Raw genomic sequence first — 54,187 nt, 5'->3', positions numbered from 1 at the left:
ATGCTGGTCGAGTAGCCCCGCAGGGGCGTATCGAGACCCACCGCCCTCGACAGGGCGGGTCTGCAGACTCGCGTTCTGACGGTGGTGGATCTCGAGACGCCCGCTCCGCGGGCTACTCGATCAGCATGGTCCGCCCATGCCTACCAGGTGATCTTTCTAGGAGGTCCGAGGGTCAGCGGACGCGGCCTGCGCCGTCGGCCGCGGTCACGAGGAACAGCTCGGGGGTGCGGAAGCCCTTGTCGGCGAAGGCGGCGAGGACCGCCGCGCGGACCTCCTCCTCCTTCTCGACGGGGGTGAGTGCGATGGCGGAGCCGCCGAAGCCGCCGCCCGTCATCCGCGCACCGATCGCGCCGGCGCCGCGGGAGGCCTCGACCGCGGTGTCGAGCTCGGGGATCGAGATCTCGAAGTCGTCGCGGAGCGAGACGTGGCCGGCGTCGAGGAGCTCGCCGATCGCGCGCGGTCCCTGCTCGCGGAGGGTGCGGACGGTCGTGAGGACGCGGGCGTCCTCGGTCACCACATGCTTCACGCGGCGGTAGGTCACGTCGTCGAGGAGCTCCTCGGCGCGGGGCAGGTCCTCCACCGACAGCTCGCGCAGCGACTCCACTCCGAGCGTCGACGCCCCGAGCTCGCAGGACGCGCGGCGCTCGGCGTAGCCGCCGGTGGCGTGCGCGTGCTCGACCCGGGTGTCGATGACGAGGAGCACCAGCCCGGCCTCCTCGAAGCCGAGCGGCACGACCTCGGTGTCCAGGCTCCGGCAGTCGAGGAAGACGGCCGCGTCGCGCTCGCCGAACAGCGAGGCGGACTCGTCCATGATCCCGGTCGGCGCGCCGACGGCGACGTTCTCGGCGCGACGGCCCACGCGGGCGAGCGTCGCGCGGTCGAGCCCGAGCTCCCAGAGCTCGTTCAGCGCCACGGCCATCGCGCACATCAGCGCGGCCGAGCTGGAGAGCCCGGCGCCGACCGGCACGTCGGAGTCGACGAACGCGTCGAAGCCCGAGCGCGCGCCGAGGTCGACGCCGTACTCGCTGAGCGCCCAGACGACGCCGAGCGGGTAGGCCGACCAGCCGTCGAGCGCGTCCGGCCCGAGGTCGTCCAGCGAGATCTCGACGTGCTCGGGGGAGAAGGCGCTCGAGATCCGGACGACCCGGTCCTCCCTCGGCGCGACGGCCATCGCGGTGGCGCGGTCGATGGCGAACGGGAAGACGAAGCCGTCGTTGTAGTCGGTGTGCTCGCCGATCAGGTTGACGCGGCCGGGTCCGGCCCAGACGCCGACGGCCGGGTGGCCGTAGGCGCGCTCGAAGTCCTGCGCGGCGCGCTCGGCGACGGCGTCGAGGGAGGCGGAGGTGGTCATCGGTTCTCCTCGGGGGTGGTGTCGGCGGCGGGGAGCGACGCGTCGGGGTTCGCGGCCGTCTCGGCGGCCAGGGTGGCGGCGTCGGCGCGCTCGATCGCCTCGCGCAGGGCGGCGGCGCTCGTCTCGGGGGCGATGTCGCCGATCCAGGCGCCCATCGCCGCCTCGCTGCCCGCGAGGTACTTGAGCTTGGTGGCGGCGCGGCGCGGCGACGTGATCTGCAGCATGAGCCGCACCTCGTCGCGCCGCTCGTGCACCGGCGCCTGATGCCAGGCGGAGATGTAGGGGGTGGGCGAGTCGTAGAGCGCATCGATCCCGCGCAGGAGTCGCTGGTAGACCACGGCGAGCTCGTCGCGCTCCTCGGGCGTCGTCTCGCTGATGTCGGCGACGTGGCGGTGCGGCAGCACGTGCACCTCGATGGGCCAGCGCGCGGCGAAGGGCACGAAGGCCGTCCAGTGCTCGCCGCGGACGAGCACGCGCTCGCCGGCCTGCTCGAAGGCGAGGATGTCGGCGAACATCCCGGGGCCGTAGGCGTCGAGCGACGCGAGCAGCCGCGTCGTCCGCGGGGTGACGTACGGGTAGGAGTAGATCTGGCCGTGCGGGTGGTGCAGGGTGACGCCGATCGCCTCTCCGCGGTTCTCGAACGGGAAGACCTGCTGCACCCCGGGCAGAGCCGACAGTGCGGCGACGCGGTCGGCCCACGCCTCCACGACGGTGCGGGCCCGCGAGGCGGAGAGCGTCGCGAACGAGCCCTCGTGCTCGGGGCTGAAGCAGACGACCTCGCAGCGGCCGACGCTCGTCAGGGTCCGGCCGAGGCCGAGCGTGCGGAGGTCCTCGAGGGACGCGGGCGCGTCCTCGTCCTCGAGCAGCGGCCCGAAGGACGGCGAGCGGTTCTCGAAGACGGCGACGTCGTAGACGCTCGGCACCTCCGACGGGTTCGTCGGCGAGGCCGGGGCGAGCGGATCGAGCTCGGCCGGCGGCAGGAAGACGCGGTTCTGCCGGGAGGCGGCGATCGACACCCACTCCCCGGTGAGGACGTCCTGGCGCATGCGCGCGGTCGCGGGGCGGGGATCGAGCTCGCGGGCATCCGCCGAGCGCTCGGGAGGGAGGGACGTGTCCGCGTCATCGAAGTAGATGAGGTCACGGCCGTCGGCGAGGACGTGCGGGCGCTTGACGACGCCGGCGGAGAGGGGGATCGCTTCGTTCATGGCACCGCCCACGATAGACCGCGACCTTCGGAAAGGAAAGCATGGTTTCTCTTTGACAAGTCGATGGCGCGAAGGACACGATGGAGCGATGAGGACGGGCGGGGAGCAGGAGAGCCGCTCGGCGCTCGAGCGCCGCTTCGAGATGCGGCTGCTCGCCGAGAAGCAGGGCTTCGTCTCCGTCGCGGACCTCTCCGACCGCCTCGGCGTCTCCGTCGTCACCGTCCGCTCCGACCTCGACCGGCTCGCCGGCGAGGGGACCGTCCAGCGCGTCCGCGGGGGAGCCGTGCCGACCGGCGAGCGCTCGGGGGAGCGCTCGTTCGAGGAGGGCCTCGCCGCCGCCTCCGACGAGAAGGCCGCGATCGGCCGCGAGGCCGCCGCCTCGGTCGTCTCCGGCGAGAGCGTGATCCTCGACGTCGGCACCACGACGCTCGCGATCGCCCACGCACTCGTGGCGCGTGACGACCTCCGCGACGTCACCGTCGTCACCAACGGCCTCAGCCTCGCGCTCGCGCTCGAGCCCGCCATCCCGCGCTTCACCGTCGTCGTCACCGGCGGCACCCTGCGCCCGCTGCAGCACTCCCTCGTCGAGCCGCTCGCCTCCGAGGTTCTCGAGCGGATCCGCGCCGACGTCGTCTTCGTCGGCTGCACGGGCGTCCATCCCGAGGCGGGGGTGACCAACGTGAACCTGCCCGAGGCGACGCTCAAGCGCCGCATGCTGCACGCGGCCACCCGCCGCGTCGTGGTCGCCGACTCGAGCAAGCTCGGCGTCGTCGACCTCGGCCGGGTCGCCGGCACCGAGGAGTTCGACCGCCTGCTCACCGGCGCGGCCGCAGGCGGCGCCGTCGTGGAGCGGCTCGAGTCGGCGGGCCTCGCCGTCACCCTCTGCGGCACGCTCCGGCCCGGTCCGCAGGCCGACGGCGGTGCCGGTCCGTAGGATTCAGGGATGGCCGACTTCACTCCCGCCCCCGCAACCGGGCGCCAGTTCGCCCTCGACCTCACCGCCGAGGGACGCACCCTGCACGCCGTCGTCACGGAGGTGGCCGCAGGGCTGCGTCACCTCTCCGTCGACGGCGTCGAGATCACCGCCGGATACCCCGAGACCGTCGTCCCGCCGTTCGGCTCGGGCATCGTCCTGATGCCCTGGCCCAACCGCGTCAAGGACGGCCGCTGGCACCACGCCGGGCGCACCCAGCAGCTCGACATCACCGAGCCCAAGTACCACAACGCGATCCACGGACTGCTGCGCAGTGCCTCCTACCGCGTCGTCGAGCAGGGCCCGTCGTTCGTCGAGCTCGCCGCGCCCGTCGTCCCGCAGGCGGGCTACCCGTTCCACCTCGAGACCACGGTCCGCTACGAGCTGCAGGCCGACGGCCTGAAGGTCGTGCACCGCGTCGTCAACGTCGGCGCCGTTGAGGCGCCGGTCGCGATCGGCACGCACCCGTTCCTCGCGATCGGTGACGTCCCGACCGACGAGCTCGAGATCACGGTCGACGCGGCGGTGCACATCGAGGTCGACGAGCGGCTCAACCCCACGGGTCAGAGCCCGGTCGACGGCACCGAGTGGGACCTCCGCCGCGGACGCCGGATCGGCGAGCTCGAGCTCGACGACGCCTGGGCCGACGTCACGATCGTCGACGGCGAGAGCGTCCACGGCCTCCGCGCCGACGACGGCCGCCGCGTGCTGCTCTGGGCCGACGCCTCGCACAACTTCATCCAGGTCTTCATCACCCGGATCTTCCCGGACGGCGACGACGTCAAGACCGCCATCGCGGTCGAGCCGATGACCGCGCCCGCAGAGGCGCTCAACTCCGGTCAGGGCCTGCGCTGGCTCGAGCCGGGCGAGGAGTGGAGCGTCGCCTGGGGCATCCGCCACGAGGGCTTCCCCGCCTCGTCATGACGACGAGCAGCACGAGCGCCGTCAGCACCTCCGCCGGCGGCACCTCCGCCGGGCGCACCTCCGCCGGGCGCGACGACGAGGCCAAGCGCGCCGCCCTCGTCGCGATGAAGCGGCTCGCCACCGGGCTGCTGGTGCTGATGGCGATCGTGTTCGCCGTGTCCTTCGCCCTCCAGGACCGCTACCCCTGGCTGCAGTGGGTGCGCGCGGCGAGCGAGGGCGGCATGGTCGGCGCGCTCGCGGACTGGTTCGCGGTGACGGCGCTCTTCCGACGGCCGCTCGGGCTGCCGATCCCGCACACGGCGATCATCCCGACCAAGAAGGACGAGATCGGCGCGAGCCTCGCCCAGTTCGTCGAGGAGAACTTCCTCCGCGGCGCGATCGTCCGCGAGAAGCTCGACTCCTTCGGCATCGCCCGCCGTGCCGGGCTCTGGCTCGCCGAGCCCGAGAATGCGCACCGCGTCGGCGGCGAGAGCGCGGCGGCGGTCCGGTCCGCGATCGCGCTGCTCGACGACTCCGACGTGCAGCGCGTGATCGAGGCGCTCGCCCGGCGCCACCTGCTCGATCCGCAATGGGGCCCGCCGCTCGGCTCGCTCGTCGGCAGCGTCGTCGAGGCGGGGCACCACCGCCGACTCGTGGACACGCTGGTCGAGCAGGCCGAGGCCTGGCTGATCGCGAACCCCGAGAGCTTCACCCGGATGGTCAGCGGCCGGCTCCCCAGCTGGCTGCCCTCCGCGGTCAGTCGCGCGGTCGACGAGCGGCTCTACCGCGAGGCGCTCGTCCTCGTCGAGACGATCCGCGACGACCAGGGTCACCCCTTCCGGATCGCGGTGGACGGCTACCTCGCGACGCTCGCGAAGGACCTCGGCAGCGACCCCGATCTGATCATGCGCGTCGAGGAGATCAAGAACCGCGCCTTCGACAGCCCCCGGGTGCGCGAGCTGGCCGGGGACGCCTGGGAGTCGACGAAGTCGTCGCTCCTCGGCGCGATGGACGACCCGGAGAGCCCGCTGCGCGCGAGCATCGAGTCGATCGTCGTCGACCTCGGCCGCCGGCTCTCGACCGATCAGGCGCTCGCCTCGACCGTCGACACCTGGATCGGCACCGTCGCGGCGAACCTCGTCGACCGCTACCGGGGCGACATCGCCAGCATCATCGGCGAGACGATCGGCCGCTGGGACCCGCAGGAGACCTCCGAGAAGCTCGAGCTGCAGGTCGGCAAGGACCTGCAGTTCATCCGGATCAACGGCACCGTCGTCGGCTCGCTCGCCGGCCTGGTGATCTTCACCGTCGCCCACGCGCTCTTCGGCTCCTGACGCGGACACCCGCCGCATCATGCGCGCGATCGGAACGGGTCGCTCCGGCCCGCTCCGCAAGCCCTCGCCGGTGTCGGTGGTCGGGCGTACGGTCGCAGCATGAGCGACGACACCCCCAACACCACCGATCCCGACGTCAAGACCGAGGGCGACGTCCTCGGCGCCCGTGCCGATGACGGCAGCGACACCAGCGCCAGCAAGGACCCGTCCGACTGGGTCACCGGCGACGAGCCGATGACCGGCCCGCAGCGCAGCTACCTCGACACCCTCGCCCGCGAGGCGGGCGAGACCCTCCCCGCCGACATCACGAAGGCGGAGGCGTCCGAGCACATCGATCGCCTGCAGTCCGCGACCGGCCGCGGCGACGGCAGCAAGTAGCCTCCCGCCCCACCCGCACCCGGGCGCACGACGGCTGAGCATTGCTGCCGTCGTGCGCCCCCGTGTCGGGGCCGTCAGGATGCGCCGACCCTCTCTAGGGTCACGGGCATGGCGATGTCCCGGACCACGCAGACGGCTCTCGATCTCATCGACGCGGTACGGATCCCGGAGGGGATCGACCCGCGTCTCGCCCGCCAGGTCTCGCTCTCGCTGAGACTCCTCCTCGAATCCGACAGCTTCGGTCCGAGCGACCGGACGCTGCGCCGCCGCTCCCGCAGGCTGCGCGCCGGTCGCCTGGTCTGACGGCCGTGGCAGGAGTGCCTGCTTGACCTCGCAGGGGGCAGACAGCGCGCGCACAGCGGTCTAGAATTCGGGTCATCCGGTCCGCCGGACGCCTGCGGGGCCGAGCACGGGGACGACGTCGTCCCACGAGCCGGGCCCGCCCTCCGCTCGCACGACGAGCGACCGCTCCCTGCCGACGCTCAGCGCCGACGCCGTCTCGATGAGGAGACCGTCATGCCGTCCTTCCGCTCCACCCTGCTCGCCCTCGCCGCCTCCGTCGCCCTCGTCGGCGCCGCCGCCACCCCCGCCCTCGCCGACCACAACGCCGGGGCCAACCTCGACGGCTACGCCTCGACCGACATCTCGTCGAACGGCTCCTGCTACTACGGCGCCCTCCTCACGGGCTCGCCCGACATCAGCCTCTCGACGACCAGCTACCGCTTCGTCCGCACCGGCGCCTCGCTGACGCTGGTCTGCTCCTACACGAGGATCCCGTCGTTCATCCCCGGCACCGAGCAGGGCGACGGCGGGGACTGGTACGCCCCGAAGAAGCCGACCCGCTACGTGGCCCAGGACGCCTGTCTGCCGCCGGGCGTCGACTCGGCCGGAGAGGAGTACCTCGACGATCCCGGTCGCGCGGTCGACAAGGTCGACGCGAAGACGCTGTTCTACCGCTCGACCATGACGATGGTCTGCTTCTGGGCCGACGACCCCACGCGCTGACCCGCAGGGGCGGCCGGCGGTGTCCCCTTCCGCCGGTCGCCCCGCCCCCGCGGCCGCCCCTGCTGATCGCTCAGCCGCAATCGCGGGGCGAGGAGGCGACCGAGGTTCAGAGGGAGGTGGGTCTCGATACGCCCTGCGGGGCTCCTCGACCAGCAAGATCTGCGGCCTGTCTTCCCAGTCGACCCGACTCTCGAGCAGCCCCTCCCGCCACCGATCCATGGTGGTCGAGTAGCCGCCGCCGGCGGCGTATCGAGACCCCCGCTGATCGAGCAGCTCCACCAGGCGTCCCGCCACCACCACGCCCCGACAGGACACACCCGATGACCCACCGCCTCCAGCCCCACCAGAGCACGACCGTCCGCCTGGTCCACTGGTTCCGCACCGTGGACGGCTGGCAGTCCGAGATCGTCCGCGGCCGCCTCCTCGAGCACCACGACGGCGTCTGGCGCCTGGTCTCGTTCGAGGACGGCGAGGAGCGCGAGTACCCCGACGCCGCCTGGTCCCTCTGCCACGAGTGAGCGAGGGACGAGTCGAAGTGGACGTCGGCCCCGCTCCGGGCCCGAGCACGTCGCCTTGCCAGTGCGGCTCGATTCGGCATCGGTGTCGCCTCGAGACCGTCACGGCCGACGCAGACGTCTCCTCCTGTACCTCGGTGTCCGGGAAGTGACTGTGCTGACCTCGCCGACGGCGGACAACTGACGGCGACGCTCCGAGTCGAGACTGCCGCGTCGCCCGCCAACGACAGCCCTGCGATTGCACTCGGGACGGGGCCTGGGGATAATCGATCCTCACCACCCCTGCACCGCCTCGGAGGCCACCGGCCTCGGGGTCCTGCCGTACCTGAAAGGCGATCGTGGCGAGCATCGACGATCTTGAGACTCTCACCGAGTCGATCGGCCAGTTCACCCTCAGTTCCCTGGGCAAGGACAACCTGCGTCGTCTCAGTGTGCTCGTCAATCCGGTCGACCAGACCTGTGAAGTGAGCATCACGTTGGTCGACGACTCCGGCGAGTCCCAGCTCGAGATCATTCGCTCGATGCTGGAGGTCGAGCAGGTGTTCCTGGACGACGTGGTCATGTCCATCTCGTTCGTCGACATCGACGATGCGAGCGTTGCGCACGGCCTTCAACGACAGTTCAGCTACGCGTGAGTGGAGCTCCGGCGCTGAAGGACGTCAGCGCTTGCGCCGCCCGGGCGGCCGACTTCAAGAATTCGGCTGAGACATTCGACGCACTGCACGATGAGTGGTTCGCGGTCGCTTACTTCTATTCCGCTTACCACCTCGCGAAGGGCGCGTTCATCGCCGATCCGGTCTTCGACTCCGCTTCCAAGGTAGCGGCGGTGAGCCCTCGCCTCGTCATGGAGGACCGCTTCGCGATTCGGCACAAGGGCTACATCGGCGGCGGTGATCGCGCGTTGGGCGTGAACGACATCGTCGCCCTGCTGTATCCCCGCGTCGCGGCTCAGTATCGCCGCCTGCACATGGCGAGCGTCCACGTTCGCTACTTGACGGGCCTCGGTGCGATCACCGCAGCTTCAGTGAGAAGCGACTACGAGGTCGTCGCAGCGGCCTACCACGGTGGCGCGCTCGTTCACGGCTGATCTCATCGGCACGTCTGTCGGTTCTCATGACGGAGTTCTGACGCGGGAGGAAGGGACTTCGGTCGGCCGCCGTGTCCGCCACGCGGATCCACACGGCGGATCGGTGCACGACCATCGCCATGGAGTGCCGTCCGGTGAACGGCTGCGCGGCGTGGACGACTCGGGGAGGAAGCGGAGAAAGTGGGCCCCGTCGGGCTCGAACCGACGACCCGCGGATTAAAAGTCCGCTGCTCTGCCAACTGAGCTAGAGGCCCGCGGCATCCAGGGTAGCGCCCCCGCGCGCCCGGACCGGCGTCGGGCATACCTGCCCAGGCGCAGGCGTTACCCTTCTCGAACCCCCACGAAGCAGGACGCGTCCGCGCGTCCCGCCCGACCGCGGAAGGCGGCCCCATGACAGACGGCTTCCACAAGCCGACCAAGTTCCCCTCCCGCGTCTTCGAGGCGTTCCAGGGCGGGGAGGACCCGGCGCAGATCAGCCGGGTCGCCCACGAGACGGCGATCGCACTGCTCAGCCGGGTGCGCGAGGACCCGGATCCGGTGGTCATCGACCGCCTTGTCGAGTACACCGACCACAACGGCATCGACGCGCTCGCCGAGCTCTGGGCCCGCTCGAGCCCGTCCAGCCTCCCCGGCGCCCTCTGGCGCATCTACCTGCTGCGGCTCGTGATCCGGCAGGACCCGGAGAGCACGAGCTTCCTCTACCAGCGCGGCGTCGAGCTCTCGGCGACCATCGACCCGGTCGTCGCCGGCGCCGTCACGCCGACCGGCCCGGCCGAGATCACCGAGCTGGCCGACCGCATCCTCCGCGGAGTGTTCGACGGCGACTTCGCCGTCGCCCTCGACCGCGCGGCGGCCTTCTGCCGGGTGAGCGCCTCCGGTGCCGCCTCGGTGGCCGACGACGTCGAGCTGATCGACGGACCGCGGGCGAGCCAGCTGACCACCCGCGCCCTCCGGCTCTCGACCACCGCGGCCGAGCTGGTGAGCTGCGCACGCCTCTGGCGCAGCGACTCGCTCGAGTAGGAGCGGACTCCGCTACCCGATCGCGGCGCCCCGCGGCACCCCGCGTTCTCGCTCCGCGAACGCCCCTCGCGGGCCTGCGGGGGACAGCCGGTACACTGGTCGGAGCCGGATCGCAGTAACCCCGGGCTCCACTTATAGCCGCTTCGAGCGGCCTCGCGCCGAGAGGCGTTTCTGCGATCCGGCCCCTTCTCCTCTCGACAGCATCCCCAGCGGATCCCGGCGGCGAGCGAGGGCCCAGTGGCGGGCGGTCCGAGGCGCGAGTCCTCCCCTCCCGGCAGAGTCCCCGACAGACAGGCGACATCCGGAATGAAGAACCGCAGGGCACTCCGGATCGGCGCGCGGTGGTGGGCCGGGATCGCCCTCCTGGTGATCGCCGTCCTCCTCTTCCTCTCCGCCCCCGGCGTCGACGACGAGATCGGCGCCCTCCTCGGCAACGGCGTCGTCTTCTCGCAGGGCGCCCTGATGCGCACGCTCGCCGTGCTCGACGTGGCCGCCGCGCTCTGGGTGCTCGTGCGTCCGCGCAGCTCCGCCGGTCTCACCGCGGCCCTCGCGGCCGTGATCGGACTCTGGCTCGCCCCGCGGATGGGCGCCGCGGCGCTGGTCGACCTGGGCGGCTTCGCTCTCGACGTCCGCTTCGTCGTCCTCCCCCTCGAAGTGTCGGTCGTGATCGCGGGACTCGCCGTGACAGCCTTCTGGATGACCCGGAATCTGAAGTCCCGGGCACGAGCAGGGCAGGGCGCATGAGCGACGACACCACCGCCGAGGGCACCGCCCCCGACCTCGGCGCTCTCCTCGAGCGGATCGCCGCGGGGGAGCAGGCCGCGTTCTCGCAGCTCTACGACCTCGTCGCCTCGCGCGTCCTCGGACTGATCACGCGGGTCCTGGTCGACCGCGCCCAGTCGGAGGAGGTGGCCCAGGAGGTCTTCCTCGAGATCTGGCAAACCGCTGGACGCTTCGCTCCGAATAAGGGAAGTGCGACGACCTGGATCCTCACGATGGCACACCGCAGGGCCATCGATCGGGTTCGCGCGGCCCAAGCGGGCCGTGATCGGGACGTCCGCATAGGAATCCGCGACCTCGGTCGCGACTACGACCAGGTCGCCGAGCAGGCGGAGGTGTCCCTCGAGCACGAGAAGGTCACCGCCGCCCTGGAGCGGCTGACCGAGCTCCAGCGGCAAGCGCTGCAGCTCGCGTACTACGGCGGATACTCGCACAGCGAGATCGCCGGGATCCTGAACTGCCCCGTCGGTACCATAAAAACGCGCCTGCGCGACGGGATGATACGACTGAGAGAAGAGATGGGGGTGGCCCTGTGAACGACGTGCAACTCCCCGAAGATCCGCGCGAACTCGCAGCAGGACACGCACTCGGCATCCTCACCCCGGACGAGACCGCCCGGTACGAGAGATTCCTGGACGAGAATCCGGAGGCGCGCGGCGAGGCCGACGCCTTCTCGACCGTGGCCGAGGCGCTGGCCGCCGACGCCCCGTCGGTCGCACCGTCGCCGGCCCTCAAGGCGGATCTGATGGCGCTGATCGCGACCACGCCCCAGCTGCCCCTTGACGACACCTCCGATGCTCCGGCCGAGGACCCCGCCGAGCGGCGCGAGAAGGTCCCGACCCTGCACGCCGTCGAGCCCTCCGCGGCCGCCGCGAGCGGGCCGTCGGCCGCTGCGCCGTCCGCCGCCGCGACCTCCGGCCGCCACGGCGCCGAGGCCCGCGCCCGCGGACGCTGGTTCACCCGCCCCGCCGTCTACCTCTCCGCCGCCGCCGCCGCGGCCGTCATCGTGGTCGGGGGAGTGGCGCTCCCGCCGCTGCTCACGCCCGATGCCGGGCAGAGCCAGCAGCTGAGCGCCCTCGAGCAGATCCGCAGCGCCCCCGACGTGCAGGAGACCGCCGGGGCCGTCGCGACCGGCGAGACCGCGACCCTGGTCTGGTCGGCCTCGCTCGGCCGCTCGGCCCTCGTCGTCGACGACCTCGCGCCCCTGCCCGACGACAAGACCTACGAGCTCTGGTACATCGGCTCGTCCGGCCCGGTCTCGGCCGGGACGTTCGACGGGGGTGACGGCCGCACGGTCGCACCGCTGGAGGGCACGCTCGCCGAGGGCGCCGTCGTCGCGGTGACCGTCGAGGACGCGGGCGGCTCCGAGGCGCCGACCACGGACCCGATCCTGGCCATCGCGACCGCCTGACACCGCCACAGCATCGAGTACAGAAGAGCCGCACTCCCCGAGGGGTGCGGCTCTTCCGCGCTCCCCACCCGGGAACGCGGACTGCAGACGGCTCTCACGGGCTCCGGACAGCAGAAGAGCCGCACCCCCGGAGGAGTGCGGCTCTCGTGCGTGCGGTCGGAGGCTCAGCCGAAGCGGCCCGAGACGTAGTCCTCGGTCGCCTGGACGGACGGCCGCGAGAAGATCGTGGCGGTGTCGTCGTACTCGATGAGCTTGCCGGGCTTGCCGGTGCCCGCGATGTTGAAGAACGCGGTGCGGTCCGAGACGCGCGAGGCCTGCTGCATGTTGTGGGTCACGATGACGATCGTGTACTCGTTCTTGAGCTCCTCGATCAGGTCCTCGATCGCGAGGGTCGAGATCGGGTCGAGGGCCGAGCACGGCTCGTCCATCAGCAGCACGTCGGGGGAGACGGCGATGGCGCGGGCGATGCAGAGCCGCTGCTGCTGACCGCCGGAGAGGCCGGAGCCGGGCTTCTCGAGCCGGTCCTTGACCTCGTTCCAGAGGTTCGCGCCCTGCAGCGACTTCTCGACGAGGTCGTCCGCGTCGGACTTCGAGATGCGGCGGTTGTTGAGCTTCACCCCGGCCAGCACGTTGTCGCGGATGGACATCGTCGGGAACGGGTTGGGGCGCTGGAAGACCATGCCCACCTGGCGGCGCACGAGCACCGGGTCGACGCCCGGGCCGTAGAGGTTGTTGCCGTCGATCAGCACCTCGCCGTCGACGTAGGCGCCGGGGATGACCTCGTGCATGCGGTTGAGCGTGCGGAGGAAGGTCGACTTGCCGCAGCCGGAGGGGCCGATGAACGCCGTGACGGTGCGGGGCTCGATGGTGAGACCGACTCCCTCGACCGCGAGGAACTTGCTGTAGTAGACGTTGAGGTCGTTGACTTCGATGCGCTTGGACAACGGAGATCCTTAGGGTTAGCGGCCGAGCTTGGGGGCGAAGATGCGCGCGACCAGGCGAGCGAGCAGGTTGAGCAGCATGACGATCAGGATGAGGACCAGCGCGCCGGTCCAGGCCCGATCGATGTAGGCGGCGGCGTCGGCCCCCTGGTCGGCGTACTGGCGGAACACGTAGACCGGGAGGGTCATCATCCGGTCGTCGAACGGGTTGTAGTTCATCGACTGGGTGAACCCGGCGACGATGAGCAGCGGGGCGGTCTCGCCGATGACGCGGGCGATCGAGAGCATGACGCCCGTGACGATCCCGGCGATCGAGGTCGGCAGGACGATCTTCACGACGGTCAGCCACTTCGGCACGCCGAGGGCGAAGGACGCCTCGCGCAGCTCGTTCGGGACCAGGCGCAGCATCTCCTCGGTGGAGCGCACGACGACCGGGATCATCAGCACCGACAGCGCGATCGCGCCGCCGAAGCCCATCCGGATGCCGTCTCCGAAGAGGAGCACCAGCAGGGCGTAGGCGAAGAGGCCGGCGACGATCGAGGGGATGCCGGTCATCACGTCGACGAAGAAGGTGATGCCGCGGGCGAGCGCGCCCCGGCCGTACTCGACGAGGTAGATGGCCGTCATCAGGCCGATCGGGATCGAGATGACCGCGGCCAGCGCCGTGATGATCAGCGTGCCCATGATCGCGTGCAGCGCTCCGCCGCCCTCGCCGACGACGTTGCGCATCGAGGAGGTGAAGAAGAGGATGTCGAAGCGCGCGGCGCCCGCGGTGACCGCGGTGTACATCAGCGAGATCAGCGGGATCAGCGCGACGACGAAGGCGGCGGTGACCAGGGTGGTGACGACCCGGTCGGTCGCGCGGCGGGGGCCCTCGACCAGGCGGGCGAGGACGAAGACGGCGACCGTGTAGAGCACGGCGCCGAAGAAGACGGTGCCGACGACGTCGAAGCCCTGGGTGGTGCCGGTGACGGCGAGGAGGGCGTAGACGAGCGCCATCACGGCGATGCTGCCGACCAGGAGGGCGACGGGCGCCCACTTGGGCAGCTGGCCGCTGGTGAGCGTGTTGACCGGCGCAGGGACCGCGTCCTCGACGCGGCGCTGGCGGGGCGGAGTCATCGTGACCATCAGTTCGCTCCCGAGAAGGCCTTGCGGCGGTTGATGATGTAGCGGGCGAGCATGTTGACGAGCAGCGTGATGACGAAGAGCATCAGGCCGGAGGCGACGAGCTCGTTGACCTTCAGGCCGTAGGCCTCGGGGAAGCTCAGCGCGATGTTCGCGGCGACGGTGTTCGAGTTCGTCGACTGCAGCAGGGCGAAGTTCACGACGAAGGACGGCGAGAGCACGATGGCGACCGCCATCGTCTCGCCGAGCGCGCGGCCGAGGCCGAGCATCGACGCGGAGATGATGCCGGGGCGGCCGAAGGGCAGGACCGCGGTGCGGACCATCTCCCAGCGGGTCGCGCCCAGGGCGAGCGCGGCCTCCTCGTGCAGCGTCGGCGTCTGGAGGAACACCTCGCGCGAGATCGCCGTGACGATCGGCAGGATCATGACCGCGAGCACGAGGGCCACGGTGAGGATCGTGCGGCCGGTGCCGGAGACCGGGCCGTTGAAGAGCGGGAACCAGCCGAAGACGTCCGTGAGGAACGCGTAGAACGGCTGGACGAAGGGGGCGAGCACCGTGATGCCCCAGAGGCCGAAGACGACCGACGGCACGGCGGCCAGCAGGTCGATCACGTAGCCGAGGCCCTGCGCGAGCTTGCGCGGGGCGTAGTGCGAGATGAAGAGCGCGATCCCGATCGCGATGGGGACCGCGATCACCATCGCGAGCCCGGCGGCGTAGACGGTGCCGAACACGAGCGGGCCGACGTAGGACCAGAAGCCCGCTCCGCCGGAGATCGTGTCAGGGGACGCCGTGAGAGCCGGGATCGACTGGACGACCAGGAAGAGGGCGACGGCGGCGAGGATGACGAGGATCAGCGCGCCGGAGGCGACTGCCGTTCCGGAGAAGATCCGGTCTGCGGGCCGCTGCTTCGCCTTGATGGCGCCGACGGGCCGCTCTGCGGTGGTCATGTGGGTGTCCCTGCGTTCGGTGTGGGGGAGGGGGCCGAGCCGTGACGCGGCCCCGGACCGGCTGGGGTCCGGGGCCGCGTCATGAGGGGGAGGTTACTTGATCGACTCGATGGCCGTCGCGACCTGGGTCGACAGCTCGGACGAGAGCGGCGCGGCGCCGGCGGAGGTGGCGGCCTCCTGCTGGCCCTCCTCGCTGGTCACGTAGCCGAGGTACGCCTTGACGAGCTCGCCCGTCGCGGCGTCCTGGTACTCCTGGCAGGCGATGAGGTAGCTCACCAGGACGACCGGGTAGACGCCGGCCTCCTCGGAGGCGTAGTCGATCTCGTAGACGATGTCGTTCTCGGGACGGTCGGTCGCCTCGGGGGACGCGTCGACGATCGCGGCAGCGGCCTCGGGCGAGTAGGCGACGAAGTCCTCGCCGACCTTCACCTTGGCGGTGCCCAGGCTGCCGGCGCGCGAGGCGTCGGCGTAGCCGATGGTGTTCTGGCCGTTGGTGACGGTGTCGATGACGCCCGAGGTGCCCTGGGCCGCCTCGCCGCCTTCGTAGGGCCAGACTCCGTCGGGCTCGGCGTCCCACACGGTGGGCGCGGTCGCGTTGAGGTACGCAGCGAAGTTCTCGGTGGTGCCCGAGTCGTCCGAGCGGTGCACGGCGGTGATGTTCGAGGACGGGAGCGTCGCGTCGGGGTTCAGCGCGGCGATCTCGGGGGCGTTCCAGGTGGTGATGGTGCCCTTGAAGATGCCCGCGATGGTGGCGGCGTCGAGGTTGAGCTCGTCGACACCCTCCACGTTGAACACGATCGCGATCGGCGAGATGTAGGCCGGGACGTCGATGGCGGAGGTGCCCTCGACGCACTTGCCGAAGGAGCCGTCGAGCTCCTCGAGCTTCAGCGCACGGTCGGAGCCGGCGAAGTCGGCGCCGCCGGCGATGAAGGCCTCACGGCCCGCGCCGGAGCCGTCGGGGGAGTAGTTGACGGTGACGCCGGTGTTCGCCTGCTGGAAGGCGGAGACCCAGGCCTCCTGGGCGGAGCCCTGCGAGGAGGCGCCGATGCCGTTGAGGGTGCCCTCGAGGGTGCTGGCGGAGCCGGAGGAGGACGAGTCGCCGGTGGCGGCGGGCCCCTCGTTGGCAGCACAGGAGGTCAGCGTGATGGCTGCGACGGCGGCGATGACGGCCGCCTGGCCGAGACGCGAGAAACGCACAAGTATCCCTTTCGGGTAGGAAAGCAGGGGGATGGACGGGCTTGGTGCGGCCCGCCAGCGAGAGTACGGAGGGGTCGTGTCCTGGCTCCGTCCGCTCGGTGAACGCGCGGTGAACGACGGGCCGCCCTCAGGCGCCGCTGAGCGCGGAGGAGCAGTATTCGCGCGGCACTCCCGCCGCCCTTTCGGGAGCTACTCGAGCGGTGCGTGCGTCTCGATCGCGACGATCCCGGACCCCGGGTGCTGGACGGAGAGGTGCACGACCGCGAAGCCGCCGGTCGGCAGATCGGAGGCCTCCTCGAGGTACGGGCCGATCGGGGTCGCGGTGGCCAGTGCCAGCTCGCGCAGGATCTCGGGGATCACCGGACCGTGGCTGCAGAGCACGGCGCTCTTGCGCGCGCGGACCCGCTTGCCGACGACCGAGCGGACGTCGGCGGCGCCGTGCTCGTGCGCGTCCTGGCTGAGGTCCTCCGAGAGGCGGACGGGCCGCTTCAGCAGCGTGGAGAGCGGAGCGATCGTGGCCCGGCAGCGCTTCGCCGTGCTCGTGACGAGCCGACGGGGCCGCCAGGCGGCGACGGCGCGGCTCGCGGCGGCCGCCTCCTCGTCGCCGCGGCGGTTGAGCCGCCGGGTGGAGTCGCGCCCGTCCCAGGAGGACGCGGGGACCGCCTTCGCGTGCCGGAGCACCACGACGGCGAAGGTGTCATGCGTGCCGCGCGAGACGATCCGCGCGAACTCGTCGACGATCTCGATGTCGTGCGGGTAGGTCAGGTAGCTGCGGGCGCGCTTGATCGTGACCCACTCGAGCGCCTCGACCTCGCGGTTCGGCACGAAGTCCGAGGCGAGCACCGCCTTCTCGGTCACTCGTGCCGCCCAGTAGTGCACGGTCTTCGGTCGCCCGTTCGGCAGCGCGTACTGCACGGTGCCGAGCGGCACTCCGAGCGCGACGGCGAACCCGGTCTCCTCGCGGATCTCGCGCACCGCGGTCTCCGGCAGCGACTCGCCCGGATCGACCTTGCCCTTAGGCAGGCTGACGTCCTTGCGGTGCGGCCGGTGGATCACCAGGACGTGCAGTCGCCCCTCGATGATCCGCCAGCACACGGCGCCGGCCGCGTAGACGGTCCCCGTCACGGCGTCAGCGGGTGGAGGCTCGGGAGCCGGTCCGCGTCGCCGTGCGCTTGCGATGCGTGATGTGCGCCATCAGCCGGTTCTGCAGATCGGAGAGGGGGGCGCCGTCCTCGTCGAGGTGGTGCCGCGTCCAGATCCCGTCCGGGCCGAGCCACCAGGAGGCCGTCTTCTCGTCCATCGCGCGGTCGAACATGTCGGCGATCTCGCTGAGGTGCGCCAGCTCGACGATCCGCACCAGCGCCTCGACGCGGCGGTCGAGGTTGCGGTGCATCATGTCGGCGCTGCCGATGAAGACCTCGGGGTCGCCGCCGTTGACGAAGCTGAAGATGCGGGAGTGCTCGAGGTAGCGCCCGAGGATCGAGCGGACGCGGATGGTCTCGGAGAGGCCCTCCTGCCCGGGCTTCAGACCGCAGATGCCGCGGACCCAGACGTCGACGGGCACGCCGGCCTGGCTCGCGCGGTAGAGCGCGTCGATCACCGACTCGTCGACGATCGAGTTCATCTTGATCCGGATGCCCGAGGGGCGGCCGGCGCGAGCGTTCTCGGTCTCGGCCGCGATCCGCTTCAGCAGTCCCTTGCGCAGATGACGCGGCGCGACCAGCAGGCGCTTGAACTTCTTCTCGATCGCGTAGCCGGAGAGCTCGTTGAAGAGGCGGGTGAGGTCCTTGCCGACTTCGGGGTCGGCGGTCAGCAGGCCGAGGTCCTCGTAGATCCGCGAGGTCTTCGGGTTGTAGTTGCCGGTGCCGATGTGGGAGTAGTGCCGCAGCACCCCGCCCTTCTCCTGGCGGATGACCAGCGCGAGCTTGCAGTGGGTCTTCAGCCCGACGAGGCCGTAGACCACGTGGACGCCGGCCTTCTCGAGCTTGCGGGCCCAGGAGATGTTGGCCTTCTCGTCGAAGCGCGCCTTGATCTCGACGAGCGCGAGCACCTGCTTGCCGGACTCCGCGGCGTCGATCAGCGCCTCGACGATGGGGGAGTCGCCCGAGGTGCGGTACAGCGTCTGCTTGATCGCCAGCACGTCGGGGTCGGCCGCGGCCTGCTCGAGGAACGCCTGGACGCTCGTCGCGAAGGACTCGTAGGGGTGGTGCAGCAGCACGTCGCCGCGCGAGACCGCCTTGAAGATGTCCTGGCGCTGGTTCGGCTCGCTCGGCGAGAGCTGCACGGCCGTCGTCGGGACGTGGTTGGGGTACTTCAGGTCCGGCCGGTCGATCTTCTGCAGGCTGAAGAGGCCGCCGAGGTCGAGCGGCGCGGGGAGCTTGTAGACCTCCTGCGTGGTGATGTCGAGCTCGCGGACGAGGAGCCCGAGGGTCTCGTCGTCCATGTCGTCGGTCACCTCGAGGCGGATGGGCGGGCCGAACCGGCGGCGGAGGAGCTCCTTCTCGAGCGCCTTGATCAGGTTCTCGGTCTCGTCCTCGTCGACCTCGACGTCCTCGTTGCGGGTGACCCGGAAGACGTGGTGGTCGAGGATCTCCATGCCAGGGAAGAGGTCGTCGAGCTGGTTCGCGATCAGGTCCTCGAGCGAGATGAAGCGCATCGGCTCACCGGGAGCGGCGACGCCGGCGATCCGCACGAAGCGCGGCAGCATCTGCGGCACCTTGAGGCGGGCGAACTCGGTCTTCTGGGTCTTCGGGTTGCGCACGCGCACCGAGAGGTTGAGCGAGAGCCCCGAGATGTAGGGGAACGGGTGCGCCGGGTCGACGGCCAGCGGCATCAGCACGGGGAAGACCTGCGCCGAGAAGTAGTCGTCGAGCACCTCGCGCTCGGCGTCGCTGAGCTCGCTCCAGCGGACGATGTCGATCCCCGCGTCGCGGAGGGCCGGCTCGACGAGCTCCTTGAAGGCGCGCGAGTGCCGCTGCTGCAGCAGGTGCGCCTTCTCGGAGATGTCGGTCAGCACGTCGACCGGCACCCGCCCGATGTTGGTGGGCAGCGCGAGACCGGTGAGGATGCGGCGCTTCAGCCCCGCGACGCGGACCATGAAGAACTCGTCGAGGTTGGACGAGAAGATCGCGAGGAAGTTGGCCCGCTCGAGCGCGGGGACCAGCGGGTCCTCGGCCAGCTCGAGCACGCGCTGGTTGAACGCCAGCCAGCTCAGCTCGCGGTCGAGGTAGCGGTCGTCCGGGAGCAGGGGGTCGGAGTGACCCTCCTCCTCCTCGTCGAAGTCGTCGTCGAGCTCGTCGCTCAGGCCGTCTTCGAGAATCAGGTTGTCGCCGTCCATGCGACCATCCTGGCACCGCCTCGGACGCGCCCGCGCCGCCCGTGGTGAATGCCGGGTGAACCCGCCCTGGGGAGGAGCCTCGGAGCCGCTGCGCCGCTCAGCGCACCGCGGGGCGGCGGTGCAGGTACTGCACGTCGACGGCGGCGTCGGTGAAGCCGAGCGAGCGGTACAGCGCCACGGCGGAGCGGTTCTCCGCTTCGACGTAGAGGTCCGCGACGGCGCAGCCGCGCTCGAGCATCCGGGCGAGTCCCGCCCCGAGGAGCGTCCGGCCGAGTCCGCGACCCGCGGTCTCGGGGGCCACGCCGAGGACGTAGATCTCGCCCGTCGTCGACTCCGGCTCGATCTTCAGCCAGTCGTAGCCGACGAGCACGCCGTCGGCGTCGCGGAGCAGGAGGAAGTCCCCGTCGTCGTACCAGGATTCGGCCCGGCGCGCGGCCAGGTCGCCCTCGGTGATCCGGCCCTGCTCCGGGTGCGCGGCGAAGACCCGGGCGTTGAGGGCGACCCACTCAGCCGGGTCGAGGTCGCGGCCGTCGGAGAGCGCGAAGCCCTCGGGGACGCTCGCCTCCGGGGCGACGAGCGGATCGAGCGCGAGGTGCAGCAGCGTCCGCACCGGCGCGAAGTCGTGCGAGGCGGCGAGGGCCCTGGCCGCCGGGTGATCGCCGTGCGCCCAGGCCAGGAGCCCGGTGCGCCCGCTCGCGAGCACCTGATCGAGGACGGCGCGGCCGAATCCGACGCCGCGCCACTCCGGGTCCACCACGAACTCGAGCTCGCCCTGGCCGAGCACGGCGGCCGCCACCACGACGTCGGCGCGCAGGCCGACGAGGAGCGTGCGCGACCCGGCCCGCGCGTCGATCAGGGTCTGATCGCTGAACCGGGGCCGGCCGTCGAACCAGGCGGCCCGGCCGATCAGGTGCTCGAGTCCCGCGGCGACGGCGGGATCGGCCAGGTTCTCAACCGAGAGATTGAGCGACTCGTTCATTGTCCTCTTCGTACACGTTGAAGCGGTATCCGACGTTGCGGACCGTCCCGATGAGCGATTCCAGATCGCCGAGCTTGGCGCGCAGGCGCCGCACGTGCACGTCGACCGTGCGGGTGCCGCCGAAGTAGTCGTAGCCCCAGACCTCGCTGAGTAGCTGCTCGCGGGTGAAGACGCGCGAGGGGTGCGTCGCGAAGAACCGCAGCAGCTCGAACTCCTTGAAGGTGAGATCGAGCGGGCGCCCGTGCACCTTCGCGGAGTAGCTGGCCTCGTCGATCACGACGCCGGACGCCTGGATCCGCGAGGTCGACTGCTCCTGCGCGAGCCGGCCGATGACCAGCCGGATGCGGGCGTCGACCTCGGCGGGGCCGGCCGAGTCGAGGATGACGTCGTTCACGCCCCAGTCCGCCGAGACCGCGGTGAGACCGCCCTCGGTGAGGATGAGGATGAGCGGGACGTTGATCCCGGTGGTGGTCAGGATCTTGCAGAGCGACTTCGCGCTGGCCAGGTCCTGCCGGGCGTCGACGAAGATGAGGTCGCAGCTCGGGGCGTTCACGAGGTGCGCCGGCTCCGCCGGGATCTGCCGGGTCTTGTGGCTGAGCAGGCCCAGTGCGGGGAGGACCTCCGAGCCACCGGCTGAGGTCAGTATCAACAACTGCGCCACGGATCCTCCAGGATTGGTCTCCGGCAATACTAGCGGCGGGTCGGAGAGGCCGATTCCCTGGGGCACAATTGAGGGATGGGCAGGGATCGCGCGGGAGTGGCAGCGGTCTGGGTGCTCGCGCTCCTCGGCTCCGTCGTCACCCTGGTGATCGCCCCGGCCGTCTCGCAGCAGCTCTGGCTGGCGCTGACCTTCGGCGGCTGCGTCCTCGCGACCTTCGCCGTCCAGCTCGCCGTCGCGAAGGCGGACGGCTATCTGGTGCGCACGATGACGAGCGTCGTCGGGGCGATGGTCGTCGTCGCGGTCGCCAGCGGCATCGCCGCCCTCGCCTCGCTCTGATCGGGCCTCCTCCACCCCGTCGCGTCGGTGCCGCCGGATAGGATGGCGTCATGCTTCTCGCCCTCGAACTCTTCTATCTCGGACTGCTCGGGCTCGCCTCCCTCGCGATCGCGTGGGTCTCCGGCGTGGTCGTCTACAAGCTCTACCGCGGCCAGCGCTAGCCGCCGCCGGAGCAGGTTTGATCTCCCTCCCCTCGGGCCTCCCGCCCGAACTCGTCCCGCTCTCCTGGCTGCTCGGCGTCTGGGAGGGATCGGGCGTCATCGACTACGCCGTCGGCGACGACTCCGTGCAGGCCGAGTTCGGCCACCGCGTGAGCTTCAGCTACGACGGCCTGCCCTACCTCAACTACAGCTCGTACACCTGGCTGCTCGAGGACGACAGCGAGGTCGGCCACCGGCCGCTCGTGAGCGAGATGGGCTACTGGCGGCTCAGCCGCCCGCTCACCGACGCCGACGCGGGCCCCGCCATGCTGCCGGCCCGCGGTGCGCCCGCGTTCCCCGACGCCGAGTCGGTCGAGACGCTGCGCAACGGCGCGGGCGGCTTCGACATCGAGGTGTCGCTGGTGCACCCCGACGGCGTCAGCGAGCTGTACCTCGGCCAGGTCAAGGGCCCGCGGATCGACCTCGCGACCGACGCCGTCATGCGCACCGCCGCAGCGAAGGACTACGCGGCCGCCACCCGCCTCTACGGCCTCGTCGACGACCACCTGCTCTGGGCGTGGGACATCGCCGCGCTCGGCCAGGGGCTCCGCACCCACTCCTCCGGAAGGCTCGCCCGTGTCGAATGAGACCGCGTCCTCCGAGCGGCTGCCGATCTCCCCGCTCCTGTCGGTCTCGGGCGCCGTCGTCGGCACCAGTGCGGCCGAGCCCGGCGTCGCCGCGCACTACGGCGAGCCGTTCCGCGAGCAGCGGGCGCTCGCCGCGGGCACCGCGATCGTCGACCTCTCGGGTCGCGGCGTCGTCACCGTCACCGGTCCGGACCGCCTCACCTGGCTCGACTCGCTGACCAGCCAGGCGCTCGCCCGCCTCGCCCCCGGCGACTCGGCCGAGACCCTGCTGCTGGACCCGTCCGGGCGGATCGAGCACCTCATCCGCGTCGTCGACGACGGCGAGACCGCCTGGCTCCTCCTCGACCGCGACGAGACGCCGGGGCTCGCGGCCTGGCTCGACCGGATGCGCTTCATGCTCCGCGTCGAGATCGCCGACCGCACCGCCGAGTTCGCGACGCTCGCGACCCTCGGCGACGGCCCGGCGACCGCGCTGGCCCTCGAGCTCGCGGGGGAGTCCGGCATCAGCTGGCTCGACCCGTGGGCGCAGGTCCAGCCCGGCGGCTGGCAGTACGCCACCGCTCCCACGCATCCCGCGGCCGGCTGGACCGCCCGCGAGATCCTCGTGCCGCGCGCGGCGCTCGACGGGCTCGAGGCCCGGGCCCGCGCGGCGGGCGTGGCGCTCGCCGGCTCCGACGCCCTCGAGGCGCTCCGCATCGCCGCCTGGCGCCCGCGGCACGCGACCGAGGTCGACGACCGCTCGATCCCGCACGAGCTCGACCTGCTCCGCTCGTCGGTGCACCTGGCGAAGGGCTGCTACCGCGGGCAGGAGACGGTCGCCAAGGTGCACAACCTCGGTCACCCGCCCCGCCGCCTCGTGCTGCTGCAGCTCGACGGCTCCGATTCGGCGCTGCCCGGCCACGGCGACGTCGTCACCGCGCTCAAGGGCGGCGAGCCGGTCGAGGTCGGCACCGTCACCGCGAGCGCCTGGCACTACGAGGAGGGCCCCATCGCCCTCGCCGTGGTGAAGCGCTCGGTCCCCGTCGACCTCGAGCTCACCGTGCTGGCCGGCGAGATCCGCGTCTCCGCCGCCCAGGAGGTCGTCGTGCCGCCGGGCGCCGGCGCCGAGGCGGGAGTGCCCCGCCTGCCCCGCCTCGGGGCAGCGACCAGGTAGGCCACGCCGTGGTGGCCGCAGGACCCGCTCGGCGGGATCGGGCGGCCGAGCGGATCCGGGCGCTCGTCCGCCTCGACGACGTCCGGCCCGGCCGGGGCGTCGCGCGCGCCGTGGCGTCGCTGCCCGCGGTGCTGCAGATCGTCCTCGCGGCGATCCTCGCCTACTCCGTCTCGCGCTTCGTCTTCGGGCACCCCGCCCCGGTGCTGTCGCTGACGGCGACCATCTCGAGCCTGGGCATCGCCCGCGACACCCGGCCGAAGCAGGTCGCCGAGACCGCGATCGGCATGCTGATCGGGATCACCGCGAGCGAAGTGCTGCTGCTGCTCTGGGGCACCGGCGTCTGGCAGCTGGCCGTGGTGCTCGCGATCGTCTTCACCGTGGGGCGGGCGCTCTCGCCGTCGCCCGGCTTCGCCGTCGCGGCCGGCACGCAGGCGATGCTGGTGATGATCCTGCCCGCGCCCGACGGGGGAGTGTTCACCCGGAGCCTCGACGGTCTGGTCGGCGGACTCGCCGCGCTGCTGTGCACCGCGATCGTGCCGCGCAACCCGCTCCGGGCGGCGCGCGCCGAGGCGCGGCGGCTGGTGTCGGCGCTCGCCGAGACGATCGACGCGCTCGCCGACGCGCTCCGCCGGGGCGATCAGGCGGCCTCCGCGGCGGCGCTCGAGCGCGTCCGCGGCACGCAGCCGGTGATCGACGGCTGGACGGCCGCCCTCGACTCGGCGATCGGGGTCGCACGGATCTCGCCGTTCGTCCGGCGGCACCGCGCGGAGCTGGAGCGGCAGCGCACGATGCTCGCCGCGCTCGACCTCGCGACGCGCAACCTCCGCATCGTCGCGCGGCGCACCGACTTCCTGGTCGGCGACGCCGTGCCGCGGCCGGCGCTCGCCGACGTGGTCGCGGACGTCGGCCCGGGGATCGCGCTGATCGGCCGGGCCGTCACCGAGCCCGCCGTGCTCGCGCTCGCGCGTCAGGACCTCGTGCTGCTCGCGACGACCCTCGACCCGCAGGCGCTGATCCCCGAGGCGCGGCTGGCGGAGAAGACGCTGCTGGTCATCCTCCGCCCGCTCGTCGTCGACCTGCTGACGGCGACCGGGGCGAGCTCGGCCGAGGCGAGAGCCGCGCTGCCCGAGCTCGCCTGACCGGCCGGGCTCCTCCGGGGCTCACGCGTTGGTGGCGTCCTGCACCTCGCCCACGAGCTCCTCGATGATGTCCTCGAGGAAGAGGACACCGGTGGTGCGGCCCTCGGCGTCGACCACCCGGGCGAGGTGCGCGCCGGTGCGCCGGAGCGCGGCGAGCGCGTCCTCCAGCTCGTCGCAGGCCGAGACCGCGGCGAGCCGGCGGATCCGCTTGCGCGGCACCGGCACCTCGGTCGCGTCCAGGTCGGAGACGTCCTTGAGGTGCAGGTAGCCGCCGGGCAGGCCGTCGCCGTCCGCGAGCAGGTAGCGGGAGTAGCCGTGCTCGGCCACTGCGCGGCGCACGTCCGCGGGCGTGGCCTCGGCGGGCAGCAGCACCATCCGCTCGAGCGGGACCGCGACGTCCGCGACCCGCTTGGTCGTGAACTCGAAGGCCGCCGTGACGGTGCCGGAGGCGTCGACCAGCACGCCCTCGCGGGTCGACTGGCGGACGATCGCGGCGACCTCGTCCAGCGTGAAGGCGCTGGTCGCCTCGTCCTTCGGCTCCACCCGCACCAGGCGGAGGATGCCGTTGGCGACCGCGTTCAGCGACCAGATCACCGGCTTCACGAGGCGCGAGACCAGCACGAGCGGCGGAGCGAGGAGCAGCGCGGCCCGGGTCGGCACCGAGAACGCCAGGTTCTTCGGCACCATCTCGCCGAACACGACGTGCAGGAAGGTGACGAGCAGCAGCGCGGCGACGAACGCGATCACGCCGATCGCCTCCGCGGACAGCGCCGTGAAGCCCAGCGGGATCTCGAGCAGGTGGTGGATCGCCGGCTCGGAGACGTTGAGGATCACCAGCGAGCAGACGGTGATGCCCAGCTGGCTCGTCGCGAGCATCAGGGTGGCGTGCTCCATCGCCCACAGGGTGGTCTTCGCCGCGCGGCTGCCCGCATCGGCCCGCGGCTCGATCTGCGAGCGGCGAGCGGAGATGACGGCGAACTCGGCGCCGACGAAGAAGGCGTTGACGATCAGCAGGACCACGAGCCAGGCGATCCCCGGCAGGTACTCACTCATGGACGGCCCCCTCGGCTCGGAGTGCGGCGACGCCGACAGCATCGCCTCCGTCGGTCTCGTCTCCGGCAGCGGACGGGGTGAAGCGGACGCGGTCGACGCGGTGGGCGGCGACGCGGTCGACCCGCAGCACGCCGCCGGCCACGGCGACCTCGTCGCCGAGCTCGGGCACGCGCCCCAGCGTCGAGGCGAGGAAGCCCGCGACCGTGTCGTAGTCCTCGCCCTCGGGCACCACGGCGCCGAGGCGCTCCGCGACCTCGTCGGGGCGCAGCTCGCCGCCGAAGGTCGCCGAGCGGCCGGAGCGGACGACTCCGGCGCGGCTGCGGTCGTGCTCGTCCTCCAGCTCGCCGACGATCTCCTCGACGAGGTCCTCGAGCGTCACGACGCCCGCGGTCCCGCCGTACTCGTCGACGACGACCGCGATCGCGAGGTTCCCCCCTCGGAGCGGAGCGAGCAGGGCGTCGGCGCGGGCGGTCTCGGGGACGCGCATCGGCGCGATCATCAGCGACTCCGCCGTCGCCTGCGCCCGGTGCTCCGGTGCCAGTGCGAAGGCGTGCTTGACGTGCAGGACACCGCGGACGTCGTCGGAGTCGCGGCCGATGACGGGGAAGCGCGAGAACCCGGTGCGGTTCGCGAGCCGGACCACGTCCTCCGCGGTGCTCGCGAGCGGGACGGAGGCCATCCGGACCCGCGGCGTCATCACGTCGGCGACGCTGCGGCTCGAGAAGCGGAGCGTGCGGTGCAGCAGGTCCGCGTGGTCGCTGTCGAGCGTGCCCTCGAGCACGGAGCGGCGCACCAGCGACCCGAGCTCGTCGGCGCTGCGGGCGCCCGAGAGCTCCTCCTTGGGCTCGATGCCCATCGCGCGGATCAGGGCGTTGGCCGTGTTGTTGAACAGCAGGATCACGGGCTTGAAGACCGTGGTGAAGAGGATCTGGAACGGCACGACGACCTGCGCCGTCTTCAGCGGCAGCGCCAGCGCGAAGTTCTTGGGGACCAGCTCGCCGATCACCATCGAGAAGACGGTCGCCAGCAGGACGCCGACGACCGTGCCGATGCCCGGCACGATCTCGGCCGGGATCCCGAGCGAGCGCAGCGGGTCGCCGAGCAGCGAGCTGATCGCGGGCTCGAAGGTGTAGCCGGTGAGCAGCGTGGTGAGGGTGATGCCCAGCTGCGCGCCGGAGAGATGGGTGGAGGTGATCCGCAGGGCGGAGATCGTCGGATCGAGGCGCTTCTCACCGCGGGCGCGGCGCTCCTCCAGCTCGTTCCGGTCGAGGTTGACCAGCGCGAACTCGGAGGCGACGCAGAGACCGGTGCCGACGGTGAGGAGCAGGCCGATGACGATGCCGAGCCATTCAGGCACCCGCGGCACCGCCGATCAGGGTCGAGGTCGGTGCGGCGGGCGAAGGTTCAGTGCCCGAGGGTTCAGGGGGAGGGTCGTCCATGGGGCACGAGGGTAACGACCTTAAATATGAGAATGCTCACAGGAGCGACGGGGCCGGGTCGAGCGGAGCCACCGCCTCCCACGCGACGGTCACCTCCCCGAGACGCCACCGCCGCCGCCGGCCGAGGATCGGCCACTCACCCCGCAGCGACTCGACGGCCGCGATCCAGCGCTGCGTCGGCCCGTAGACGGCGAGCGGGGCGGCGTGCAGCCAGGCCCGCTCCAGCGCCAGCAGGAACGCGTGCACCGGCTCACCCGCGACGTTGCGGTGGATCAGCGCCTTCGGCAGCCGCTCCGCCGCGATCATCGGCGAGGGAACGGCGCCGAGCCGGAGCGACAGGGTGAGCGAGCGGGGCCCCTCGCGGCCGATCTCGATCCAGGTGCAGATCCGGCCGATCTCGTCGCAGGTCCCCTCCACCAGCACGCCGTCGGGGGTCAGCCGGTCGGTCATCGTCCGCCACGCCTCCGCGACCGCCGACTCGTCGTACTGCCGGAGGACGTTGAAGGCGCGGATCACGCTCGCCCGCAGCCGTCCCGGCAGGGGGACCTCGAAGCCGCCGCGCTCGAAGCGCACCCGGGCGTCGGCCGGGAAGGCGGTGCCCCCTTCACGGACGCGCTGCAACTGCCGTCGCGCGGTCTCGACGCGGGCCGGCTCGATCTCGAAGCCGACCACGTCGACGCCGGGTGCCGCGCGGACGAGGCGGCGGTGCAGCTCGAGCGTGGTGACCGCGCTCGCGCCGAAGCCGAGGTCGACGACGACGGGCTCCGGAGTCGTGCGCAGCGCCGGCAGCTCGGCCAGCCGGCGGTCCACCCGGCGGAGGCGGTTCGTGCCCGTCGTGCCGCGGGTGACTGCTCCGATCGGCATGGTCTCCAGCGTATCCGGGGGCGCAGGGGCCGCCTCTAAGCTGGACGCATGTCCGAGACCTACACCCTCATCCTCGTGCGCCACGGCAACAGCGAGTGGAACCAGAAGAACCTGTTCACCGGCTGGGTCGACGTGCGGCTGACCGAGCAGGGCGTCGCGGAGGCGACTCGCGCCGGCGAGCTGCTGGTCGAGGCGGAGCTGCACCCCGACGTCGTGTACACCTCCCGCCAGACGCGCGCGATCCAGACCGCGAACATCGCGCTCGAGAAGGCCGACCGCCTGTGGATCGACGTGAAGCGCTCCTGGCGCCTCAACGAGCGCCACTACGGCGCGCTGCAGGGCAAGGACAAGGCGCAGACCCTCGCCGAGTACGGCCCTGAGCAGTTCATGACCTGGCGCCGCTCGTTCGACGTGCCGCCGCCCCCCATCGACGACGAGGACCAGTACTCGCAGGCGCACGACGAGCGCTACGCCGACCTCGGCGACGACCTGCCCCGCACCGAGTCGCTCAAGCTCGTGATCGAGCGGATGCTGCCCTACTGGGAGTCGGACATCAAGCCGGACCTCGCCTCGGGCAAGACCGTGATGATCACCGCGCACGGCAACTCGCTGCGCGCGCTGGTGAAGACGCTCGACGGCATCTCCGACTCGGACATCGCCGAGCTGAACATCCCGACCGGCATCCCCCTCGTCTACACCCTCGACGAGAACTTCGAGCCGATCGGCGAGGCCCGCTACCTCGACCCCGAGGCCGCCGCCGCCGGCGCCGCCGCCGTCGCCGCCCAGGGCGCCAAGAAGTAGCCCGCCTTCTCGCACCCCCGCACGGCCCGCCGGAGTCCCCCTCCCGCGGGCCGTCCGCGTCCGTCCCCTCGCACGCCGGTCGAGCAGCCGCGGCACGCGGCGTACCGAGACCCCGCCCGTGCGGCGGCGGATCTCGATACGCCCGCTGCGCGCGCTACTCGATCACCCTGGACGGCCCGGGTCGCGGAACGCGCTCCCTGCATGCCAGCGCGACCCGATCAGCGTGGACGCGAGAGCCAGACCGCGGAACGCGCCCCTTGCATGCTGGTCGAGGAGCCGCGGCACGCGGCGTATCGAGACCCCGCGTCCGTACGACGGCGGATCTCGATCCACTCGCTGCGCGCGCTACTCGATCCAGCCTGGACGACCCAGGTCGCGGAACGCGCCCCTTGCACGCCGGCGACTCGATCAGCATGAACGGAGGCACTCGCTCACCGACGCCCAGGCATGGAGAGTCGAGACCAGCCGCCCCCTGCAAGGCGAACGGGCGAATCGCGTGCCAGCGATTCGCCCTAGCCGTTCGCACCCCGCTCTGCGAAACGCGCCCACGCGGTCTGCCGACCGCGGTCGATATCGCGCTCGCGCGATATCGACAAAACGGTTCAGCCCCAGTCGCCCGAGATCAGGTACTGGACCTTCTTCGCGATGGACACCGCGTGGTCGGCGAAGCGCTCGTGGTAGCGGCTGGCGAGGGTGGCGTCGACGGTGTCGGCGGCCTGGCCCTTCCAGGCCTCGCTGAGGACCTTGTCGAAGACGCTGACGTGCAGCTCGTCGATCTTGTCGTCCTCGTCGCGGATCTCCTCGGCGATGCGGGGGTCCTGGGTGCGCAGCAGCTCGGTGAGCTTGTGCGCGACGACGACGTCGAGGCGGCCCATCTCGACGAACGTCGGGCGGAGCGACTTCGGCACGACCTTGTCGGGGAAGCGGTAGCGGGAGAGCTGAGCGATGTGCTCGGCGATGTCGCCCATCCGCTCGAGCGAGGCGCTGATCCGCAGCGCGGACACGACGGTCCGCAGGTCGCGGGCGACGGGGCCCTGGCGGGCGAGGATGTCGATCGCGAGCTCGTCGAGGCTGATGGCCAGCTCGTCGATGCGGGCGTCGCTGGCGATGACCTCCTCGGCGAGGGACACGTCCGAGTGGTTGAACGCCTGGGTCGCCTTCTCGATCGCGATCTCGACGAGTCCGGAGATCTCGACGAGCCGATCCTGGACCTCGGCCAGCTCCTGCTGGAAAACTTCGCGCATCTTCTTCTCGACCCTCTCTGCGGCACGCACGGAGACCGGTGCCGATCCGCGCCGCGCACGGCGCTGCGACTGCACCAGTCCGGCGCAGGCGCAGCCATGATGACCACGGCAGGTTAACGAACGGTGCCGAGCGTTTGAACAGTACTCGACCCGCGACCCGTCGCCGGGCATCCGGTAGGGAGACGCGCGGTGGATGGATAGCCTGGGAGCGTGGATCCGGGCCTGATCGTCGTGCTGTCGCTCGTTCTCGGCATCGTCCTCGGGATCGTCCTCACCAGTGTCGTCACCCTCGCCGCGCGCCAGGGCCGGATCGCCGCGGAGGTCGTCACCGTCGGCCTGCCCGAGGGCATCGGCGCGATCATCGACGCCGTCGGCGCTCCCGCGTTCGTGACCGACCCCTCCCACAACGTGCTGAAGGCGTCCGCCCGCGCGATCTCGCTCGGCCTCGTCTCCCAGGACACGCTCCTCCACCCGGACCTCGTCGCGATCGTCGACCGGGTGCGCCGCTTCGGCGACGACATCGAGCAGGACCTGGAGCTGGCGACGAGCCCGCTCTCGGACGCCGCGGTCACCCTCGTCGTGCACGCCACGCGGCTCGGCTCCCGCTTCGTCCTCGTCCTCGCCGAGGACCACACCGAGGCCCGCCGGCTGGAGGCGGTCCGCCGCGACTTCGTCGCCAACATCTCGCACGAGCTGAAGACGCCGATCGGCGCGGTCGGCCTGCTCGCCGAGGCCCTCGACTCCGCCGCCGACGACCCGAAGCAGGTCCGCCGGTTCGCGCACCGCCTCACCCAGGAGTCGCACCGCCTCGCGAAGATCACCCGCGAGATCATCGAGCTCTCCCGCCTGCAGTCGGCGGACGTCGCCGGCTCCGCCGAGGTCGTCCGCGTCGACGACATCGTGGTCGCCGCGCTCGAGACGACGCACGTGATGGCGGAGTCGCACGACGTCACCCTCGTCAAGGGCGGGATGAAGAAGGCGTACGTCGCCGGCCAGGAGAAGATGCTCGTCTCGGCGCTGCACAACCTGCTGGCCAACGCCATCCAGTACTCCCCGCCCGGCTCCCGCGTCGGGATCGGCGTCCGCTCCACCGGCGGCGTCGTCGAGATCGCCGTCACCGACCAGGGCATCGGCATCCCCGAGGAGGACCTCGACCGCGTCTTCGAGCGCTTCTACCGCGTCGACCAGGCCCGCTCCCGCCACACCGGCGGCACCGGCCTCGGCCTCAGCATCGTCAAGCACGCCGTGCAGAACCACGGCGGCGACGTCCGCGTCTGGTCCAAGCCCGGCCGCGGCAGCACCTTCACCATCCGACTCCCCGAAGTAGACCCGGCCAGGACGCCCTTCGCGTCCGCCGCCCCGATAGGAGACACCGCGTGACCAGCATCCTGCTCGTCGAGGACGAGAGCGCCCTCAGCGAGCCGCTCAGCTACCTGCTCGAACGCGAGGGCTACGACGTCACCGTCGCCGAGGACGGCCTCCGCGCCGTCTCCGCCTTCGACGAGGGCGAGTACGACCTGATCCTGCTCGACCTCATGCTCCCCGGGATGCCCGGCACCGAGGTGTGCCGCGAGATCCGCACCCGCTCCGCGATCCCGATCATCATGGTCACCGCGAAGGACTCCGAGGTGGACATCGTCGTGGGACTCGAGCTCGGCGCCGACGACTACGTCACCAAGCCGTACTCGACCCGGGAGCTGCTCGCCCGCATCCGCGCCGTCCTCCGCCGCCGCACCGAGGACCCGGGCGAGGAGCGCATCGTCGTCGCCGGCCCCGTCCGCATGGACATCGAGCGCCACACCGTCGAGGTGGACGGCGTCGAGACCCCGATGCCGCTCAAGGAGTTCGAGCTCCTCGAGATGCTGCTCCGCAACGCCGGCCGCGTCCTCACCCGCGGCCAGCTGATCGACCGCGTCTGGGGCAGCGACTACTTCGGCGACACCAAGACCCTCGACGTCCACGTCAAGCGCATCCGCTCCAAGATCGAGAAGACGCCCAAGGAGCCGGTCCTCCTGGTGACCGTCCGCGGCCTCGGCTACCGCTTCGACGCCTGATCGCGGGGCCTGGCGGAGGCGTCTGCGGCGTTGTCGTCGGTTGCGATACCGCCGGAGCACATGCTGGTCGAGTAGCCGCCGCAGGCGGCGTATCGAGACCTACCGGAGCAGAGCGAGCAGTGCCGACGGGCCGTCGCTGCGCGACGAGATGTCAGGGAGGCCGCCGCTGTGCGGGTGGGTGGGTCTCGATACGCCCCTGCGGGGCTACTCGACCAGCATGCGCGCGGGCGGCCCTTCCCCGTGGACCCGCCCGCCGGAACGACGAAGGGCCGCCCACCGAGGTGGACGGCCCTTCGCGGAAGCGGGTGCTACTCGGCCGGGGCGTCGACGCCAGGCTGCACGGTCGGGGTGGGCAGCGCCGTCTGCGCCGGGTCCGGCGTGGGCGTGAGGGTCGGGCTGGCCGACGGGGCCGGGGTCAGCGTCGCGTAGGCCTCGAGGGCGTTCGTCAGGATCGGGACGAGCAGCTCCTCGCCCTCCTCCGAGCCGTACTGGAAGTACACGGGGAACAGGCTGCCGGGGATCGTGTCGAGGCCCTCCATGGTGACCGACTCGGTGCTGCCCGGGCGGACCTCCGTGCGACCGGGGACCGCGTCCACCGTGTCGCTGGTGCGGCCCGTGCTCGCCTCGTACTGCACCTCGACGCTCACCGTCTCGTCGGTGTCGTTGACCAGGGAGACGACCAGCGTGCCGGTCTCGCCGTCCTCGGAGATGATCATCGCGTTGCGGATGGCGAGATCGCCGATCGTCGCACCCACCCCGTCGCTCGGGTCGTAGATGGCCCGCGTCGCCTGCGGGGCGACCAGGTTGCAGCCGGCGGTGGCGAACGCGACGCCGACCGCGAGAACGACGGATGCAGCGATGCGCGCCTTCACGGGTTCCTCCAGATCATCGGCTCCGCCCGCCCCGGACAGGGCGGAATCGAGGTGCAGGAGCCGGAAAAAGACTAGCGCAGCCTCGTCGGCGTCCCGGCCGGGCTGCCCCTCCTCCCGGCCGCTGCTACTGTGACCGGCGGCGAAAGGACGTCCCGTTGAACACCGTCACCGGATCGGCGCCGACCGCGGCCGTCGTGATCGTCGCCGCCGGCAGCGGCACCCGCCTCGGGCGCGAGCTCCCCAAGGCCTACGTCGAGTGCGCCGGCGTCACCATCCTCGAGCGCAGCCTCCGCACGGTCCTCACCCTCGCCGAGCCGGTCCAGGTGGTCGTGGTGGCACCGGAGTCCCTCGTCGAGGAGACCGCCGAGCTCTGCCGCCGCGCCGCCGGGTCCGCCGTCGAGGTCCTCGTCACCGCCGGCGGATCGACCCGCCAGGACTCCGTCGCCCGCGGACTCGCCCTCCTGCACCCGGGAGTCGCCACCGTCCTCGTGCACGACGCCGCCCGGGCCCTCACACCCGTCGCGCAGTTCGAGCGCGTCCTCGCGGCCGTCCGCTCGACCGGCGGCGGCGCGATCCCGGGTCTGCCCGTCACCGACACCATCAAGCTGGTCGGCGCCGGCGCGGCGATCCTCGACACGGTCGACCGCTCGCAGCTCGCCGCCGTGCAGACGCCGCAGGGCTTCCCCCGCCGCCTTCTCGACGAGGCCTACGCCGCCGCCGGCCGGGAGTTCACCGACGACGCCGCCCTCCTCGCCGCCCACGGCCGCGGCTCGGTGGTCGTCGCCGGCGACCCGCTCGCCTTCAAGATCACCACGCCCTGGGACCTCGCCCGCGCCGAGCAGCTGCTCGCGCCGCCGCCGTCGTCCGCGGTGCCGCGGGTCGGCATCGGCACCGACGTGCACGCCTTCGACGACGCGTCACCGCTCTGGCTCGCCGGACTGCACTGGCCGGGGGAGCGCGGACTGTCCGGGCACAGCGACGGCGACCCGGTCGCGCACGCGATCTGCGACGCCCTGCTCGCCGCGGCGAACCTCGGCGACATCGGCTCCCGCTTCGGCACCGACGACCCCCGGTTCCAGGACGCGCACGGCGAGGTCTTCCTCCGCGCGACGCGCGAGCTCGTCGAGGCGGCCGGCTTCACGATCGGCAACGTCTCGGTCCAGCTGATCGGCAACCGCCCGAAGTTCTCCCCGCGGCGGGACGAGGCCCAGCAGCTGCTGTCCGCGCTCCTCGGCGCCCCGGTCAGCGTCGCCGCGACGACCTCGGACGCGCTCGGCTTCACCGGGCGCGGCGAGGGGGTCGCCGCGACGGCCACGGCGCTCGTCCTCCCCACTCCCGGATCCGCGCACTGATCCACCGCGCCAGCCCGCCGCCCGGCCGCGCCCGCCCCGCCCGGTAAACTCGCGGCGTGACTCTGCGACTGCACGACTCGAAGGCCCAGGCCCTCGTCGACTTCGTCCCCCTCCGCGAGAACGAGGTCGGGATGTACGTCTGCGGACCCACGGTGCAGTCGTCGCCGCACATCGGGCACCTGCGCTCCGCCCTGGTCTACGACCAGCTGCGCCGCTGGCTCGCCTACCGCGGCTATCGGGTCACCCTCGTCCGCAACGTCACCGACATCGATGACAAGATCCTCGCGATCGCCGAGCAGGCCCGCCGCGCGGCCGGCGAGGGCGAGCCCTCGGAGCAGTGGTGGGCGCTCGCCTACCGCGTCGAGCTGGAGTTCACCGCCGCCTACTCCGCGCTCGGCATCCTGCCGCCCACCTACGAGCCGCGCGCCACGGCGAGCATCGCCGAGATGGTCGCGCTCGTGCAGCGCCTGATCGAGCTGGGCCACGCCTACCCCGCTCCCGACGACTCCGGCGACGTCTACTTCGACACCCGCTCCTGGCCGGACTACGGCGCGCTCACGCACCAGCGCCTCGAGAGCATGGAGGCGGCGACCGACGCCGACCCGCGCGGCAAGCGCGACCCGCACGACTTCGCGCTGTGGAAGGGCATGAAGCCCGACGAGCCCGAGTCCGCCTCCTGGGCCTCGCCCTGGGGGAGGGGCCGCCCCGGCTGGCACATCGAGTGCTCCGCGATGTCGACCAAGTACCTCGGCACCCAGTTCGACATCCACGGCGGCGGGCTCGACCTGCGCTTCCCGCACCACGAGAACGAGCTCGCCCAGTCCAGTGCCGCGGGCCACGCCTTCGCCAGCTACTGGCTGCACAACGGCCTCGTGTCGGTCACCGGGCAGAAGATGAGCAAGTCGCTCGGCAACTCCGTCTTCGCCTCCGAGCTGCTCGACTCCGCCCGCCCGCTGGTCGTCCGCTACTACCTCGGCTCCGCGCACTACCGCTCGACGCTCGAGTTCCACGACGGCGCGCTCGAGGAGGCCGAGGCGGCGCTCGAGCGCATCGAGGGCTTCCTCGACCGCAGCCGACGGCGCCTCGAGGGCACCCGCTTCGCCGCCGTCGGCGAGCCGGTCGTGCCCGACGAGTTCGCCGAGGCGATGGACGACGACCTCTCGGTCCCGCAGGCCATCGGCGTCCTGCACGAGACCGTGCGGGCCGGCAACGCCGCCCTCGACGCGGAGGACCTCGGCACGGTGTCCGCGCTGCGCACCCAGGTCCTCGCCATGGCGTCGGTCCTCGGCATCGACCCGGAGGCCCCCGAGTGGGCGCGCTCCGACGACGAGCCCACCTACCGGGCCCTCACCGTGCTCGTCGACCGCCTGGTCGCCGAGCGGCAGACCGCGCGCGAGCAGCGCGACTGGGCGGCCGCCGACCGCATCCGAACCGATCTCGCTGCTGCGGGAATCACGATCGAAGACACCCAGACGGGTGCGCATTGGAGTCTCGATGGCGAATAAGCCCGGCCGCCCAGGAGCGGTCCGCAAGAAGAGCAAGGGCAAGGCCGTCGGTTCCGGCGGTCAGGGCCGCCAGGCCCTCGAGGGCAAGAAGCCCACACCCAAGGCCGAGGACCGGCCGTACCACCCCGCGGGCAAGGCGAAGCTGGCGCGCGAGCGCTTCGTCGCCGCCGGCGGCAAGGGCCGACCCGGAGCGGCGCTGAACGGCGCGGCCCGCGGCCAGGGCCGTCCGGCCCCGTCGCGGAAGCCCAAGAGCGGCGACGAGTCCGAGATGGTCACCGGCCGCAACTCGGTCCTCGAGGTGCTGCGCGCCAAGATCCCCGCGACGACGCTCTACCTCGCGACGCGCATCGAGATGGACGACCGGGTCAAGGAGGCGCTCAAGCTCGCCACCGCCCGCGGCATCCCCGTCCTCGAGGTCATGCGCCCGGAGCTCGACCGCCTCGCCGGCCCGGACTCCGTGCACCAGGGCCTCGTGCTCAAGGTCCCGCCGTACGAGTACGCGCACCCGAGCGACCTGCTCGAGCGCAGCGTCTCCCGCGGCGTCGTCCCGCTGTTCGTCGCGCTGGACGGCATCACCGACCCGCGCAACCTCGGCGCGATCATCCGCTCCGTCGCCGCCTTCGGCGGACAGGGCGTCATCGTGCCGCAGCGCCGCTCGGTCGGACTGAACTCCGCCGCCTGGAAGACCTCGGCCGGAGCCGCCGCGCGCGTGCCCGTCGCGATGGCGTCCAACCTCACCGCGATGATCAAGGACTACAAGCGCGACGGCGTCTTCGTCATCGGCCTCGACGGCGACGGAGACACCATGCTCCCCGGCCTCGAGCTCGCCGACCGCCCACTGCTCGTCGTCGTCGGCAGCGAGGGCAAGGGCCTCTCCCGCCTCGTCACCGAGCAGTGCGACGCCGTCGTCTCCATCCCGATCAGCGCCGCCACCGAATCGCTCAACGCCGGCATCGCGGCGTCGGTCGCGCTCTACGAGATCTCCAAACTCCGCGCCGCCTCCGAGTAGCACAGGCAGCGCGGGCGCCGGCACGGCGATCTGCGGCGTTGTCGTCGGGCGCGATACCGCCGGTATCGCTTCCTCCTCCGCCTTGCAGCTCACCGCGCCGGCACCCGCGCTGACGCCGGGGGAGGAGCAGGGGGCGCCGCCTGCGGCGAGCGGCGGCTGAGGGGCGCCGCCTTCGGCGAGCGGCGGCTGAGGGGCGCCGCCTTCGGCGAGCGGCGGCTGAGGGCGCCGCCTTCGGCGAGCGGCAGCTGAGGGGCACCGCCTTCGGCGAGCGGGGGAGCATGCTGATCGGCTACCGCCGAGCAAGGGGCGCTTCATGCTGATCGAGGAGGCCGCGGAGCGGGCGTATCGAGATCCGCGTCCGCAGCCGCCGCAGACGATGAAGGGCTCGTGCCGGATCCGGGATCCGCACGAGCCCTCCGGCGTGCCGGGTCAGACGTTCTTCATCCAGTCGACGTCGGCGTCCTCGTCGGTCAGCTCGGCGTCACCCGCGCCGTCGATGACCAGGTTCGGCAGGGTGATCGCCTCGGTCGGCGGGGCGATGACGGTCGCCTCGTCGCGGCGGTGGCGCAGGATGTCGTTCACGTAGGCGGTGACCGCCTCCGCCAGCGGCACGTCGCGTGCCTGCTGCTGCGACATGAACCAGCGGTGCTCGAGCAGCTGGTGGAACATCTCCGCCGGCTCCAGCCGCCCCTTGAGGTCGCGCGGGATCGAGCGGATGACCGGCTCGAACACCTGCGCGAGCCACTCGTGGGCGACCATCTCCTCGTCGAGCCCCTGCTTGTCGTAGGTGGCCGTGTAGGAGTCGAGGTCGTTCAGCAGGCGGCGCGCCTGGTTCTCCTGCGCGTCCAGCCCGGTCAGCCGCAGCAGCCGGCGCTGGTGGTGACCCGCGTCGACGACCTTCGGCTGGATCCGCACGGTGGAGCCCGCCTCGTCGGTCTTGATCGCGAGCTCCTCGATGTCGAAGCCCAGCTCGTTGAGCCGGTTCACCCGGTCGTTGATGCGCCAGCGCTCGGAGGTCGAGAACGACTCCGCCCCGGTCAGCTCCTTCCAAAGACTGCGGTACGCGGCGACGATGCCGTCGGACACCGTGATCGGGTCGAGGTCGTCGTCGACGCGTCCGCCCGCCTCGAGGTCCAGCAGCTCGCCGGCGATGTTGACCCGGGCGATCTCGAGGTCGTTCTCGCGCTGGCCGTTGGAGAGCCCGCCCGAGTAGAGCTGCCCCGTCTCCGCGTCCACGAGGTACGCCGCGAAGGCGCCGGCGTCGCGCCGGAAGAGCGTGTTCGAGAGCGAGACGTCGCCCCAGAAGAAGCCGATGACGTGCAGGCGCACCAGCAGCAGCGCCAGCGCGTCGACGAGGCGGGTGGCGGTGTCCGGGCGCAACGTCTGCGAGAACAGCGCGCGGTAGGGGAGCGAGAACTTGAGGTGCCGCGTGACCAGCACGGCGGGCAGCTCGTCGCCCTCGTCGTCGGTGCGGTTCGTGATCACGGCGCCCGGCACGACGCACGGGACGTCGAGCCGCTGCAGCGTCTTGAGCATCTCGTACTCGCGACGCGACATCTCGGCCGTCGTCTCCTTCACGGCGACGACGTGGCCGGAGAGGTGCGCGAAGCGGACCGTGTGCCGCGAGATGCCCTTGGGCAGCGCGGCGATGTACTCGTCGGGCCAGTCGTTCAGCCGCAGGTTCCACGGCAGATCGAGGAGAGCGGGATCGACCGTGGCCGAGGTGATGTTCAGGGAGCCGGACATGGCACGCCGTTCGTGTCGTGAGTCGGACGGTGGAGGGGCCCGAACGAATGCTGCCGCCGCCTCGGAGGAGACGGCGGCAGCGTGTGCGCGGGGGCGGAGCCTAGGAGAGGCGCAGTCCCGACTCGCCGTCGAAGATGTGCACGCGGTGGTTCGCGGTCACGTAGACGCGGTCGCCCGCGGTCGGGTGCACGCGGCCGTCGACGCGCGCGACGATGTCGGTGCGGCGACCCTCGACCTCGGTGTGGCCGTAGAGGTAGCCGTCCGAGCCGAGCTCCTCGATCAGGTCGACCTCGATCGGCAGGCCGCCGGGCTGGGTCGAGACGGTGACGTCCTCGGGGCGCACGCCGAGCGTGACGACCTTCTGGGTGGTCTTCGCGAGCGCCTCGCGGGCGATCGGGAGGACCGTGTCGCCGAACTTGACGCCGCCGTCGGTGACGTCCGCGTGGAACAGGTTCATCGCGGGCGAGCCGATGAAGCCGGCCACGAAGACGTTGTTCGGGTTCTCGTAGAGGTCGCGGGGCGTGCCGACCTGCTGGAGCAGTCCGTCCTTGAGGACCGCGATGCGGTCGCCCATCGTGAGCGCCTCGGTCTGGTCGTGGGTGACGTAGACCGTGGTGATGCCCAGGCGGCGCTGGAGCGTGCCGATCTGCGTGCGGGTCTGGACGCGGAGCTTGGCGTCGAGGTTCGACAGCGGCTCGTCCATGAGGAACACCTGCGGCTTGCGGACGATGGCGCGACCCATCGCGACGCGCTGACGCTGGCCACCGGAGAGGGCCTTCGGCTTGCGGTTGAGGTAGGGCTCGAGGTCGAGCATCTTCGCGGCCTCGAGGACCCGCGCGGCGCGCTCGTCCTTGTTGATGCCGGCGATCTTGAGCGCGAAGCCCATGTTCTCGGCGACCGACATGTGCGGGTAGAGCGCGTAGTTCTGGAAGACCATCGCGATGTCGCGGTCCTTCGGCGGAACGTCCGTGACGTTGCGGTCGCCGATCAGGATGCGGCCCTCGTTGACCTCTTCGAGGCCGGCGAGCATGCGCAGGGAGGTGGACTTGCCGCAGCCCGAGGGGCCGACGAGGACGAGGAACTCGCCGTCTCCGACCTCGAGGTTCAGCTTGTCGACCGAGGCACGCGTGGCCCCGGGGTAGACGCGGGACGCGTTGTCATAGGTTACGGACGCCATTGTTCTTGCTCCTTCACCGGCAGGTACGTGCCGGACGATCCGAGTGAATGGAATTGACGGTCGTCGTCGCGTGGGCGACTCCGACCAACCGTCACAGTATGCCACGGAGCGCCGGAGCGGGGAGCCGGGGCTCGATGCCGGGCACCGGGACCCGGCGGTATCCGTCGTTTGGAGGTTTCCCAGGGCTCGCGCGTAGGATTCCGGCGAGTCGCAGCCCGGCGGCACTTCCCCTCTCATTCGGAGCGTTCTTGTCATGACCATCGGCGGAGCCAACGACCGTCTCTCGAAGAACCAGCGTCGAGAGGCCGCGCGCGAGAAGGCCCGTCGACTCCGCGAGCAGCAGAAGCGCCGCGACCGCGTCAGCCGCTTCGCCCTGCAGGGCGGTCTCGCGATCGTGGTGATCGCCATCGTCGCAGTCGTCGTCTTCGCCGTCACCTCGAGCATCCGCCCGGCCGGCCCGGGCCCCGCCAACATGGCGAGCGACGGCGTCGTCATCACCGAGGGCCTCGTCGCCTCGACCACCCCGGCGATCCCGGCCGACGGCACCCCGACCCCGAGCGTGCTCGACACCTCCACGGGCACCGTCGACATCCGGGTGTACCTCGACTACCTCTGCCCCTACTGCGGCCAGTTCGAGCAGACCAACGGCGACCAGATCAAGGAGTGGGTCACCAGCGGTGCCGCCACGGTCGAGATCCACCCGATCGCCATCCTGACCACCCGCTCGAACGGCACCAAGTACTCGGAGCGCGCGGCCAACGCCGCGGCCTGCGTCGCCGACCGGTCGCCCGACTCCTTCTTCGACTTCAATGCGGCGCTGTTCGCCGAGCAGCCCGCGGAGGGCACCGACGGCCTCTCCGACGACCAGCTCAAGCAGGCCGCCGCCGACGCGGGTGTCGAGGACGCCGCCGCGGTGAACTCCTGCATCGACGACCAGTCCTTCGTCAGCTGGGTGCGCGCGGCCACGGAGCGCGCCACCTCCGGCCCGCTGCCGGGCACCGAGGTCGCCTCCGTCTCGGGCACGCCGACGGTCCTCGTCAACGGCGAGGCGTACACCGGCTCGCTGACCGACGCGGACGCCTTCAGCTCGTTCGTGCTCTCGGCCGCCGCCGACACCTACTCCTCGGCCACGCCGACCCCCACGCCCGCCGCGGGCTAGGTCGCGGACCCGCCGAGACGGGTCGGAGCACACGAAGGGCCCCGGGAGACCGGGGCCCTTCGTCGTGCACCTCGGGAGGCCTGAGCCCGGTCGCCGCAGGGGGAGGCGCTGCGGGGAGGAGGACGGCCCGCGATCGCGCGACAGCCGATTCCGCGCCTCCGCGTCGGCCGCTCGCTCTCGTGGATAGGCTCACCCGATCTCACCGGGGGGCCGCCATGACCACGCCGCCGATCGTCGCGCCGGCGACCGCCAGGACGCCGATCTTCGAGGGCGTCCAGGCCCTGCGCTTCGTCGCGGCTCTGCTCGTCGTCATCACGCACGCCACGTTCTACGCGCACGAGCGCCTCGACGACTCGATCACCGTCTGGAACGGCGCCGCCGCGGGTGTCGACGTCTTCTTCGTCGTCTCCGGCTTCGTGATGGCGGTCACCGCGGGTCCCTTCGAGGTGCGGGGCGGCTGGCGGTTCTTCGCCGTCCGCCGCGTGATCCGGATCGTCCCGCTGTACTGGGTCGCCACGACCCTCAAGATCGCGTCGATCCTCGTCCTGCCCGGGGCCGTGCTGCACGCCGCCCTCACTCCGTGGACGGGAGTCGCGTCCTACCTCTTCCTGCCCGCCCGCAATCCCGACGGCGCGGTGGAGCCGCTCCTCGGCGTCGGGTGGACCCTCACGTTCGAGACGGCCTTCTACGCGGTCTTCGCCCTCGGGCTGCTCCTGCGGCGGAACGTCCTCGTGTTCGCGTCGACGGTCGTGCTCGTCGTCGCGTCCGGTCATCTCCTCCGCCCCGTCGAGGACTGGCCGGCGTGGGCGGTCTACTTCGATCCGCTCGTCCTGTACTTCGCGGTCGGCATGGCGATCGGGAGGATCGCCGGGCTTCCGCGCGCGCGTCGCGGCCTGCTCCTCGCGCTGGGCGCCGCCGCCGCGTTCACCGTCGTCGCGGCACTCGCACCGGAGGGGATCTCCTGGCAGCGCGACGCTCTCTTCCGGAAGGGGATCGTCACCGCGGCGTTCGTCGCGGTGGTCCTGGCCGAACCGCTCGTCCGGCGGCTCGCATCGCGTCGTGGCGCGGATCGCGTCCTCCGGCGACCGCTGCTCGCCCTGGGCGAGGCGTCCTACAGCCTGTACCTCTTCCATCCCCTGATCGGGCCGGTCGTGCCCGCCGCCCTGGCACTGATCGGCCTGCGAGCGGGAGTCCTCTCCGTGGTCGGCACGATCGCCGTCTCGCTGGTCGCCGGGATCGTGGTCCACCGCTGGGTCGAGAGGCCCCTCACGCGGAGGCTGCGAGGGCTGCCGTACGCCGGACTGCCGCCGGACGGCCTGAAGCAGCAGGGTGTCGTGGAGGAGCGGGCGGCCGATCGGCCGCTCACGAGACCGCCTCGGAGCCGACGACGGGACTTGAACCCGTAACCGCCCGATTACAAGTCGGGTGCGCTACCAATTGCGCCACGTCGGCAGGTGCGTCACCGCACCGGGCCACCCTATCGCGGGGCCGGAAGCCGTCTCGGCTCAGGCCCGCGGGGGCGGATCACGGCTCGAGGATGCTCAGGTGCCGCTCGGCCGGCGTCGGCCGCTTCGGCCCGCCGATCTTGCCGTCGGGGCGGCCGACGTACAGCCAGCCGAGGAGCTCCTCGCCCTTCTCCAGGCGGTGCGCCTTCCGCACGGCCTTGGCGCGGGTGTAGGAGCCGGTGCGCCAGAAGACGCCCCAGCCCGCCTCGTCGAGCAGCAGGCTCAGCAGGTGCGCGACGCCCGAGGCGACGGCCTCCTGCTCCCAGGCGGGCACCTTCGACTTCTTCACGCTCACGACGACCGCGAGGAGGAGGGAGGCGCGGTGCGTCTTCTCGATGTGCTTGCGCGCGTCCTTCTTGTCGCCGGACGCGGCGGCGAAGCTGCGCCCGATGCGGTCGCGCGCCGCCCCACGGATCTCGATGACCCGCCACGGCCGGAGCGAGCTGTGGTCCGCGAGCCGCGAGGCGGCCGAGACGTAGGCCGCGATCTCCTCGTGCCCCGGCGCCTCCGCGGTCACCTTCGAGCGGGAGCGCCGGGCCAGGACGGCCTCGAGCACGGGAGTCGCGGACACGGTCACTCGCCCTCGGTCGTGAAGTTCATCGCGATCGAGTTCATGCAGTAGCGGTCTCCCGTGGGCGTGCCGAAGCCGTCCGGGAAGACGTGGCCCAGGTGCGAGCCGCAGTTGGCGCAGCGGACCTCGGTGCGGACCATGCCGAGGGTGCTGTCCTCGATGAGCTGCACCGCGTCGGGGCGGATGGACTCGTAGAAGCTCGGCCAGCCGCAGCCGGAGTCGAACTTGGTGCCGCTCTTGAACAGCTCGGCGTGGCACGCCGCGCAGGTGTAGAGCCCCTCGCGGTGCTCGTCGAGCAGCTCGCCGGTCCACGGGCGCTCGGTGGCGGCCTGGCGCAGCACCGAGTACTGCTCGCGGTCGAGCTCCTCGCGCCACTCGGCGTCGGTCTTGTTCACGGAATACGACGACATGGGTCTCCCTAGGAATCCTGGTCAGTGTACGGGGGAGGGCGCTCCCCTCTCCTCTCGTAAACTCTCCGCCGTGCAGCTGAATTCCGTGATCTCGAAGGCGTGGAGCGAACTCACGACCGAGGAGGTCTACGCGTTCGCGCGGCTGCGGACCGACGTGTTCCTGCGCGAGCAGCGGGTCGACGACGAGGAGCTCGACGGCCGCGATCTGGAGCCGACGACGCGGCACTGGTGGATCGCCGACGAGCGCGGCACGGCCGCCTACCTCCGCACCCTCCGGGACGAGCGGCCCGAGCACCGCGACGCCCACCGGGTGATCGGGCGGGTGGTGACCCGGGCCGACCGGCGGGGCGAGGGCCTCGCCCACCGGCTGGTGAGCGCGGTCCTGGAGCGACACGGAGACGAGCCGCTCCTGCTCCACGCGCAGTCGTACATCGCGGGCCTCTACGCGCGGTCGGGCTTCGAGCCGTTCGGCGACGAGTTCGACGAGGCGGGCATCCCGCACATCGGCATGTACCGGAGCGCCTCAGCCGCCGCCGAGCCGTCCCTCCCTACCGTGGAGGGATGAGCAGGGCCACGGACGTCGAGCGCAGCACGGGCGCCGTCCTGTCCGAGCGGGATCGCCGCGTCCTCGAGTTCGAGGGCGAGTGGACGGCCCGCGCCGGGGACAAGGACGACGCGATCCGCGAGAGGTTCGGCCTCTCGGTCGCCCGCTACTATCAGGTGCTCAGCGCGGTTCTGGCCTCACCGGCCGCCCTCGCGCACGACCCGATGCTCGTCAAGCGGCTGCAGCGCATCCGCGACGGGCGCGCCGGCGCCCGCGCCGCGCGCCGCCTCGGGCGCCCCGAGTAGACGAGCTGCTCGGGCCCACGAACGGAAGGCCGGCCGTACCGACGATGACCACCACCGCTCCGAAGGACCGCTTCGACGAGATCCCGGCCACCGAGGGTCGCGTCGGCGCCCACCGTCGCCCGCCCGCCCCGCACGCCCGGGCGGTCGCGCTGGCCTGGGCGGCCCTGGCCACCGGAGTGATCGTGCTGCTCGGCTTCATCGGGCTGCTCGTGATCGACAACCGGGTGCAGTTCAACGACGTCTTCACGCCGCCCACCGGCATCGCCGAGACGGAGGCGACCCCCGCGGTGACCCCGACGGTCGACCCGGCCCTCGCGCTCGCGGTCCTGAACGGGACGGCGACGGCGGGCCTCGCCGCGAACGCCGGGGACGCGCTGGCCGCGGCGGGCTGGAGCGTGCCCACTGTCGCGAACGCGAACACCGAGGAGGAGACGGCCACGACGATCTACTACACCGACCCCGCGCTCGAGGGCGCGGCGCTCGGTGTCGCTCAGTCGCTCGGCATCGGCACGCCGGCTCTGACGCAGGACTTCGTCGAGACCGGATCCGTCGTCGTCGTGCTCGGCTCGGACTATCCGCCGCAGTAGCACGGCGGCGCGGACGCCCCCGGAGCACCCCCTCGGGGCGTGTCCCGGGGGCGTTCTGTTTCCGGCACGTTTAATTCATGTTGAATCCCGGACAACTCTTTCCCACGGGCGCTTTCCGCCCCATTCCGGGCCGAAACGCTGGCTTATGCTCCCTAATCAGGCACCTGCGCATCGCTCGTGTCGCAGGCAGCACAGCACTTTGGGAGTGAGAGATGGCGAACGGAACCGTCAAGTGGTTCAACTCTGAGAAGGGCTACGGCTTCATCACGGTCGACGGCGGCGGGCAGGACGTGTTCGTCCACTACTCCGCCATCGACATGTCGGGATACAAGGTCCTCGAAGAGGGCCAGCACGTCGCGTTCGAGGTCGGCACCGGGTCCAAGGGCCCGCAGGCCGAATCGGTGCGCGTGGTCTGAAGCCCCCGCCCTGCCTGGAGCCGTCGTCCGCCTCGTGCGGGCGGCGGCTCCTCGCGTTGCGCCAGGCGCCGGCATCACTTGCACTCCTCCCGGGTGAGTGCCAGAATCGCTGTTGGCACTCGCTCCAGTCGAGTGCCAACGACGGAATTCCCCTGACGTCCGGGAGGGACGAAGAACACACATGGCCAAGATCATTGCTTTTGACGAAGAAGCCCGCCGCGGCCTCGAGCGTGGACTCAACACCCTGGCCGATGCGGTCAAGGTGACCCTCGGCCCGCGCGGCCGCAACGTCGTGCTCGAGAAGAAGTGGGGAGCCCCCACCATCACGAACGACGGCGTGTCGATCGCCAAGGAGATCGAGCTCGACGAGCCGTACGAGAAGATCGGCGCCGAGCTCGTCAAGGAGGTCGCCAAGAAGACCGACGACGTCGCCGGCGACGGCACCACCACCGCGACCGTCCTCGCCCAGGCGCTCGTCCGCGAGGGCCTGCGCAACGTCGCGGCCGGCGCCGACCCGATCAGCCTGAAGAAGGGCATCGAGAAGGCCGTCAAGGCCGTCACCGCCGAGCTCGTCGCCGGCGCCAAGGCGATCGAGACCAAGGAGGAGATCGCGGCCACGGCCTCCATCTCCGCCGCGGATCCCGAGATCGGCGCGATCATCGCCGAGGCGATCGACAAGGTCGGCAAGGAGGGCGTCGTCACCGTCGAGGAGTCGAACACCTTCGGCACCGAGCTCGAGCTGACCGAGGGCATGCGCTTCGACAAGGGCTACCTGTCGCAGTACTTCGTCACGGACCCCGACCGCCAGGAGGCCGTGTTCGAGGACCCGTACATCCTGATCGTCAACTCCAAGGTCTCGAACATCAAGGACCTCCTCCCCGTCGTCGACAAGGTGATCCAGGCGGGCAAGCAGCTGCTGATCATCGCCGAGGACGTCGACGGCGAGGCGCTGGCGACCCTGGTCGTCAACAAGATCCGCGGCATCTTCAAGTCGGTCGCCGTCAAGGCCCCGGGCTTCGGCGACCGTCGCAAGGCGCAGCTCCAGGACATCGCGATCCTCACCGGTGGCCAGGTCATCTCCGAGGAGGTCGGCCTCAAGCTCGAGAACGTCACCCTCGACCTGCTCGGCTCGGCCCGCAAGGTCGTCATCACCAAGGACGAGACCACGATCGTCGAGGGTGCCGGCGACGCCGAGGCCATCGCCGGCCGCGTCGCGCAGATCCGCGGCGAGATCGAGAACACCGACAGCGACTACGACCGCGAGAAGCTCCAGGAGCGCCTCGCGAAGCTCGCCGGTGGCGTCGCGGTCATCAAGGCCGGAGCTGCGACCGAGGTCGAGCTCAAGGAGCGCAAGCACCGCATCGAGGACGCCGTCCGCAACGCGAAGGCCGCCGTCGAGGAGGGCATCGTCGCCGGTGGTGGCGTCGCCCTCATCCAGGCCGGCAAGCTCGCCTTCGAGAAGCTCGAGCTGGTCGGAGACGAGGCGACCGGAGCGAACATCGTCCGCGTCGCCATCGACGCCCCGCTCAAGCAGATCGCCCTGAACGCCGGCCTCGAGCCCGGCGTCGTCGCCGCCAAGGTCCGCGAGCTGCAGACCGGTTGGGGCCTCAACGCCGCGACCGGCGAGTACGTCGACCTGATCGCCGCCGGCATCATCGACCCGGTCAAGGTCACGCGCTCCGCTCTGCAGAACGCCGCCTCGATCGCCGGTCTGTTCCTCACCACGGAGGCCGTCGTCGCCGACAAGCCCGAGCGGAACCCCGTCGCCGCAGGCGGAGACCCCACGGGTGGCATGGACTTCTAGTCCGACCCGCACCACGCAGAAGGCGGTTCCCCTCCGGGGGAGCCGCCTTCGGCGTTTCCGGGCGGCGTCCTCGGTCCGCAGACGGTCGAGGACGCCGCCGGCGGGTCAGAACGCGAACAGGCGCGCGTTGGCCTCCTCGGTCTCCGCGTACTGCTGCCCCGCCGTCCCCAGGGCGAGCGCGATCGATTCGAGCCCGTCGTCGACCTGCCCCTGCGTGGTCCGCCAGAGGCCGACCACTCCCTGGAACGCGGTCGAGGCCTGCCCCGTCCACGAGCTCTCGAGGCCGGTGAGCAGAGCGAGCATGCCGGCCACCTCGGCGCGGATGCGGTCCGCGGAGCCGTGGATCGAGCCGCTCGCGGTGCTGATCGCGTCGATGTCGGTCTGGAAGTGGGTCATGTCAGGTCCTCTCACTCGTCCGCGCCGGTCGGCGCGTGGGAGAGAACCTAGGGCGGACCGCGTCGGCCGCGCGGGCCGTCAGGCCGCAGCTGGGGACGGATCGCCGTCCGGGTCGACGGTGAGGAGAGGCAGGGCGACCCGGAAGGTGGCGCCGCCGCCCGGAGTCTCGACGACGTCGACCCGGCCCTTGTGCGCCGCGACGATGGAGGAGACGATCGCGAGCCCCAGGCCGCTGCCGCCGGTCTCGCGGGTGCGCGAGGTGTCGGCGCGCCAGAAGCGCTGGAAGATCTTCTCCCGGATCTGCGGCGGGATGCCCTCGCCGTGGTCGATGACCTCGAGGAAGGCCAGCCGCCGCGCGCGGTCGACGGCGACGCCGACCTCGATCGGGGTGTCCTCAGGCGTGTAGCGGACGGCGTTGCCGATCAGGTTGGTCAGCACCTGGCGGATCTTGTTCTCCTCCGCCATCACCAGCGCCGGGACGCCGACCTGCTCGGGCTCGGGGGCGGTGCCCGCCGCGAGGTCCTCGGCCGGGACACGGCGCGGGCGGCGGCGGAAGCGCGCCAGGCGTGCGCCGGCGGCTGCGATCGGCCCGGTGAGCCCGGCGGCGGCCGGAACCTCCATGGTCTGCGTCGCGGTGCCGGACGGCTCGTCCATCTCGAGCGCGGGCGTCTCGACGGGGGTGTCGTCGCGGGTCTCGACGCCGAAGTCGCGGTCGGGCCAGGAGGCCATGGCGTCCATCGCGGCGTCGCGGGCGAGCGGCATCAGGTCGACGGGGGAGAGGGCCAGCGGCTTGGTCTCGTCGAGGCGGGCGAGCTCGAGGAGATCCTCGACGAGGCCACCCATCCGGATCGCCTCCTTCTCGATGCGCTCCATCGCCTGGCCGACCGCCTCGGGCGTCTGCAGCGCGCCCATCCGGTAGAGCTCGGCGTAGCCGCGGACGGAGACGAGGGGGGTGCGCAGCTCGTGGCTCGCGTCGCCGACGAAGCGGCGCATCTGGTCGATGGTGCGGGCGCGGTCGCGGAAGGCGCTGTCGATGCGCACCAGCATCGCGTTCAGCGAGCGGTTGAGGCGGCCGACCTCGGTGTTGGGCGTGGTGCCGTCGAGGCGCTGGCTGAAGTCGCCGTCGGCGATCGCGGCGGCGGTCTGCTCCACCTGGCGCAGGGGAGCGAACGTCGTGGTGACGAGCAGCCGCGTCAGCATCGCGCCGATGACGACGATCGCGACGCCGAACCCGAGGAAGATCGTCAGGTAGATCGTCATGATGTTGTCGATGTCGCGCGTCGACGTGGCGAGCAGCAGCGTCTGGTAGTCGTTCCCGCGGGAGTACACCGTCGAGACGGCGTGGTACTCGATCCGGTCGTTGACGCTCATCAGCGCCTTCGGCTCGCTGGAGGCGCTCAGGGCGTCCTCGATCGAGTAGCGCGAGGGGAAGGCGGGGTCGGTGCCCTGCCCGGCGTTCGAGTAGACGAGCTTCCCCGAGGAGTCGTACACGGCGCCGTAGTAGTCGTCCGACTCGGAGAACTGGGAGACCCCCTGCGCGGAGAGGTCGGTCGCCACCTTCTGCACCTTGTCGGCCAGCTGCGCGTCGAGCTGAGCGACGAGCTGCGGCTTCAGCATCGTCATCGTGCCGATGCCGGAGACCAGCAGGCCGAGGGTCAGCAGGAGGACGGTGACGGCCGTGATCTTCGTGCGCAGCGAGATGGAGTTCCACCGCTCGGCCAGACCCTGGTGCATGGCGGTGGAACTCCCTCGAAGTCGTGCGGGCGCCCGCCCCCTCACGGGGCCGGCGCCGGGGCGGCGGAGGTCAGACCTTCGCGACCTTCAGCATGTATCCGAATCCTCGCTTGGTCTGGATGAGCGATTCCTCCGAATGCGTGTCGAGCTTACGTCGCAGGTACGAGATGTAGGACTCGACGATGCCCGCATCGCCGTTGAAGTCGTACTCCCAGACGTGATCGAGGATCTGCGCCTTGCTGAGCACCCGGTTGGGGTTGAGCATCAGGTAGCGCAGCAGCTTGAACTCGGTCGGGCTGAGCTCGACCGGCTCGTCGCCGACGAGGACCTCGTGCGTGTCCTGGTCCATCGTGAGCTCGCCGGCGCGGATGACCGCGTCCTCCTCGGCGTGCATCGTGCGGCGGAGGATCGCCTTGATGCGCGCCACGATCTCGTCGAGACTGAACGGCTTGGTGACGTAGTCGTCGCCGCCGACGGTGAGACCGGTGATCTTGTCCTCGGTGTCGTCCTTCGCCGTGAGGAAGAGGATCGGCGAGGTGTAGCCGGCCGAGCGCAGGCGCTTGGTGACGCCGAAGCCGTTCATATCCGGCAGCATCACGTCGAGGATGATGAGGTCCGGCTCCTCCTCGAGGACTGCGGAGATCGCCTGAGCACCGTTACCCACCGCGCGCACGGCGAAGCCGGCGAAGCGGAGGCTCGTGGTGAGCAGGTCGCGGATGTTGGGCTCGTCGTCGACGATGAGAATGCGGGGTCCGTCCATGCGGACAGTATCTGCGCGTGGCCTGGGTGAAGTCTGGGAGTCGCGTGACCGGTTGCTCGTCGAGGGCTCGGCGCAGCCGGAGAGGTCTCCGCTAGGAGGAGCGGCGGCGGCGGACGCCGACCACGAGCATCGCGATCATCATCAGGAAGGCGATCGGCAGGCCGACCAGCGGCAGCGCGAGGACGAACTGCCAGAGGCTCCCGCTGTAGTCGCGGACGCCCATCATCGGCGCCACCAGGACGGCGATGAACGCGATCACCGTCACGACGATGATCGCGACGAACATGTAGGCGAGCACGCGCTCCGCGCGTCCGATGCCCGCGGGCTGCTGTGGCTTCACGGGTCAAGGATAGGGCGGGTGCCGTCCTCTAAACTGATGGCTGCTTCATTTCCAGGAGGGGTTCTGCATGCCTACCGGCAAGGTCAAGTTCTACGACGAGGAGAAGGGCTTCGGCTTCATCAGCACTGATGACGGCCAGGAGGTCTTCCTGCACGCTTCCGCGCTGCCCTCCGGGACCGCGGTCAAGGCCGGCACCCGCCTCGAGTTCGGCATCGCCGACGGCAAGCGCGGTGCGCAGGCCCTCTCGGCCCGCATCATCGACACCCCGCCCAGCATGGTCAAGCTCAGCCGCAAGTCGGCCGACGACATGTCCGTGATCGTCGAGGACACGGTCAAGCTGCTCGACGGCATCGGCACCGGCCTCAAGCGCGGCCGCTACCCCGACAAGGCCCACGGGCGCACCATCGCGACGCTGCTGCGCCGGGTCGCGGACGAGCTCGATGCCTGACGCCGGCGAGACGACCGGCGATCCGTCGCCCGAGAACGACGGGGCTCCGGACACCGGGTCCGAGGCTCCGACCGAGGGTCCCGCGGACTCGCAGGACGGCGTCCCGGCGTCGCGCACTCCCGCGCCGGCGGTCTGGAGCGACGAGATCGACGAGGAGGACGAGGACGATTCCGACGAGGACTCCGACACCGACTCCGATGACGGAGGAGAGCCTGACGCCGGGTCCGCAATGTCCGCCGGAGAGCCGGAGCGCGCGCCCGTGTACGAGCTCGACGCCGTCCTCGCCGGCTCGGAGGACCGTGCGCGCGAGGCGCTGCTCGACATCACGACCGCCGACACGATCGGCGACCTGGTCGCGACGCTCGCCCAGGGCGAGCACGTGGTCTCGCTGCAGTTCACCAATCTGATGCGCGGTTACCCGGGCTGGCTCTGGACGGCGACGCTGTCGAGGATCGACGAGTCCGAGGACGTCAACGTGCTCGAGGTCGAGCTGCTGCCGGGCGAGGGCTCCGTGCTCGCGCCCGACTGGGTGCCGTGGTCGGTCCGGCTCGCGGACTACCGCGCGGCGCAGGACGCCAGCGGTGAGCGCGACGAGACCGAGGACGACGAGTACGACGACGACACCGTGGTCGACGGCGACGCGGCGGAAGCGGACGAGGACGAGATCCTCGACGACGACGACGAGGCGGACGACGACGACGTCCCGGACGACGAGGACTCGGACGACGACGACGACTCCGACGAGGAGGACTCGGACGACGACGACGACACCGACGACGAGGACTCGGACGAGGACGACTCGGACGGCGAGGACGCCGGCGCCGAGGACGGGTCGGGAGCCTCGGCCGCCGGTCGACGCGGCGGCAGCGGTCGCGGACGGCGGCGCCGCCGCCGGTGAGGACCCGGTCGAGCGGGGACGCCCTCGCTCGGCCACGGCGCCGGCCGCGCGCGCGGACGCCGGTGGATCAGCGGCGGTTGCGGCTGTAGAACAGGCCGATCGTGCCGAGCACGACGCCGATCACGACGGTCGACAGGACGAGCGGCGGCACGGTCGCGCCGGCCGCCGCGGCGATCAGCACGCCGACGAGGGCGAGCACCCAGACGATGCAGCCCACGAGGAGCGCCGTCGCGTCGTCGGACGCGTAGGGCGGGGGAGCGGGGCGGCGCTCGTCCGGACGGAGCCAGAGCCTCATCCCGCGCCTCCCCGTTCCCCGGTCGCTCAGTCGGCCAGGCGCTCGATGACGTGGTCGATGCAGCCGAGCAGCGAGCGGACGTCGTCCGGCTCGATGGCGACGAAGGTCGCCACGCGCAGCTGGTTGCGGCCGAGCTTGCGGTACGGCTCCGTGTCGACGATGCCGTTCGCGCGCAGGATCTTCGCGATCACCGCGGCGTCGACGGAGGCGTCGAAGTCGACGGTGGCGACGACCTGCGAGCGGTGCTCGGGCACCTCGACGAACGGGGTCGCGACCGGCGAGGCCTCGGCCCAGTCGTAGATCGCCGACGAGGACTCGAGAGTGCGCGCCGACGCCCAGGCCAGTCCGCCGCTCTCGTTCATCCACTGGAGCTGCGACTCCATCAGCAGCAGCGTGGAGAGGGCGGGGGTGTTCAGCGTCTGGTTCAGGCGCGAGTTGTCGACGGCGTTCTGCAGGCTCAGGAACTCGGGGATGTAGCGACCGCTCGCCGCGATCCGCTCTATCCGCTCGATCGCGGCCGGCGAGAAGAGGCCGAACCACAGGCCGCCGTCCGAGGCGAAGTTCTTCTGCGGGGCGAAGTAGTAGACGTCGGCCTCGGCCGCGTCGAAGTCGATGCCGCCGGCGGCGCTGGTCGCGTCGATCACCGTGAGCGCGCCCTCGTCGCCGTGCACGCGCCGGACCGGCGCCATGACTCCGGTGGAGGTCTCGTTGTGCGGCCAGGCATAGACGTCGACGCCCTCGAGGATCTCGACCTCGCTGCGCGAGCCGGCCGGGGCCGAGACGACGTGCGCGGGCTCGAGGAACGGCGCGGACGCCGCCTTCGCGAACTTCTGGCCGAACTCGCCGAAGGTGAGGTTCTCGGCACGGCGGTCGATCAGCGAGAAGGCGGCCGCGTCCCAGAAGGCGGTCGAGCCGCCGTTGCCGAGCAGGACCTCGTAGCCCTCGGGGATGCGGAAGAGCGTCGCGAGGTGCTCGCGCACGGACCCGACCAGGTTCTTGACCGGAGCCTGCCGGTGCGAGGTGCCGAGGAGGTGCGCGCCCTGCGTCGCGAGGTGCGCGAGCTGGTCGTGCCGCACCTTGGACGGGCCGCAGCCGAACCGCCCGTCGTGGGGGAGGAGCTCGCGAGGAATGGTGACGTCCGGCATGCGTTAATACTAGGGTTCCCGGCCCGCCCCGCCTTCGACCATCGGAGGCCCTGCGCCCTGCCCCGTCGACGGAGACGGGACACGGTGCCCAGTAAGGTTGTGCGCGCTGAGACCGGAAGGCTGAGATGACGGATCTGATCGACACGACCGAGATGTACCTGCGCACCATCCTGGAGCTGGAGGAGGAGAACATCATCCCCCTCCGGGCCCGCATCTCCGAGCGGCTCAGCCACTCCGGCCCCACCGTCTCGCAGACCGTCGGCCGGATGGAGCGCGACGGCCTCGTCGTCGTCTCCGGCGACCGCCACCTCGAGCTGACCGGCGACGGACGCCGCAAGGCGATCCACGTCATGCGCAAGCACCGCCTCGCCGAGCGCCTCCTCCACGACGTCATCAAGCTCGACTGGGAGTTCGTGCACGAGGAGGCCTGCCGCTGGGAGCACGTGATGAGCGAGCAGGTGGAGCGCCGCCTCCTCGAGATGCTCGACCACCCCACCGAGTCGCCCTACGGCAACCCGATCCCGGGGCTCGACGAGCTGGGGGACACCCCGGCGTCGCGCTTCGCGGACGGCGTCATCAGCATCCCCCGCTTCGTCGCCGGCTCGGCCGAACCCCAGCGCGGCACCGTCCGCCGGCTGGGCGAGCCGGCCCAGGTCGACCCGGAGCTGCTCCTCCAGCTCAAGCAGGCCGGGGTCGTCCCCGGGGCCGAGGGCGAGTTCTCGGCACTGAACGGCTACGTGCTCGTGCGCATCGACGGCGTGGAGGCGGGCATCGAACTGCCCAACGAGGTCGCTGCGCACATCTTCCTCGTCAGCTGAACGTCCGCTCCACGCGCACTACAGCATCGGAGGGTCGGAGCGGGACACGATCTCGTCTCCGGTTGGTGACAAATCGGTAACGGTCGCTTACGCTCTGTGGAGCCCTGCGCCCGAACCCCGGTCGTGAGGCGCGGTGTCCGACGTCCCTTCCCGTCTCGGACTCCGTGAACGCCGATGCTTCGCGCACTCGAGACGGGACAGCTGCCTGGGCTGGCGGGACGTCGGAGGTCCTCCCCCTTGCCCCAGAACCCCACCACCCCCGCCGGTTCCCCCGACCGGTTCCGCTCCACCCACCCGGACAGCCCCCGCACCGCGTCCTCCTTCGAGAACCGTCCGCCGGTGATGCGCGCCCGCTATACGGACGAGGCCCCC

At 71.5% G+C, this 54,187-nt stretch carries 59 protein-coding genes and 2 tRNA genes (1 of these 61 cut by a window edge); 34 read left to right on the top strand and 27 right to left on the bottom strand.

Annotation, left to right across the window (positions count from 1 at the left end; translation table 11 throughout):
* Positions 1 to 172: 172 nt before the first annotated feature.
* Together galK and galT are read right to left on the bottom strand one after the other, a co-directional pair.
* On the bottom strand, positions 173 to 1,351 hold the full coding sequence (gene galK / locus EDF35_RS01665) for a galactokinase (RefSeq protein ID WP_123702212.1): 1,179 nt from the start codon (positions 1,349 to 1,351) through the stop codon (positions 173 to 175).
* Positions 1,348 to 2,556 (bottom strand): galactose-1-phosphate uridylyltransferase, encoded by a 1,209-nt coding sequence (galT, locus tag EDF35_RS01660; RefSeq protein ID WP_123702214.1) that lies wholly within the window; start codon positions 2,554 to 2,556, stop codon positions 1,348 to 1,350. Before galT ends, galK begins: the two co-directional genes overlap by 4 nt.
* 88 nt (positions 2,557 to 2,644) lie before the next feature.
* Here galT and EDF35_RS01655 point away from each other — a divergent pair, with 88 nt between their 5' ends.
* The 9 genes from EDF35_RS01655 to EDF35_RS01615 all read left to right on the top strand — a co-directional run bounded on the left by EDF35_RS01655 (position 2,645) and on the right by EDF35_RS01615 (position 8,751).
* Positions 2,645 to 3,490, top strand: coding sequence for a DeoR/GlpR family DNA-binding transcription regulator (locus tag EDF35_RS01655; RefSeq protein WP_243839811.1), 846 nt, complete (start codon positions 2,645 to 2,647; stop codon positions 3,488 to 3,490).
* Positions 3,491 to 3,499: 9 nt separating this feature from the next.
* Positions 3,500 to 4,453 carry an aldose 1-epimerase family protein gene (locus EDF35_RS01650; RefSeq protein ID WP_133960559.1) on the top strand — a complete coding sequence of 318 codons (954 nt, stop codon included), beginning with the start codon at positions 3,500 to 3,502 and terminating at the stop codon, positions 4,451 to 4,453.
* Positions 4,450 to 5,766 (top strand): DUF445 domain-containing protein, encoded by a 1,317-nt coding sequence (locus tag EDF35_RS01645; protein ID WP_133960558.1) that lies wholly within the window; start codon positions 4,450 to 4,452, stop codon positions 5,764 to 5,766. Before EDF35_RS01650 ends, EDF35_RS01645 begins: the two co-directional genes overlap by 4 nt.
* 99 nt (positions 5,767 to 5,865) lie before the next feature.
* Positions 5,866 to 6,144, top strand: a complete 279-nt coding sequence (locus tag EDF35_RS01640; protein ID WP_123735088.1) for a DUF3072 domain-containing protein — start codon at positions 5,866 to 5,868, stop codon at positions 6,142 to 6,144.
* Between the two features lie 108 nt (positions 6,145 to 6,252).
* On the top strand, positions 6,253 to 6,447 hold the full coding sequence (locus EDF35_RS01635) for a hypothetical protein (protein WP_123445135.1): 195 nt from the start codon (positions 6,253 to 6,255) through the stop codon (positions 6,445 to 6,447).
* Between the two features lie 213 nt (positions 6,448 to 6,660).
* Positions 6,661 to 7,149, top strand: coding sequence for a hypothetical protein (locus EDF35_RS01630; RefSeq protein ID WP_133960557.1), 489 nt, complete (start codon positions 6,661 to 6,663; stop codon positions 7,147 to 7,149).
* Between the two features lie 320 nt (positions 7,150 to 7,469).
* Positions 7,470 to 7,667, top strand: coding sequence for a hypothetical protein (locus tag EDF35_RS01625; protein WP_123702223.1), 198 nt, complete (start codon positions 7,470 to 7,472; stop codon positions 7,665 to 7,667).
* Between the two features lie 335 nt (positions 7,668 to 8,002).
* On the top strand, positions 8,003 to 8,299 hold the full coding sequence (locus EDF35_RS01620) for a hypothetical protein (protein WP_133960556.1): 297 nt from the start codon (positions 8,003 to 8,005) through the stop codon (positions 8,297 to 8,299).
* On the top strand, positions 8,296 to 8,751 hold the full coding sequence (locus EDF35_RS01615) for a hypothetical protein (protein WP_133960555.1): 456 nt from the start codon (positions 8,296 to 8,298) through the stop codon (positions 8,749 to 8,751). Before EDF35_RS01620 ends, EDF35_RS01615 begins: the two co-directional genes overlap by 4 nt.
* Before the next feature lie 181 nt (positions 8,752 to 8,932).
* Here EDF35_RS01615 and EDF35_RS01610 read toward each other — a convergent pair.
* Positions 8,933 to 9,005: transfer RNA gene (locus EDF35_RS01610), tRNA-Lys, on the bottom strand.
* 136 nt (positions 9,006 to 9,141) lie between these two features.
* On the opposite strand from EDF35_RS01610, the gene EDF35_RS01605 reads away from it, so the two are divergent.
* The 4 genes from EDF35_RS01605 (at position 9,142) to EDF35_RS01590 (ending at position 11,962) form a co-directional block, all read left to right on the top strand.
* Entirely contained in the window at positions 9,142 to 9,771 is a 630-nt protein-coding gene (locus EDF35_RS01605; RefSeq protein ID WP_123445137.1) for a DNA-directed RNA polymerase subunit beta, read from the top strand.
* A gap of 306 nt (positions 9,772 to 10,077) precedes the next feature.
* On the top strand, positions 10,078 to 10,515 hold the full coding sequence (locus EDF35_RS01600; RefSeq protein ID WP_123702225.1) for a hypothetical protein: 438 nt from the start codon (positions 10,078 to 10,080) through the stop codon (positions 10,513 to 10,515).
* Complete coding sequence (sigK, locus tag EDF35_RS01595) at positions 10,512 to 11,087, top strand: ECF RNA polymerase sigma factor SigK (protein ID WP_123445139.1); 576 nt, start codon at positions 10,512 to 10,514, stop codon at positions 11,085 to 11,087. The genes EDF35_RS01600 and sigK overlap by 4 nt, the downstream gene beginning before the upstream one ends.
* A 5-nt stretch (positions 11,088 to 11,092) precedes the next feature.
* Positions 11,093 to 11,962: an anti-sigma factor gene (locus tag EDF35_RS01590; protein WP_133960554.1), complete on the top strand. Its 870-nt coding sequence runs from the start codon at positions 11,093 to 11,095 to the stop codon at positions 11,960 to 11,962.
* A gap of 164 nt (positions 11,963 to 12,126) precedes the next feature.
* Here the strand turns inward: EDF35_RS01590 and pstB are convergent, their stop codons facing one another.
* From pstB to EDF35_RS01550, 8 genes are all read right to left on the bottom strand, one after another.
* A complete protein-coding gene (pstB, locus tag EDF35_RS01585) occupies positions 12,127 to 12,906 on the bottom strand; it encodes a phosphate ABC transporter ATP-binding protein PstB (protein ID WP_132435969.1) in 780 nt (259 codons plus the stop codon).
* A 15-nt stretch (positions 12,907 to 12,921) separates the two neighbouring features.
* Positions 12,922 to 14,022: a phosphate ABC transporter permease PstA gene (pstA, locus tag EDF35_RS01580; protein ID WP_133960553.1), complete on the bottom strand. Its 1,101-nt coding sequence runs from the start codon at positions 14,020 to 14,022 to the stop codon at positions 12,922 to 12,924.
* A gap of 8 nt (positions 14,023 to 14,030) precedes the next feature.
* The gene (pstC, locus tag EDF35_RS01575; protein WP_123733780.1) at positions 14,031 to 14,975 is read right to left on the bottom strand and encodes a phosphate ABC transporter permease subunit PstC; all 945 of its coding nucleotides are present in this window, start codon (positions 14,973 to 14,975) and stop codon (positions 14,031 to 14,033) included.
* 93 nt (positions 14,976 to 15,068) lie between these two features.
* A complete protein-coding gene (locus EDF35_RS01570) occupies positions 15,069 to 16,172 on the bottom strand; it encodes a phosphate ABC transporter substrate-binding protein PstS (RefSeq protein WP_133960552.1) in 1,104 nt (367 codons plus the stop codon).
* A 189-nt stretch (positions 16,173 to 16,361) separates the two neighbouring features.
* Positions 16,362 to 17,297, bottom strand: coding sequence for an NUDIX domain-containing protein (locus tag EDF35_RS01565; protein WP_133960551.1), 936 nt, complete (start codon positions 17,295 to 17,297; stop codon positions 16,362 to 16,364).
* A 4-nt stretch (positions 17,298 to 17,301) separates the two neighbouring features.
* On the bottom strand, positions 17,302 to 19,509 hold the full coding sequence (locus tag EDF35_RS01560; protein WP_133960550.1) for an RNA degradosome polyphosphate kinase: 2,208 nt from the start codon (positions 19,507 to 19,509) through the stop codon (positions 17,302 to 17,304).
* 97 nt (positions 19,510 to 19,606) lie between these two features.
* On the bottom strand, positions 19,607 to 20,488 hold the full coding sequence (gene mshD / locus EDF35_RS01555; RefSeq protein ID WP_133960549.1) for a mycothiol synthase: 882 nt from the start codon (positions 20,486 to 20,488) through the stop codon (positions 19,607 to 19,609).
* A complete protein-coding gene (locus EDF35_RS01550; RefSeq protein ID WP_123445147.1) occupies positions 20,460 to 21,149 on the bottom strand; it encodes a response regulator transcription factor in 690 nt (229 codons plus the stop codon). The genes mshD and EDF35_RS01550 overlap by 29 nt, the downstream gene beginning before the upstream one ends.
* 75 nt (positions 21,150 to 21,224) lie before the next feature.
* On the opposite strand from EDF35_RS01550, the gene EDF35_RS01545 reads away from it, so the two are divergent.
* From EDF35_RS01545 to EDF35_RS01530, 4 genes are all read left to right on the top strand, one after another.
* Positions 21,225 to 21,485, top strand: coding sequence for a hypothetical protein (locus EDF35_RS01545; RefSeq protein ID WP_133960548.1), 261 nt, complete (start codon positions 21,225 to 21,227; stop codon positions 21,483 to 21,485).
* A 178-nt stretch (positions 21,486 to 21,663) separates the two neighbouring features.
* Positions 21,664 to 22,272: an FABP family protein gene (locus tag EDF35_RS01540; protein WP_123733786.1), complete on the top strand. Its 609-nt coding sequence runs from the start codon at positions 21,664 to 21,666 to the stop codon at positions 22,270 to 22,272.
* A 37-nt stretch (positions 22,273 to 22,309) separates the two neighbouring features.
* Entirely contained in the window at positions 22,310 to 23,425 is a 1,116-nt protein-coding gene (locus tag EDF35_RS01535; RefSeq protein WP_243839877.1) for a folate-binding protein, read from the top strand.
* A gap of 8 nt (positions 23,426 to 23,433) precedes the next feature.
* Complete coding sequence (locus EDF35_RS01530) at positions 23,434 to 24,564, top strand: FUSC family protein (RefSeq protein WP_133960547.1); 1,131 nt, start codon at positions 23,434 to 23,436, stop codon at positions 24,562 to 24,564.
* 21 nt (positions 24,565 to 24,585) lie between these two features.
* Here the strand turns inward: EDF35_RS01530 and EDF35_RS01525 are convergent, their stop codons facing one another.
* The 3 genes from EDF35_RS01525 to EDF35_RS01515 form a co-directional block, all read right to left on the bottom strand.
* On the bottom strand, positions 24,586 to 25,617 hold the full coding sequence (locus EDF35_RS01525; protein WP_133960546.1) for a hemolysin family protein: 1,032 nt from the start codon (positions 25,615 to 25,617) through the stop codon (positions 24,586 to 24,588).
* Positions 25,610 to 26,974: a hemolysin family protein gene (locus EDF35_RS01520; protein ID WP_133960545.1), complete on the bottom strand. Its 1,365-nt coding sequence runs from the start codon at positions 26,972 to 26,974 to the stop codon at positions 25,610 to 25,612. Before EDF35_RS01520 ends, EDF35_RS01525 begins: the two co-directional genes overlap by 8 nt.
* Before the next feature lie 118 nt (positions 26,975 to 27,092).
* Positions 27,093 to 27,920 carry a class I SAM-dependent methyltransferase gene (locus EDF35_RS01515; RefSeq protein ID WP_133960544.1) on the bottom strand — a complete coding sequence of 276 codons (828 nt, stop codon included), beginning with the start codon at positions 27,918 to 27,920 and terminating at the stop codon, positions 27,093 to 27,095.
* 48 nt (positions 27,921 to 27,968) lie between these two features.
* Between EDF35_RS01515 and EDF35_RS01510 the strand changes: the two genes are divergently transcribed.
* On the top strand, positions 27,969 to 28,721 hold the full coding sequence (locus EDF35_RS01510) for a phosphoglyceromutase (protein WP_123445151.1): 753 nt from the start codon (positions 27,969 to 27,971) through the stop codon (positions 28,719 to 28,721).
* Positions 28,722 to 29,323: 602 nt separating this feature from the next.
* Here EDF35_RS01510 and phoU read toward each other — a convergent pair.
* A complete protein-coding gene (gene phoU / locus EDF35_RS01505; protein WP_123702247.1) occupies positions 29,324 to 29,965 on the bottom strand; it encodes a phosphate signaling complex protein PhoU in 642 nt (213 codons plus the stop codon).
* 210 nt (positions 29,966 to 30,175) lie between these two features.
* On the opposite strand from phoU, the gene EDF35_RS01500 reads away from it, so the two are divergent.
* Both EDF35_RS01500 and EDF35_RS01495 read left to right on the top strand, forming a co-directional pair.
* Complete coding sequence (locus EDF35_RS01500) at positions 30,176 to 31,345, top strand: ATP-binding protein (RefSeq protein ID WP_123702249.1); 1,170 nt, start codon at positions 30,176 to 30,178, stop codon at positions 31,343 to 31,345.
* Complete coding sequence (locus tag EDF35_RS01495) at positions 31,342 to 32,019, top strand: response regulator transcription factor (protein ID WP_123733788.1); 678 nt, start codon at positions 31,342 to 31,344, stop codon at positions 32,017 to 32,019. Before EDF35_RS01500 ends, EDF35_RS01495 begins: the two co-directional genes overlap by 4 nt.
* A 308-nt stretch (positions 32,020 to 32,327) precedes the next feature.
* On the opposite strand, the gene EDF35_RS01490 is transcribed toward EDF35_RS01495, so the two are convergent.
* Positions 32,328 to 32,891, bottom strand: a complete 564-nt coding sequence (locus EDF35_RS01490; protein WP_123733789.1) for a hypothetical protein — start codon at positions 32,889 to 32,891, stop codon at positions 32,328 to 32,330.
* Positions 32,892 to 33,046: 155 nt separating this feature from the next.
* On the opposite strand from EDF35_RS01490, the gene ispD reads away from it, so the two are divergent.
* The 3 genes from ispD to rlmB are packed head-to-tail and all read left to right on the top strand — an operon-like array spanning position 33,047 to position 36,757.
* Positions 33,047 to 34,243 carry a 2-C-methyl-D-erythritol 4-phosphate cytidylyltransferase gene (gene ispD, locus EDF35_RS01485; RefSeq protein WP_243839810.1) on the top strand — a complete coding sequence of 399 codons (1,197 nt, stop codon included), beginning with the start codon at positions 33,047 to 33,049 and terminating at the stop codon, positions 34,241 to 34,243.
* A 56-nt stretch (positions 34,244 to 34,299) separates the two neighbouring features.
* Positions 34,300 to 35,748 (top strand): cysteine--tRNA ligase, encoded by a 1,449-nt coding sequence (cysS, locus tag EDF35_RS01480; protein WP_123445157.1) that lies wholly within the window; start codon positions 34,300 to 34,302, stop codon positions 35,746 to 35,748.
* Positions 35,738 to 36,757, top strand: a complete 1,020-nt coding sequence (rlmB, locus tag EDF35_RS01475; RefSeq protein ID WP_127885979.1) for a 23S rRNA (guanosine(2251)-2'-O)-methyltransferase RlmB — start codon at positions 35,738 to 35,740, stop codon at positions 36,755 to 36,757. Before cysS ends, rlmB begins: the two co-directional genes overlap by 11 nt.
* A 429-nt stretch (positions 36,758 to 37,186) precedes the next feature.
* On the opposite strand, the gene EDF35_RS01470 is transcribed toward rlmB, so the two are convergent.
* Together EDF35_RS01470 and ugpC are read right to left on the bottom strand one after the other, a co-directional pair.
* Positions 37,187 to 38,503, bottom strand: a complete 1,317-nt coding sequence (locus EDF35_RS01470) for a DUF4032 domain-containing protein (RefSeq protein ID WP_133960542.1) — start codon at positions 38,501 to 38,503, stop codon at positions 37,187 to 37,189.
* A 100-nt stretch (positions 38,504 to 38,603) separates the two neighbouring features.
* Complete coding sequence (gene ugpC / locus EDF35_RS01465) at positions 38,604 to 39,680, bottom strand: sn-glycerol-3-phosphate ABC transporter ATP-binding protein UgpC (RefSeq protein WP_123702257.1); 1,077 nt, start codon at positions 39,678 to 39,680, stop codon at positions 38,604 to 38,606.
* 253 nt (positions 39,681 to 39,933) lie between these two features.
* On the opposite strand from ugpC, the gene EDF35_RS01460 reads away from it, so the two are divergent.
* Positions 39,934 to 40,839, top strand: coding sequence for a thioredoxin domain-containing protein (locus EDF35_RS01460; RefSeq protein WP_133960541.1), 906 nt, complete (start codon positions 39,934 to 39,936; stop codon positions 40,837 to 40,839).
* A 215-nt stretch (positions 40,840 to 41,054) separates the two neighbouring features.
* Positions 41,055 to 42,245 carry an acyltransferase gene (locus EDF35_RS01455; protein ID WP_133960540.1) on the top strand — a complete coding sequence of 397 codons (1,191 nt, stop codon included), beginning with the start codon at positions 41,055 to 41,057 and terminating at the stop codon, positions 42,243 to 42,245.
* Here the strand turns inward: EDF35_RS01455 and EDF35_RS01450 are convergent.
* The 3 genes from EDF35_RS01450 to msrB all read right to left on the bottom strand — a co-directional run bounded on the left by EDF35_RS01450 (position 42,219) and on the right by msrB (position 43,325).
* Positions 42,219 to 42,291, bottom strand: a tRNA-Thr gene (locus EDF35_RS01450). The two genes, EDF35_RS01455 and EDF35_RS01450, sit on opposite strands and share 27 nt — an antisense overlap.
* Before the next feature lie 72 nt (positions 42,292 to 42,363).
* The gene (locus EDF35_RS01445; RefSeq protein ID WP_123733794.1) at positions 42,364 to 42,921 is read right to left on the bottom strand and encodes a nitroreductase family protein; all 558 of its coding nucleotides are present in this window, start codon (positions 42,919 to 42,921) and stop codon (positions 42,364 to 42,366) included.
* The gene (gene msrB, locus EDF35_RS01440; RefSeq protein ID WP_123445164.1) at positions 42,918 to 43,325 is read right to left on the bottom strand and encodes a peptide-methionine (R)-S-oxide reductase MsrB; all 408 of its coding nucleotides are present in this window, start codon (positions 43,323 to 43,325) and stop codon (positions 42,918 to 42,920) included. Before msrB ends, EDF35_RS01445 begins: the two co-directional genes overlap by 4 nt.
* A gap of 70 nt (positions 43,326 to 43,395) precedes the next feature.
* On the opposite strand from msrB, the gene EDF35_RS01435 reads away from it, so the two are divergent.
* From EDF35_RS01435 to groL, 5 genes are all read left to right on the top strand, one after another.
* Entirely contained in the window at positions 43,396 to 43,890 is a 495-nt protein-coding gene (locus EDF35_RS01435; protein WP_243582848.1) for a GNAT family N-acetyltransferase, read from the top strand.
* Positions 43,887 to 44,174 carry a DUF3263 domain-containing protein gene (locus EDF35_RS01430; protein ID WP_123445166.1) on the top strand — a complete coding sequence of 96 codons (288 nt, stop codon included), beginning with the start codon at positions 43,887 to 43,889 and terminating at the stop codon, positions 44,172 to 44,174. Before EDF35_RS01435 ends, EDF35_RS01430 begins: the two co-directional genes overlap by 4 nt.
* Before the next feature lie 44 nt (positions 44,175 to 44,218).
* Positions 44,219 to 44,761 carry a LytR C-terminal domain-containing protein gene (locus EDF35_RS01425; RefSeq protein ID WP_133960539.1) on the top strand — a complete coding sequence of 181 codons (543 nt, stop codon included), beginning with the start codon at positions 44,219 to 44,221 and terminating at the stop codon, positions 44,759 to 44,761.
* A 212-nt stretch (positions 44,762 to 44,973) separates the two neighbouring features.
* Complete coding sequence (locus tag EDF35_RS01420; RefSeq protein ID WP_123445168.1) at positions 44,974 to 45,177, top strand: cold-shock protein; 204 nt, start codon at positions 44,974 to 44,976, stop codon at positions 45,175 to 45,177.
* 181 nt (positions 45,178 to 45,358) lie between these two features.
* Complete coding sequence (groL, locus tag EDF35_RS01415) at positions 45,359 to 46,981, top strand: chaperonin GroEL (protein WP_123702372.1); 1,623 nt, start codon at positions 45,359 to 45,361, stop codon at positions 46,979 to 46,981.
* Positions 46,982 to 47,086: 105 nt separating this feature from the next.
* On the opposite strand, the gene EDF35_RS01410 is transcribed toward groL, so the two are convergent.
* The 4 genes from EDF35_RS01410 to EDF35_RS01395 all read right to left on the bottom strand — a co-directional run bounded on the left by EDF35_RS01410 (position 47,087) and on the right by EDF35_RS01395 (position 50,211).
* Positions 47,087 to 47,377: a WXG100 family type VII secretion target gene (locus tag EDF35_RS01410; RefSeq protein ID WP_133960538.1), complete on the bottom strand. Its 291-nt coding sequence runs from the start codon at positions 47,375 to 47,377 to the stop codon at positions 47,087 to 47,089.
* A 78-nt stretch (positions 47,378 to 47,455) separates the two neighbouring features.
* The gene (locus EDF35_RS01405) at positions 47,456 to 49,111 is read right to left on the bottom strand and encodes a HAMP domain-containing sensor histidine kinase (RefSeq protein WP_123445171.1); all 1,656 of its coding nucleotides are present in this window, start codon (positions 49,109 to 49,111) and stop codon (positions 47,456 to 47,458) included.
* A 70-nt stretch (positions 49,112 to 49,181) separates the two neighbouring features.
* Positions 49,182 to 49,871, bottom strand: a complete 690-nt coding sequence (locus EDF35_RS01400) for a response regulator transcription factor (protein ID WP_085475163.1) — start codon at positions 49,869 to 49,871, stop codon at positions 49,182 to 49,184.
* Between the two features lie 91 nt (positions 49,872 to 49,962).
* Positions 49,963 to 50,211 carry a hypothetical protein gene (locus EDF35_RS01395; RefSeq protein WP_243582849.1) on the bottom strand — a complete coding sequence of 83 codons (249 nt, stop codon included), beginning with the start codon at positions 50,209 to 50,211 and terminating at the stop codon, positions 49,963 to 49,965.
* Positions 50,212 to 50,278: 67 nt separating this feature from the next.
* Between EDF35_RS01395 and EDF35_RS01390 the strand changes: the two genes are divergently transcribed.
* Together EDF35_RS01390 and EDF35_RS01385 are read left to right on the top strand one after the other, a co-directional pair.
* A complete protein-coding gene (locus EDF35_RS01390) occupies positions 50,279 to 50,659 on the top strand; it encodes a cold shock domain-containing protein (RefSeq protein WP_123445172.1) in 381 nt (126 codons plus the stop codon).
* Positions 50,652 to 51,557, top strand: a complete 906-nt coding sequence (locus EDF35_RS01385; RefSeq protein ID WP_243839809.1) for a DUF3027 domain-containing protein — start codon at positions 50,652 to 50,654, stop codon at positions 51,555 to 51,557. The genes EDF35_RS01390 and EDF35_RS01385 overlap by 8 nt, the downstream gene beginning before the upstream one ends.
* A 67-nt stretch (positions 51,558 to 51,624) precedes the next feature.
* Here the strand turns inward: EDF35_RS01385 and EDF35_RS01380 are convergent, their stop codons facing one another.
* Both EDF35_RS01380 and serC read right to left on the bottom strand, forming a co-directional pair.
* On the bottom strand, positions 51,625 to 51,852 hold the full coding sequence (locus EDF35_RS01380; RefSeq protein ID WP_123702378.1) for a DUF2530 domain-containing protein: 228 nt from the start codon (positions 51,850 to 51,852) through the stop codon (positions 51,625 to 51,627).
* A gap of 26 nt (positions 51,853 to 51,878) precedes the next feature.
* Positions 51,879 to 52,997, bottom strand: a complete 1,119-nt coding sequence (gene serC, locus EDF35_RS01375; protein ID WP_123702380.1) for a phosphoserine transaminase — start codon at positions 52,995 to 52,997, stop codon at positions 51,879 to 51,881.
* A 125-nt stretch (positions 52,998 to 53,122) separates the two neighbouring features.
* On the opposite strand from serC, the gene EDF35_RS01370 reads away from it, so the two are divergent.
* Positions 53,123 to 53,815, top strand: a complete 693-nt coding sequence (locus EDF35_RS01370; protein WP_123702382.1) for a metal-dependent transcriptional regulator — start codon at positions 53,123 to 53,125, stop codon at positions 53,813 to 53,815.
* 237 nt (positions 53,816 to 54,052) lie between these two features.
* Positions 54,053 to 54,187 carry the 5' portion of a C40 family peptidase gene (locus EDF35_RS01365; RefSeq protein WP_243839808.1) on the top strand. It continues 810 nt past the right edge of the window, so the window shows 135 of its 945 coding nt (coding positions 1-135); the start codon lies at positions 54,053 to 54,055; the stop codon falls past the right edge of the window.

This window comes from Rathayibacter sp. PhB151 (assembly GCF_004366415.1).
GTDB lineage: Bacteria > Actinomycetota > Actinomycetes > Actinomycetales > Microbacteriaceae > Rathayibacter > Rathayibacter festucae.
The sequence above is the reverse complement of the archived record's forward strand: the minus strand, read 5'-3'. Positions and strand labels throughout refer to the sequence as shown.

Coding starts and splice junctions, on each gene's coding strand:
- EDF35_RS01430 (WP_123445166.1), top strand. CDS start 43,887: ATGAGCAGGGCCACGGACGTCGAGCGCAGCACGGGCGCCGTCCTGTCC.
- EDF35_RS01640 (WP_123735088.1), top strand. CDS start 5,866: ATGAGCGACGACACCCCCAACACCACCGATCCCGACGTCAAGACCGAG.
- EDF35_RS01385 (WP_243839809.1), top strand. CDS start 50,652: ATGCCTGACGCCGGCGAGACGACCGGCGATCCGTCGCCCGAGAACGAC.
- msrB (WP_123445164.1), bottom strand. CDS start 43,325: ATGTCGTCGTATTCCGTGAACAAGACCGACGCCGAGTGGCGCGAGGAG.
- EDF35_RS01515 (WP_133960544.1), bottom strand. CDS start 27,920: ATGCCGATCGGAGCAGTCACCCGCGGCACGACGGGCACGAACCGCCTC.
- EDF35_RS01635 (WP_123445135.1), top strand. CDS start 6,253: ATGGCGATGTCCCGGACCACGCAGACGGCTCTCGATCTCATCGACGCG.
- EDF35_RS01425 (WP_133960539.1), top strand. CDS start 44,219: ATGACCACCACCGCTCCGAAGGACCGCTTCGACGAGATCCCGGCCACC.
- EDF35_RS01400 (WP_085475163.1), bottom strand. CDS start 49,871: ATGGACGGACCCCGCATTCTCATCGTCGACGACGAGCCCAACATCCGC.
- EDF35_RS01410 (WP_133960538.1), bottom strand. CDS start 47,377: ATGACCCACTTCCAGACCGACATCGACGCGATCAGCACCGCGAGCGGC.
- phoU (WP_123702247.1), bottom strand. CDS start 29,965: ATGCGCGAAGTTTTCCAGCAGGAGCTGGCCGAGGTCCAGGATCGGCTC.
- EDF35_RS01545 (WP_133960548.1), top strand. CDS start 21,225: ATGGGCAGGGATCGCGCGGGAGTGGCAGCGGTCTGGGTGCTCGCGCTC.
- EDF35_RS01460 (WP_133960541.1), top strand. CDS start 39,934: ATGACCATCGGCGGAGCCAACGACCGTCTCTCGAAGAACCAGCGTCGA.
- EDF35_RS01525 (WP_133960546.1), bottom strand. CDS start 25,617: ATGAGTGAGTACCTGCCGGGGATCGCCTGGCTCGTGGTCCTGCTGATC.
- sigK (WP_123445139.1), top strand. CDS start 10,512: ATGAGCGACGACACCACCGCCGAGGGCACCGCCCCCGACCTCGGCGCT.
- mshD (WP_133960549.1), bottom strand. CDS start 20,488: ATGAACGAGTCGCTCAATCTCTCGGTTGAGAACCTGGCCGATCCCGCC.
- EDF35_RS01420 (WP_123445168.1), top strand. CDS start 44,974: ATGGCGAACGGAACCGTCAAGTGGTTCAACTCTGAGAAGGGCTACGGC.
- EDF35_RS01470 (WP_133960542.1), bottom strand. CDS start 38,503: ATGTCCGGCTCCCTGAACATCACCTCGGCCACGGTCGATCCCGCTCTC.
- EDF35_RS01625 (WP_123702223.1), top strand. CDS start 7,470: ATGACCCACCGCCTCCAGCCCCACCAGAGCACGACCGTCCGCCTGGTC.
- EDF35_RS01630 (WP_133960557.1), top strand. CDS start 6,661: ATGCCGTCCTTCCGCTCCACCCTGCTCGCCCTCGCCGCCTCCGTCGCC.
- serC (WP_123702380.1), bottom strand. CDS start 52,997: ATGCCGGACGTCACCATTCCTCGCGAGCTCCTCCCCCACGACGGGCGG.
- pstA (WP_133960553.1), bottom strand. CDS start 14,022: ATGACTCCGCCCCGCCAGCGCCGCGTCGAGGACGCGGTCCCTGCGCCG.
- EDF35_RS01605 (WP_123445137.1), top strand. CDS start 9,142: ATGACAGACGGCTTCCACAAGCCGACCAAGTTCCCCTCCCGCGTCTTC.
- galK (WP_123702212.1), bottom strand. CDS start 1,351: ATGACCACCTCCGCCTCCCTCGACGCCGTCGCCGAGCGCGCCGCGCAG.
- EDF35_RS01560 (WP_133960550.1), bottom strand. CDS start 19,509: ATGGACGGCGACAACCTGATTCTCGAAGACGGCCTGAGCGACGAGCTC.
- EDF35_RS01650 (WP_133960559.1), top strand. CDS start 3,500: ATGGCCGACTTCACTCCCGCCCCCGCAACCGGGCGCCAGTTCGCCCTC.
- EDF35_RS01645 (WP_133960558.1), top strand. CDS start 4,450: ATGACGACGAGCAGCACGAGCGCCGTCAGCACCTCCGCCGGCGGCACC.
- EDF35_RS01370 (WP_123702382.1), top strand. CDS start 53,123: ATGACGGATCTGATCGACACGACCGAGATGTACCTGCGCACCATCCTG.
- EDF35_RS01455 (WP_133960540.1), top strand. CDS start 41,055: ATGACCACGCCGCCGATCGTCGCGCCGGCGACCGCCAGGACGCCGATC.
- rlmB (WP_127885979.1), top strand. CDS start 35,738: ATGGCGAATAAGCCCGGCCGCCCAGGAGCGGTCCGCAAGAAGAGCAAG.
- EDF35_RS01380 (WP_123702378.1), bottom strand. CDS start 51,852: ATGAGGCTCTGGCTCCGTCCGGACGAGCGCCGCCCCGCTCCCCCGCCC.
- EDF35_RS01510 (WP_123445151.1), top strand. CDS start 27,969: ATGTCCGAGACCTACACCCTCATCCTCGTGCGCCACGGCAACAGCGAG.
- EDF35_RS01390 (WP_123445172.1), top strand. CDS start 50,279: ATGCCTACCGGCAAGGTCAAGTTCTACGACGAGGAGAAGGGCTTCGGC.
- groL (WP_123702372.1), top strand. CDS start 45,359: ATGGCCAAGATCATTGCTTTTGACGAAGAAGCCCGCCGCGGCCTCGAG.
- pstC (WP_123733780.1), bottom strand. CDS start 14,975: ATGACCACCGCAGAGCGGCCCGTCGGCGCCATCAAGGCGAAGCAGCGG.
- EDF35_RS01655 (WP_243839811.1), top strand. CDS start 2,645: ATGAGGACGGGCGGGGAGCAGGAGAGCCGCTCGGCGCTCGAGCGCCGC.
- ugpC (WP_123702257.1), bottom strand. CDS start 39,680: ATGGCGTCCGTAACCTATGACAACGCGTCCCGCGTCTACCCCGGGGCC.
- EDF35_RS01600 (WP_123702225.1), top strand. CDS start 10,078: ATGAAGAACCGCAGGGCACTCCGGATCGGCGCGCGGTGGTGGGCCGGG.
- EDF35_RS01405 (WP_123445171.1), bottom strand. CDS start 49,111: ATGCACCAGGGTCTGGCCGAGCGGTGGAACTCCATCTCGCTGCGCACG.
- galT (WP_123702214.1), bottom strand. CDS start 2,556: ATGAACGAAGCGATCCCCCTCTCCGCCGGCGTCGTCAAGCGCCCGCAC.